Below are 57671 nucleotides of genomic sequence, written 5' to 3'. Positions count from 1 at the left end.
TGACAAGGGCAACTGGCGACTGGCGCCTGTCAAGCCTTGAAGCGTGGTATTGCCTGTGGCGAGTATCAGGTTTCCAGCGGCCAGGAACATCGCCGCCTTGGCCAGGGCATGGCCTACCAGATACAGCCAGAACCCTTGCCAGGCAAGCCCTTGAACCGATGCCGGGATGCCGGGACCCAGCAACAGGGGAAACACCACCATCAAGTACCCCATCTGAGCGACCGTGGAATACGCCACCAAGGATTTCAATTCCACCGCACGCCAGGCCAGCCCCCCTCCCCAGAAAATGGCTATCACCCCAAGCCAGGCGACCAGCTGAGCGGCAAACAGGCTGTCCGGAATCAATACGCTCCATAACTGCAACAAGATGAACAGTGACGCCTTGATCACCAGGGCGGCGTGCAAAGCGCTTACCGGCACCCAGGCATTGCCATGTACCGGGGCCAGCCAGGCATGCAACGGAAACAAGGCCGCCTTGAGGGCCAGCCCCGCCCCCAGCAACGCCGCAGCCGTCCAGGCCACAGGACCCGCTTCCACCACTTGCACCAGACCGGCCAGGTCCAGCCTGCCCCAGTGGCCCAGGATCAACGCCACTCCTAACAAATACGACAGCGAGCCGACCAACGCCAACAGCAGATAACGTATGCCGGCCACCAGCGACTCGACTTTGCCCGGCAGCAGCAACATGCCGACGGCACTCAATCCCATCAGTTCCAGGGCGACATACAGGGTGAGCAGATCCGCTGCCACCCAGATCAACGAAAGCGAACCGACCAGTATCCCCAGCAGCGGCCACAGCCAGCGCTCCAAGCGGCGTTGCGCGGGGTCGGCGTGGCGCAATTCACCCGGGGTGTAGAGTGCCGCTACCAGTCCCAACCCTTGAGTGAGCAACAACAGCAAGACACTCAGGCCATTAAGGCGCAGCTGCACGGTCAGCTTGCCCCATTCCAGTTGCCAACGCTGCAAGCCGTGCTGCTCTACTATCATCAACAGCACGATGCCACTGGCCGCCAGGGGCAGCCCAGCCAGCAAGATAGGCCAGGTACGTTGAGGGCGCAGCCAGGCGCCCAGAACCCCCAAGAGACAAGGCAGGCCTAGCGCCACCCAAAGCGCCGGTTGGGTAAAAGGCAATACCGCCACTGAGCTTTCGACCAGGCCGAAGCGTATGCTCATTATGGCCCCTGTCGCTTTTGCCGGATGCTTTCATTATCGCTGATAAGCGCCTTGGCCCCCTGCAAGTGATACAAGCGTCGTATCAGCATGGCACCCAGCAAGGTACCTAACCAGGCCACCCCCAATCCTGTAATGATAAGTGCTTGAGCATGAGCCATGGTACCCGTCAACCCGGCCAGCAACAGGAACACCCCGGAACCCAGCACGTTGAACGCCAGCAACCGGCGCAACAAGTGCCGGTGCAAGGCGAACGCTCCAAGCCCGAGAGCGCTCATCGCCACCCCGGCCAGCAATAAAGGTTGTTGCATGGGCGAATAAGCCATCACCGGTACGCTGTGTCTGAGAGCCGCACCAATCATGCCCATCCAGGCCAGTGCCAGTACCGCGCGAATGGCGGCTTGTCGAAAGGGCTCGCGAAACCAGTCGCGTCTTGAAGGCAAGGGAGAACCGGGCGGGAGAACCCCCAGGGCGTAAAACAGGCTGCAGCCGGTCAACCCAGCGCCCAGCGAAAATTCAGCAAGCGCCAGCCAAGGTGCTCCAAGCTGCCACCAGGCAAGCGCCATGCTCAACGCAAAGCCGACAAACACACTGCAAGCACGCACCAGGTGGCGATCAAACAGACAGCCTAACGCCAGGGCGACGAGCCCCAGCGCTAAAAGCAGGTCAAAAAGAGGCGGAGTGGCACTCATCATGGCTCATGCAAGGCGTTCACTCAGCCAAGTGCCGATATCTTGCACCTGTGGCGGGCACAAGGCATGTGCCATGGGGTAGCGGTGATAGTTCACCGTGTAATCCCAGGCCTTGAGCCGCTCATAGGCAGCCCGTCCCAAGGCTTCCTGCACCACCGGATCAAAGTTGCCGTGATGGATCTCTATGGGGATATGCCGGTTGGCATCGGCCAGTTGAATGCTGTCTGCGGTGGCAAAGTACGTCGACAAGGCCAGCAGCCCACCCAGCGACTGAGGAAAAGACAGCGCCACTTCGTAAGCCACCGCCCCTCCCTGGGAAAACCCCGCCATGATGATGCGACGGCTGTCGATGCCCTGATCGATCTGCTCTTGCACCAGACCCTTGATCCGCTCGGCGGAGGCTTGCAGCTGCTTTTCATCCACCCGCCGATCCAGGTCCATGGACAGCAGGTCGTACCAGGCAGGCATGACCATTCCGCCGTTGATGGTGACCGGCAAGCGTGGCGCATGCGGCATGATAAAACGTACATTCGCCCCTTCCGGCAATTTCAGCGCCGGTACCAGGGGTTCGAAATCGTTACCGTCCGCACCCAGGCCGTGCAGGATGAAAACACAGGCGTTGGCGGGCTGGCCGTTGCGCGGTTCAAGGATCAGTTCACCGGGGTTACTCATGGGGTAGCTTCCACTTCAATCAAAAGCGTTACCCTAGCGTAAAGCATCAATCACGGCGAGCGCCATGCTCAAAACGGCCATACGATAGGAATTAAAACCAGCGCTACCGCTGCGGTCAGCAAGTTGAGCCCACCCCCTAGCCGCAGGAAATCACCGAAATGATAACCGCCGGGACCATAGACCATCAGGTTGGTCTGGTAACCGATAGGCGTCAAAAAGCTGGCAGAGGCGGCAAACATCACCGCGACCACAAAGGGCATGGGGTTGACCTCGAGGCTTTCGGCACTGGCCATGACGATAGGAAAGACAATCACGGCCGCGGCATTATTGGTGACCAGCTCCGTCAACAGCGCCACCAGAAAATACACCCCTATCAGCAGCAGCAAGGGGCTCCCTCCCGCCAACACCAGGGCCGATTGCGCCACCTCGGCGGCGGCCCCACTGCTTTCCAGTGCCGCCCCCACGCCAAAGGAGGCGGCAATGGTCAGCAGTACCTGGGTGTCCAGGCCACGTTTGGCCGCACTCACCGAGCAACAGCCGGTCAACAGCACGGCGGCGGCGCCGAGCATGGTGGCATTGAGCATGCTCAACAGCCCGAAAGCCGCGAGCATGACCACCCCGCCCAGAATTCCCCAGGCCAGCCCGGCCTTTTCATGCACCGGCCGGGCCGCGCCGTTGAGCTGACTGATCAACAGAAAATCCCGTGACTGGCGATGGCGTTCGATGAAGGGCGGCCGTGCCTCCAGCAGCAACACATCGGAAGGCTGCAACCGCACCTGGCCCAGGTTGCCCGACACGCGCTCGCCACCCCGGCAGATAGCCAATACAGCGGCGCCATAGAGGGTGCGAAAATGCCCGTCTCGAATCCGCCTGCCAATGAACTGACACTGATCCGAGACCACCGCTTCCACCAGCCGACGTTCCTTAAAGTCTTTTTCCAGACTGAAATCCCCGTGGCGTGAGGGTACCAGGCCGCGAATCTGCTGCAATTCCACCGCGGCATCAGAGGTTCCGGCGAATACTAGCCGGTCATTGGCTTTAAGCCTTTCTCCCGGCCCTACCACCGTGACAATATTTCCTTCGCGCTCGATTTCCACCAGAAACAGCTCTTGCAGATGCCGCAGCCCCGCCTCCTCGACACTGCGATCTACTAGCGGCCCATCAGGCGCCACTTCCATTTCAATGGTGAATTCACGCGGATTCTCGAAGGCAGTGGAAGCACTGTGGCGGCGTGGCAGCAAACGAGGCCCCAGCACAATCAGATAAATCAAGCCGATGACCGCCACCGGCACTCCCACCCAGGCCAGGTCGAACAACCCCATGTCCAATGCCGGGTCGCGTTCAACCAGCAGCCCATGGACCACCAGATTGGTACTGGTGCCGAACAGGGTCATGGTGCCCCCCAGGATGGAGGCAAAACTCAATGGCATGAGAAAGCGCTGGGGAGACAGTGCCAGGCGGCGGCTCCAGCTCATCACGGCAGGAATATAGGTCGCCACCACCGGGGTATTATTGAGAAAGCCGCTCAAGGCCGCGACGGGAATCAGCAAGCGGCCCAGCGCTGTGCGTTCCGAATCGGGGCGTTTCAGCACATGGCGGATAAGCAGGTCGATGCCGCCCGTTTCCCGGATACCGGCGACCAGCACATACATGAACGCAACGGTGAACAAGCCGCTGTTGGAGAAACCACCCAGCGCTTCGCTGGGGTCGATCACTCCCAGCGTCAACAGCAGAATGACGGCGCCGAGCAAAATAATATCGGGCCCGAGGCGGGTAAAGGCCATCAGGGGAAAGATAGTAAGCACTACCATTACCGAAACCCAGGCATCCAACGACATGACAGTATCCATTAATAACGTGATGCTGCATTGTGACGCCCAGCTTATATTCTAAAAAGTTATTTTTAGAAATCTTTAAATTCCATAAAAGAATAACTAAGCACAAAAGTGGTAGGGCCAGCGAGATAGGGAAGCGCTGAGACAACGAAGAGACCTGGAGAACTGGCGTTGATTCCACCGAACCGTAGCGCTAAATCATGAGAACGTAAATCACAGGCACGCAAAAAGGCCCGCCGGAGCGGGCCTTTCCTGCTTGTCTGGCTAGAAAGCCTGACTAGCGAACATCATGTTGAGGGAATTAACCGACAACCTTGATGTTGGAAGCCTGAAGGCCTTTCTTGCCCTGGGTGACGTCGAAGGAAACCTTCTGGCCGTCTTGCAGAGTTTTGAAGCCATCGGCTTGAATTTCGGAGAAGTGAGCGAACAGGTCGTCACCATTGTCGTCCGGAGAAATGAAACCAAAACCTTTAGTATCGTTGAACCACTTAACTGTGCCAGTTGCCATTATCGAATTCCTCAAATAGCTAAAATATAGAGCCGGGAAATACCCGAATTGCAGTGGGTAGAACAAGAAACCTTCACCAGACTCGATGCTATAGAGCGTTTCGATACTGCTGACTTCGTGCGACTTGCTAACCAACTGCGTGCATTCTGCCCCTTTCTTCGGCTCCCGTCAAACCTTATTTGCATTTGTTCACCAAGGGCTTACTGTTCAACGAAACGTTCACCGAAACCCAGGGGCTCTTTCTGTTTACTCATTCCTGCCTATTGACTCATTCCTGTCCGCTGATTATTTACTGTCCCTTACCCTCTTCCAAAATCCATCCTGCGGCTTTTTCGGCAATCATCAGGGTCGGTGAATTGGTGTTGCCGCTGGTGATGGTAGGCATCACGCCGGCATCCACCACGCGTAGCGCCTTCACACCACGTACACGCAAGCGCGAGTCCACCACCGCCATGGGGTCATTCTCCCGGCCCATCCGGGTGGTGCCCACCGGATGGAAGATGGTGGTCCCGATATCCCCGGCGAGCCGGGCCAGGTCATCATCGCTCTGGTACTCCACCCCGGGTTTGACTTCTTCCGGCTCATACTTGGCGAAGGCGGGTTGCTCAGCGATACGCCGGGTAACCCGCAGGGAATCCGCCGCCACGCGCCGGTCTTCCTCCGTGCTCAGGTAATTGGGGGCAATAGCAGGCGCCTGGCGCGGATCGCGGCTCTTGATGCGCACCGTGCCGCGGCTGGTGGGGTTGAGATTGCACACGCTGGCGGTGATCGCCGGATAGGTATGCAGCGGCTGGCCGAAAGCCTCCAGGCTCAGCGGCTGGACGTGATACTCGATGTTGGGATGCCGGTACTCGTCGCTGCTGCGGGTAAAGGCGCAAAGCTGTGAGGGGGCCATGCTCATGGGGCCGGAACGTTTCAAGATGTATTCCAGGCCGATGCCCGTCTTGCCCCACCAGGTGCTGGCCATGGTGTTGAGCGTCTTGGAACCGGTCTTCACCTTATATACCGAGCGAATCTGCAAATGGTCCTGGAGGTTTTCTCCCACTCCCGGCAGATTTTTCACCAGAGGAATCGCATGTTCAGCAAGCAGGTCCACCGGGCCGATGCCGGAAAGCTGCAGCAACTGGGGCGAGCCGATAGCCCCGGCACACACAATCACCTCACGCCGGGCATGCGCGACGACCTCCTCGCCCTGCCGCTCGAGACGCACGCCGGTACAGCGCGGAGTAGCGTTCTCATCAGGCTGACATTCCAGCTTGAGCACTTGCGAGGAATGCCACAAGGTGAAGTTAGCGCGCTTGGAGCAGGCAGGACGTAGAAAGGCCTTGGCGGTATTCCAGCGCCAGCCCGACCGCTGGTTGACCTCGAAGTAGTCGACCCCTTCGTTATCGCCACGATTGAAGTCCCGGGTGCGCGGGATGCCGGCCTCCACGGCCGCGGTGGCGAAGTCGTCAAGCACCTCCCAACTGAGGCGCTGCTTCTCCACGCGCCATTCACCGCCGTGACCGTGGTGGTCGCGGTGAGCAGCGTCGGCATCGCCGCCCGAATCCAGGCGATGATGGTCCTCGTGCTTCACGAAGTCGGGCAAGCAGTTATCCCAGCGCCAGGCGTCATCGCCGGTGAGCTCGGCCCAGCTGTCGTAGTCGCGAGCCTGGCCGCGGATGTAGAGCATGCCGTTGATGCTGGAGCAGCCGCCCAATGTCTTGCCTCGGGGGTAGATCAGCGAGCGACCGTTCAGGCCTTTGTCGGGTTCGGTACGAAAACACCAGTCGGTGCGCGGGTTATCGATGCAATACAGATAACCCACCGGAATATGAATCCAGTGGTAGTTGTCGCGCCCGCCCGCCTCGACCAGCAGCACCTTGTTTTTCGGGTCGGCGCTCAGGCGATTGGCCAGCAGGCAGCCGGCGGTACCGGCGCCCACGATGATATAATCGTAGTCATGTGATTGTTGTTGGGTGTCAGCCATGGCCACTATCTCCGCGCTTGGTTATTTTGCGGTCGGCATCACGAACTCGGCGCCGGCATCGATGGAATCCGACCAACGCTGCATGATCGACTTCTGCTTGGTGTAGAAACGCACGCCCTCTTCACCATAGGCATGGGTATCACCGAACAGCGAACGCTTCCAGCCACCGAAGCCATGCCATGCCATAGGCACCGGAATCGGTACATTGATGCCCACCATGCCCACCTGGATGCGGCGGCCGAATTCACGCGCCACGCTGCCGCTTTCGGTGAAGCAGCTCACCCCGTTGCCGAACTCATGGTCGTTGATCAGCTGTATCGCTGTCGCCACGTCCGGCACCCGCACGCAGACCAATACCGGGCCGAAGATCTCTTCACGGTAGATGGTCATCTCCGGGGTCACGTTGTCGAACAGCGTGCCGCCCATCCAGAAGCCTTCGGCATTGCCGTCACCGGTTACGGAGGAATCGAAATTGCGCCCGTCCACCAGCAATTCGGCGCCTTCTTGAATGCCTTTTTCGATATAACCGGTGATGCGCTGGTGCGCCTGAGCGGTGACGATGGGGCCCATCTCGGCGTCCAGCTCCAAGCCGTTCTTCACTTTCAAGGCTTGGGTGCGTTCCGCCAGATGCGGCATGATCTTGTCGGCGACATCACCCACCAGCACCGCCACGCTGATCGCCATGCAACGCTCGCCGGCACTGCCGTAAGCCGCGCCGATAAGCGCATCCACGGCCTTGTCCAGGTTGGCATCGGGCATCACCACCATATGGTTCTTGGCCCCGCCCAAGGCTTGAACGCGCTTGCCGTTTCTGGCACCGCGCTCGTAAATCAAGTTGGCGATCGGTGTGGAGCCAACAAAGCTCAAGGCTTTCACGTCCGGGTGGTCGAGCAACGCTTCAACGGAATCCTTGTCCCCCTGTACCACGTTGAATACGCCGTCCGGCAAGCCGGCCTGCTTGAGCAAATCGGCCATCAACAAGGAGGCGCTGGGGTCGAGCGGGCTGGGTTTGAGAATGAACGTATTACCAGCGGCGATCGCCACGGGGAACATCCACATCGGCACCATGACCGGGAAGTTGAACGGGGTGACACCCGCCACCACGCCCAACGGCTGGCGCATGGTCCAGTTGTCGATGCCGGTGCTGACCTGCTCGGTATAATCGCCCTTGAGCAATTGCGGAATGCCGCAGGCAAATTCGACGATATCGATCCCCCGAGCGACTTCACCCTGGGCATCGGTGAACACCTTGCCGTGTTCAAGGGTGATCGCCCGGGCCAGGTCGTCCTTATGGGCATTGAGAAGTTCCAGAAAACGGAACATGACCCTTGCCCGGCGCAGTGGCGGTGTATCCGCCCAGGCCGGAAAAGCGGCTTGAGCGGCTGCCACGGCGCTTTCGACATCCGCCGGCGAAGCCAAGGCGACTTGCCCGGATACCTTGCCACTGGCGGGATTGAAAACATCCTGGCGCTGTGCGGGTTCAGTCTCTACTACTTGGCCGTTGATATAATGATTAATTATTGTGTCAGACATATTAGAAAGTCCTGTCAGCTTGGTCTAGAAGAATGGTCTAGAAGAATTCTTGCAGTTGACCTCAGCTTATCGCCTTCAGCCTAGGGATCAATTGAGAAATTCAAAATCTGGATATAAGATTTACTCATATCACTCCAGGCACTCATATCACTTCAGGCGGATAACCCATGCAAGACTTCCATGCATTGAGAGCCTTCGTCACCGTCGCTCGGGAAGGCAGCGTCTCGCGCGCGGCCGAACGCCTTCATCTGACCCAACCGGCCATCAGCCTCAAGCTGAAACACTTTCAAGAAACCCTGGGACTGTCCCTCTTCATCCGCCGCCCGCAAGGGCTGGCATTGACCGCGGACGGCCATGCGCTGCTACCCGCCGCCGAAAATGCTCTGGCGGCTGCCCAGACCTTCGAACAGGCTGCTGCCGCCTTGCACAGCACCCTGCGGGGACGCCTCAAGATCGGCACCATTATCGACCCCGAGTTCATTCGGCTGGGCGCTTTCTTGCGCCGCCTGGTCGAACGTGCGCCACAGCTGGAAACCGAGCTTCATCACGGCATGAGCGGCAGTGTTCTATCGCGGGTGCATAGTGGCGAACTCGATGTGGGGTTTTACCTCGCCCCCCCGGGTGAAGGCCCCGATGACGCCGTGCTGGCTCATCAGGAGCTGACCCACTTTCATTATCATGTGATCGCCCCCGCCGGCTGGGAAACGCGCCTGACGAAGAGCGACTGGAAAAACCTTGCCGCGCTGCCGTGGATCGTTACTCCTAGTGATTCCGTGCATCACCGCCTGCTCGACCAAGTGCTCACACCCCTTGGCGTCGTTCCCAATCAAGTGGCCCAGGTCGATCAGGAAGTCTGCATGCTGGACCTGGTACGCGCCGGGGTCGGCCTCAGCCTGGCGCGGGATGCCTTGGCGATGAGCGAACGTCAGGAACACGGCTTGCTTGTGGTCGACAACATACGCTTGGCCTGCGCCCTCAGCGTTATCTGGCGCCGTGACCGTCAGGAGGAATCCGCCCTTCGTGCCACCCTGGAGATATTGGCGGAGGTATGGAAAAACCGGCCGGAAGCAGCACTTGCAACAACCGGCCCCGGAAGTAAAAACATTTAACTATCAGTTAATTAAAACACTCAACCAAACCAACACTCAAGAAACTAACTAATACAAAAGAACCAAACCAATATTATCCTTAGATGACTTGCGTCAAGACAAAAAACTGCCTTCAAGTATTAGATAGACGTCCTAAAAACTCTAAATAACTTCAACTTTCTTTCGACTCCCGAATAGCCACACCCCTAAAAAACCCACTAAAAATAAACTATTGAGAGTTAACCCATGCGGCGTCAATCCACTACCCCAACTGATGAGCCCAGAAAATCCCTGAGCCTGCAAAGCAAGATCTTGCTGCTGGTGCTGACCCCCTTGCTGATCACCACGATCGGGCTGGTCGGCGCCGAAACCTTCGAGCGCACCCAGGACAACCGCACCCAGTTGCAACAGCAGCGCCAGATGCTGCTCGAGTCACGTGAGCAGGGTGTGCAGAACGTGGTCGAACTGGCCACATCGACGATTACGCCGCTGGTCGAGGAAAGCACGGCCAACGACTACCAGCAACGTACCGAAGATCACCTGCGTTCAGAGGCGCGCCAACGCCTGAGAGAACTGCGCTTCGAAGGCGACAACTACATCTTCATGTTCGATACCGAGGGCACCATGCTGGTGCAATCCGCGGTTCCCGAACAAGAAGGTCAACCGATGCTGAATGCCCAGGATGCCGAAGGTCGCCCTTTCATACGCGGCATGATCGAGCTGGCTCAGGATGGCGGCGGAATTTATCAATACCACTGGCCCAACCCCGCCACCGGCGAAACCGAAACCAAGTATTCCTACGTTTCTCTGGTGCCTGAATGGAATTGGGTCATCGGTGCCGGGGTCTATGTCACCGAAATCGATACGGCTATGGCGGCGATAGAAGCCGCCGCCGCGCGCGATCTTCGCCAGACCCTGACCAAGATCATCGGCGCCTCCTTCCTGCTGTTCCTGGCCATTGCCACTATCACGGTCTGGATCACACGGCGCATGGTCGGCAACATTCGCAATACCGCCCAGGCCATGGAAGCGATCGCCCAGGAAGTCGCCAGTGGTAAAGGGGACCTCACCCAACAGATCGCGGTTACCAGCGGCGATGAAATCGGCAATCTGGCGCGGCAGTTCAATGCCTTCATGAGCCGTATCCAGGAGACTCTGCTGGAAGTTCGCAACGGCGCGCAAAATGTCTATCACGCCTCCAATGAATTCGCCCAGAGCAGTGAAGAGCTCGCCTCGCGCACCGACCAGGCCGCCGCCAATCTTCAGCAAACCTCCTCCGCCATGGAACAGATCACCGCGGCGGTGAATCAGAGTGCCGAACATGCGCAGCAGGCCAACAATCTGGCAACCTCCACCGCAACGGTGGCGCATCGCGGCGATAAAGCCATGCAGGACGTCGCCCAGACGATGAATGATATCGACGCTTCCTCCATGCGCATCGGCGATATCATTTCCATGATCGATTCGATTGCCTTTCAAACCAACATCCTGGCGCTGAACGCCTCCGTGGAAGCCGCCCGGGCCGGAGAGCATGGCCGTGGGTTTGCCGTGGTCGCCCAGGAAGTACGCTTGCTAGCCAGCCGTTCCAGTGATGCGGCGAAGGAAATCCGCGGCTTGATCGACACTTCCGTGGGCCATTCCCAAAACGGCAAGCTGCTCGTCAAGCAGGCCGGCGACACCATGCAGGAAATCGTTTCGAGCGTCACCAAGGTGGCCGATGTGATCGCCGAAATCACCGCCGGAGCGCAAGAACAGAGTGCCGGCATTCACGAGGTCAACACTGCCGTAAGCGAAATGGACACCATGACCCAGCAAAATGCCTCCATGGTGGCCCAGTCGACGGGCACTGCCGCCGACATGCGCCATCAGGCACAGTCATTGAGTCAGCTGATCGGTAGCTTCGTACTCGATGATTCACCGTGCCAGAACTGGGAAGCCTTGGCGGTTCCCAATCATGCATCCCGTCCTTCCCAGGCGGCACCGCAGCTTGAATCACGTTCTTCACGCAAGGAACAATTCACCATGTCCTCCAACGCAACGGAGGATACCTGGGAGACCTTTTAACGGAACCCTTGCCGCAACCGACACTCAATGGGAGGCACACCCACATTGGATGGCCTCCCTATGAGCTACTCGAAGCACCCTGATCTGGCAACAGTTTTCCCGCTCAGCACGCTGGCCCTTGCGCTAGGGCTGATCACCTCCCCCAGCGTTCTTGCCGAGACCGGCGACAGCCACCTTGCCACCTTCGCCGGGGGCTGTTTCTGGTGCATGGAATCTCCCTTTGAACGCCAGCCGGGCATTGACGATGCCGTCTCCGGCTATATCGGGGGTAGCGTGGAAAATCCTAGTTATGAAGCCGTTACTCAGGGCGATACCGGCCATGCTGAAGCAATTCAGTTTCACTATGACCCGCAGCAGATAAGCTACTCGCAGCTTCTGGACGTGTTCTGGCGCAACATCGACCCCTTTGCCGAGGATCGCCAGTTCTGTGACGTCGGCTCTCAATACCGCTCGGCAATCTTCTATCACGATGAAGAGCAAAAACGCTTGGCGGAAGCCTCGAAAAACGAGCTGGAAGCGCACCTCGGCCGCGAAATCGCCACGCAGATCGTGCCCGCCGATACGTTCTGGGAAGCCGAAAAATATCATCAGGACTACGCGGAACGCAATCCGCTGCGCTACAAGTTTTACCGCTACAGCTGTGGGCGTGACGAACGCCTGGAGGAAGTCTGGGGTGAAGAAGCCGGCGGGCCGACATTTACCGGCGCCGATTGAACATACCGTCCTCGCTGGATAGTCGGGAATAATCGCTTCTTCTTTTCTATACTGCCGACAAGCCAATTCTCAGGTTAGCGATAGCTCAAGTGAAAAGGCTAAACATCAGTGTGTAGAAAAGGAGAAGCGGACGATGGATACGTCAGGACAGACTCAACCCCGCCAACCCGGCATGGAACATCTCATGTCACCGGAGCCCGACTACCAACCGCGTTATCCCGGTTCTGATCGGCTCAAGGGCAAGACGGCGCTGATTACCGGGGGCGATAGCGGGATTGGGCGTGCCACCGCCGTGCTGTTCGCCCGCGAAGGCGCCAATGTCGCCATTCATTACAAGGATGAGCACGAGGATGCCAAGGCCACCCTGGCCCTCATGCGCGACGAAGGCTGCGAAGGACTCGCACTGAACGGCGATATCGGCTCCAAGCAGGAAGCAAAGCGGGCCGTGGAGGAAACCGTCAAACGGTTCGGCGGTCTGGATATCGTGGTCAACAACGCCGGTGAACAGCACGCCCAATCCAACGTCACCGACATTCCCGAAGAGCAGATTCGGCGCACTTTCGATACCAACCTGTTCGGCCCGTTTTTTGTGGTGCAATCCGCCTTACCGCATTTGAAAGCTGGGGCTTCGATTATCAACGTCACCTCGGTCACCGCCTTTCGCGGCCAAGATCTGCTGGTGGATTATTCCGCCACCAAGGGCGCCATTCTATCGTTGACGCGCGCCCTGTCCAGCAAGCTGGCGGAAGACGGCATCCGGGTCAATGCAGTGGCCCCCGGCCCCATCTGGACACCGTTGATTCCCGCCTCCTTCCCCAAGGAAAAACTAACCACATTCGGCAAGGGTTCACCGCTAGGCAGGGCCGGCCAACCCAATGAAGTCGCCTCGTGCATACTATTTCTGGCCTGCGAGGATGGCTCCTACATGACCGGCCAGACGTTGCATCCCAACGGCGGGGATCTCGTCGGCGGTTAAGATTTTTCGAGACGTTTTCTTTGAAGGACTGCGCCGCTCTCTTACCCTGCGGCCAGCGCCTGGCGCTCCAACTCATCGACCATGCTCGGCTCCAGTTTCAATGCTGATGCAAGCTGCTCCAGCCAGGCATGCTCCATGGGATTTTTCTCATCGATCACGGCCACGCTCATCAGGTAGATCTCGCGCGCGGCTTGCGGGGAATCCGCCTCGCACGCCAACGCCTGGGCATCCAACGGCGCCTTGAGTTGACGCTCCATCCAGGCATGCAGCTCCTGGTCGGCGCCCAAGGCGTCGATTTGCTGAGTAATCAACTCCTGCTCACGCGCATCGATATGCCCATCGGCACGTGCCGCCATGATCATGGCTTGCAATAATTCCAGGCTTCGCTGCTCCTGAGAGGAGCCGCTCAATCGCTCCACCGGCTTACCCTCGGCCGCTTCATCAGCGGCGCTTGCCTGAGAATTCTGCCAAGCCTTCCAGGCTAACATTCCCACCCCGGCAATCGCGCCGTACTTCAATGCCTTGCCGCCCAATTTTCGGCCGCGACTGGAACCCACCAGTAGCCCCATGGCGCTTCCGCCCAGCAGGCTTTTCATATCGAAACCGCCCTCGCTTGACGCCTTTCCGGACTGCCCTTTTTGCCCCTCGTTACCGCCAAATTGCTTGGAAAGCCCTTCCAGAATGCCTTTCACATCCATTGAGCCACTGCTGCCTTTGGTGTTATTGCTGCTGCCACCGGCTTGTTGCATCAACTGCTGAAGAATCTTGCTTGCGTTCATGATCGGCCTCTTGGCTGTCGCTGATCCGGTTTGGCAACGGGATCTGGCTTCGTGAGATGACCTGGACAGTGTAGCGCCGATACAGCGCCATGCTAAATGCAGATAGCGCAATTACAATCTGGGCCAATCAGGATCGAGTAACCCCCGGAAGTCTTTTGCCGACAATGACTTACTGAACAAGAAACCCTGGGCACCATCACAACCTTGTAACTTGAGATGGTCGAATTGTGCTTGTGTCTCGACGCCCTTGGCGATAACGCGCAAGGACAAATCCTGGCCAAAATTGATAAGAGCCTTGATGAAACTGACATTTTCCCGGTCATCAAGCATGTCATGAACAAAACAGGGCGCGATATTGAGCATATTGATTGGAAAGCACTTCAAGTGCTTCAGGCTAACACTTCCGGCGCCGAAGTCGTCGATGGCAATGCGTACCCCCATACGACTCAACTCGACCAGTGTCGATATTGAGGTGTCGGTATAAAGTTGCATGAGGCAGCTCTCGGTCACCTCCAGTTCTAAAAAATGCGCTTCTAGCCCGGTCTTGGTCAAGATGTCGGCAATACGGGCGGGCAATGTCTTGTCGCACAGTTCAATGGCCGACATGTTCACGGCTATGGGCACGATCTCGACACCCTCCGCACGCCACTTCTGTAAACGCCGGCAGGCCTCGCTCAGTACCCAGTGACCAATGGGGACGATTAGACCGCAGGCTTCTGCCACGGGAAGGAACACCGAGGGTTGTATGAGACCCAGCGTCGGATTACGCCAACGAACCAGCGCTTCTGCACTGACTGGATACCCGGTGGCGATATCTATCCTGGGCTGGAAATCGAGAAAAAGGGCGTCTGCCTTTAAAGCCGGCTGCAACTGAGACTTCAAATGGCTATGTTGCATTTTCAAGGCATGCATCTCGGCCTCAAACAACTGGTAATGGTTGGGTCCGCTTTTCTTGGCGTGATACATGGCCGTATCAGCATTATTGAGCAAGGTATGATCATCGGTACCGTGATCGGGATAAAGGCTGATTCCGATACTGGTGGTAATGCGCAGCTCGTGATTGCAGATTCGGTACGGCTCGGCTAACGAGCCAAGGATTTTTTCCGCAATCCTTACGGCATCCTGGGGGTTTTCAATTTCACTCAGCAGTACCACGAACTCATCGCCCCCCTGGCGGCATATCGTGTCCGTGTCGCGGATACATTCGCTGAGGCGACCAGCCACCGACTGTAATAGAAAGTCACCGACAGCATGGCCAAGGGAATCGTTGACGGCCTTGAAAGCATCGAGATCCAGGTACAACAACGCGACCTGATGCTGATGCCGTTTTGCCAGACCGATGGCCCGGGAGAGGCGTTCCGAGAGTAGAACACGATTGGGCAGATCGGTGAGCGCATCATGCTGCGCCTGATAAGCCAGCTTGGACGAATGGGTGGGCGAGTGACAGGCATCATGAAACACGATCACTGCCCCCTTGATGCAGCCGTCACGGTCATGGATGGGCGCGGCCGAATCTTCTATTTCCAATTGGCTACCATCTTGTCGAATCAGCACGCAATCCATGGCGAGCCCGACAGTGCGGTTTTCTTCCATGGCACGCTGCGCCGGATTGGTGGCCGCCTGAAGCGTCTGACTATCGATGAGCGTAAAGACCTGAGCCAAGGGCTTGCCTAGGGCATCGATACTCGACCAACCGGTCAGCGTTTCGGCCACTCGGTTCAGGTAGGTGACCCGACACTCCAGGTCAGTGGTGACCACGGCATCACCGATTGAATTCAATGTCACTTGGGCCCATTCCGTTGCGGCCTGCAGGGCGGCTTCGACGTCACGCAACCGCGTGTCGGCATATTTCTGTTCAGTGGTATCCTCAAGCATCTGAACGTCACCTTTTTCGCAGTTAATGCAGAACATGATCTCGCTCTTTATCTGCGCTTTGGCCGGGGTACGAATTTTTTGTTTTATGGTATCGTTCGAGATCACAATGAGCCTTGATCCCGCTTGCAAGAGCGCTTCCAACCCCATGTATCTGTTCCTTGATTTTTTGAAACTACAGCATCCATTCATCAAAAACCTAAGAGGAATTTATTCCTTGGCTATGGAGAAGGTGCAGGTGGTTTCTCGATCATAAGTAAGTCACACGACTCGCTTCTGTGCGCAATCGAACACATGGCGAATTCTCAAGGCGGCCGCAGCAACACCCGGCCCGAGCTTGAAGGTAAGGTGCAGAATCAATATGAGATCACGACCACAAAGATGCTTGTGGCAGTGAATATTCGAGAGGGAGGCGCTACATTCCTTGCAGCGCAAGGCGTAACATCCTGTCAAGGCATGTCCGTTGCCGCACTCAAATTGATACTAAATGATAAGCCAGCAGCTGACTGTACGCTGACGAACATGGTCTGGTTAAATCCCCGTAATCCCCCTTTCCTCTGATACGACTCGCGGTTTCTGAGCCTGATCAGAAAGCCCTGTGTGCGCTAGCGTACAGTAATGGCCTCAGGACAATCTATACTTAAAATAGGTGTGCCTATCAACTTGATATGGCGGCATAAAAACGCCTATAACCGATGCCTTGCATAGGTAATTGTAGTAAAAGTTGCGCGATAGCTAGGGATAATTGGGGGTATTCAATGCTAGAACCTTGTGATTTCCAGCAAAATGCTTTGCTTGGCATGCTGCCAGAAGAGGAACTTGCTAGGCTGCTGCCTAATTTAGAGAAAGTGACGCTGACACTGGGTCAATCGCTGAGTGAATCAGGTCGACAAATGAGCCACGTCTACTTTCCACTGGATTCCATCGTCTCGCTGCTGTGCGTGATGGAGAATGGTGCCTCGACGGAAATTGCCGTGGTGGGCCACGAAGGAGTTGTGGGCGTCTCGCTGTTCATGGGTGGTAAGACCACGCCCAGCCGAGCGATCGTTCAGAGTGCCGGGCAGGCCTACCGTCTCAAGGGTCAACTGCTCAAAAACGAATTCTACCGCGCCGGCCCCATGCAGCGATTGCTGCTGCGCTATACCCAAGCCTTGCTGACACAGATGGCGCAAACGGCGGTATGCAATCGTCATCACAACGTCGATCAGCAGCTATGCCGCTGGCTGCTACTCAGCATTGACCGGCTGCCGGGCGATAAACTGGTCATGACCCAGGAATTGATCGCCAATATGCTGGGCGTGCGTCGCGAGGGGGTGACCGAGGCGGCGGGGAAACTCCAGAGGGCCGGCCTGATCTCCTACCATCGTGGGCATATCACCGTGATTGACCGGCCGGGGCTGGAGGCGCGTGTCTGCGAGTGCTATGCGGTGGTCAAGCTCGAGTACGACCGCCTGCTAAACCATCATGAGGTTATGTGAGTGACCGAACTGCTGCAAAAAACCTAATCGGAACAGGCATTATCGAGTTATGTACGCTAGCGTGCCGACGCTTGACTTACCTAATGTTAATATGCAGATATACCGTCAAAAAATCTGATGACGGCGTCTCAATCTGCAGTCGACATCGCAATGATATTAATCGTCATTGTGCCGTTTGCCAGGTTCTTATAACCGGAGAGGCACATGACGTCTATTTTGCACGTTCCCATTGCCAATCAACTCCTTGCCGAGCTGCCGGACGTCGAGCGGGATGCTTTCATGGCTGAGTGCGAAACCGTGGAGCTTGCTTTCGGCGAAGTACTATTCCAGCCCACCGAGACAGTCACCCACGCCTACTTCCCCATCGATAGCTTCATTTCACTTATTGTCGTCACCGATGCCGACAACCGGCTGGAAGTCGGGATGGCGGGACGAGAGGGAATGCTGGGCACCTCCCTGGTGCTGGGCATCGAAGAGACACCGCTGCTCGCATTAGTGCAAGGTGCGGGGGCGGCCCTGCGCATAAACACTGCCCGCTTCCAGTGGCTACTCCAGGAATGCCCTGTACTGCATCAACGGCTGAAAGGGTATCTCTATGTGGTGATGAGCCAACTGGCGAAGACAGCGGCCTGTAACCATTTTCATCAAATTGAGGGCCGCCTCGCCCGATGGCTGCTGATGACCCAAGATCGCGCCAGGTCTGATCAGTTGCAGCTGACCCATGAATTTCTGGCCATGATGCTCGGTGTCAGGCGTGCAGGGATTACTCTGGCGGCGATAGCGCTGCAGACGCGTGGCTTGATTCGTTACCACCGTGGCACCATCGAGGTGCTCGATCGACCAGGGCTGATCGTAGCTTCCTGTGAGTGCTATACCAAAGATTGTGCGCTATACGCCAAGGTGCTGGCGGTCTTATAAGGGAGCAATTTCAGCACTGATCTTACTCCCAACCCCTCCCACTGCTCTCCAGCGTCAAGTAGCTATGTACGCCACCAAACAGACAGCCTTCTCGCCATGTCTTTATGCTGCGTGTAGCCCGTGCATCCGACTATTTCATGACCTTCTTGCCGGTCTCGATGCCCAGGCTATCCACCACCCGATAGGACTGAACATGGCACAGAAACCCAAACTCATTAACCTCGCCCTTCAGGGTGGAGGTGCGCATGGCGCTTTCACCTGGGGGGTTCTGGATCGGATTCTCGAGGACGGGCGGCTGCAGATCGCCGGGATCTCGGGTACTTCGGCGGGGGCGATGAACGCGGTGGCACTGGCCGATGGTTTCACCCGCGATGGCCCCGAAGGCGGGCGGGAGGCACTCGAACATTTTTGGCGATCCATGGGCAACGGCGCAAAGAACAGCCTGATGAAACGCACGCCCTACGATATTCTTACGGGCAACTGGGGGCTGGGGAACAATCCCATGTATCACGCTATGGATGCACTTTCCCGCGTGGCTTCGCCCTATCAGCTTAATCCGATGAATATCAATCCGTTGCGTGACCTGGTAGAGAAGAACATCGATTTTGACAGGGTGCGTAGTTGCACTGCATTCAAACTTTACATTTCGGCCACCAATGTGGAGAGCGGCAATGTCAAGGTCTTCCCTCGCGAGGAGATAACGGTGGATATGTTGATGGCCTCGGCCTGTCTACCTCATCTTTATCAGGCTGTCGAGATCGATGGCGTGCCCTACTGGGATGGCGGCTACATGGGTAATCCGTCGCTATTTCCCTTTCACGGTGAGACCGGTACCAATGACATCCTGGTGATTCAGATCAATCCGATCGAGCGCAAGGGCGCGCCGAGGAACTCCCAGGACATACAAAACCGGATGAACGAGATCAGCTTCAACAGCAGCCTGCTCAAGGAACTGCGCGGGATCGACTTTGTCGACCGGCTGATCCGCCAGGGCAAGCTCTCGGCCGATGAATACCATCAGGTAAGAGTGCATGTCGTGGAAAACCAGGCGGAACTGATACCGCTGGGCGCTTCATCGAAGATGAATGCCGAATGGAAGTTTCTCACCAAGCTGCGCGATCTCGGTCGTGACACCGTCACACACTGGCTGGATGAGAATTTTGCCGCCATCGGTGAGCGTTCGAGTGTCGATCTTCGTCAGATTTTCCAAGGTATCGGCGCCCAGCACCAAGGCTAGGGGACGTCAGGAACCTTGAGCATGAGGCTAACTGGCCTTGAGAAGCGAGTGAATGGCGGCCGATGTGATGGCTGCTTTTTTTTGTTTTAATATCAGACAAGTAGCACTTAAGCACCTCTTCAAGCATCTTATTCAGGGGAAACGTGGAGTATAGTGAAGATCGGCATTAGGACATCAAGGCAACCGTGGCGGAGCTCGGGCTTCCCCAGCAGCACAGAGCCGCTTTATGCTGTAAGGCAGATAAACTCAGGTAGCGACATAAAACGCCGCACGGGGGCAGCGCTGGGTGATATGGAAAGTGAGACATCTCGTTAAATCCTAACCTTGGTGCCTTCAAAACCCATCGTGGCGAGTTTTTTTCGGGTATCCGAAATAGTGGGTTTATAAGAGGTCTTGCCCTGCTCCTCAAGCTTTAATAAGTTGAAAAATTCAGATATTGACCTTCGAGACCGCTATGACGACCAAAGCTCACTGGGAAGCGGTGTACCGCGAGAAAGCACCCGATGAAGTCAGTTGGTATCGCCCGCACCTTGAAAAGTCGGTGCAGCTCATTCAACAGGCCGCACCGGACCGCAGTGCCCCTATCATCGACGTGGGGGGCGGCGAGTCTACGCTGGTCGATGACCTTCTCGCGCTCGGCTACCGAAAGATCAGTGTCCTGGATATTTCAGGCGAAGCGATCCAGACGACACGGCAGCGCTTGGGAACCGCTGCGCGTACCGTGAAATGGCTGGTGGACGACATCACCCAGGCCAACCTGCCCGAACATCACTATGTCGTCTGGCATGATCGCGCCGTCTTTCATTTTCTGATCGAGCCAGAGCAGCAGGCTGCCTATGTCCAACAGGTGCTACACAGCCTGACTACCGATGGGCATTTGGTGATGGCCGTCTTCGGGCCAGAAGGCCCCAAGCAGTGCAGTGGGCTGGAAGTGGTCCGTCACGATATCGAACGGTTGTGCGAGCACTTAGGGCCTCATTTCGAGCTCATCAGTCACCGTATCGACGAGCACCGCACACCAGGAGGCAACGCTCAGCAGTTCCTGTACGCCCATTTCAGGCTCAAAGGAAGTGAGTCTAGGCAGGCACATAGCAGTCCACCACCATGACCATGCGTTATGCACACGTCGCCCCCAGGGCTATCGCAGTTAGAAATAATCGCTTTCTAAGGTCTTGGCTTCATGCCTGACAAATAGCTTGAACAATAGATTCGAGCACCCATCTGCCAACTTGCGATAGCCCTGACGTCGCCCCCCGATCATTTGACGGAAGCCGTTACCTACGGCCCGAAAAATCTCGGTTGACACTTTGTGGACACTTGCTAAAAAAGGTACAGCGAAGGAGGGGGAAAAGGAACGTAAGTCCTTGAAAAGATGGTGGGCCCAGTAGGACTTGAACCTACGACCAAGGGATTATGAGTCCCCTGCTCTGACCAACTGAGCTATAGGCCCGAAAAGCGTGCACATCATAGCGAATGTGGCGGGTCGAGGCTAGCCCCCTTGCGCTACCTTGATGTCACTGCGGCACTTTATGGGGTTTGAAGGGTCTTTTGGGTAATTCCTCATGCGGAGACGCACTGTGAAAGCTTTGATTGCTCTTATCCCGCTGCTACTGGCGATTCCGGTGCACGCTGACTGGCAGCTTGACCCCGCCCAATCGCAGGTACAGGCCTCCATTACCCAGTTGAACGGCGAGGCACCGCAAACCCACCACCACCGAGTGCGCGATCTACAAGGCGATATCTCCAGCGATGGCACCCTGCGCCTGCCGCTAAAGCTCAGCCAAACCGATATGCTGGAGCGCTTTGGCGAACTGCCGTCCTGGATAGGCCTGTTGGCCAATACCACCTTGGTCACGCTGGTCGCGAAAATGCCGCCAGAGCGATTGGACGCCTTGGACATTGGAGAATCACTGGTTGAGACGCTTGAGTTTCAAGTCCAGTCCGATTTGGTTAACCAACAAGAGTCGGTACCGCTGCGCTTTACCCGCGAAGGCTTGAACGAAATACGCGTGACCCATGCCGAGCCGATGGCGATGGATGGCCGGGCGCTAATGGCCAACACCACAATGCGTACCGTACTGTCGCTGCTGGGCTACCAGCAAATTGATGAGCATGTACCCGTTACGTTGAACGCCCTGCTGATCAACCGCTAAGACTTTTATCCTTAACCGCTAAGAGCCTCCACATCCTCCGCTTGCGCCCTTCCCGTCTGTACGCGCCATTGCGCAGCGTAATGGCCGTTCTCGGCCAGTAGTTCCGTATGGGTGCCCCGCTCGGCCACACGGCCCTGGTCGATCACCACGATTTCATCGGCCTCCACGATGGTGGAAAGCCGGTGGGCGATCATGATCACCGTCCGGTCATGGGCAATGCGCTTGAGCGAGCGCTGAATGGCCGCTTCGGTTTCGTTGTCGACCGCGCTGGTGGCTTCATCCAGCACCAGAATCGGTGGGTCCTTGAGCAGGGCGCGCGCCAGGGAAAGCCGTTGGCGCTGGCCGCCGGAAAGCCGCACGCCGCGCTCGCCCACCGCGGTATCCAGCCCTTGGGGCAAGACCTGAATGAACTCCCAGGCTTCGGCGGTCCTTGCCGCGTCCAGAATGGCGGCATCGTCGGCATCGGGTTTGCCGTAGGCGATGTTGTCGCGTATCGAGCCTTCGAACAGATAAACATCCTGGCTGACCAAGCCGATTGACTGGCGCAAGGAATTCAGGCCGACGCTGTCGATGGGCTGGCCATCGATCCGGACCTGGCCATGGCTGGGGTCGTAAAAGCGCAGCAATAGCTTCATCAGGGTCGATTTGCCCGAGCCGGTAGCGCCCACCAGCGCCAGGGTGTGGCCGGCGGGCACCGTCAGGCTGACGTCTTCCACACCGGCGCCGCTGCTTGCATAGCGAAAGCTGACCGAATCGAAACTCACTTCACCGCGTACCGGCATGGCCAGCGGCGTGTCAGTGTTATCCTTGATCGTGATCGGCACTTCCAGAAGATCCAGTATCCGCTTGGTACTGGCCATGGCGCGTTCGAAGAGGTCGATCACCTGGGCCAGACCCGTCAACGGCCATAGCAGGCGTTGGGTCAGAAACACCAATACCCCATAGGCGCCCACGTTCAAGTCACCGCGTAGGGCCATCATCCCGCCCACGGTGAACGTCGCCAGAAACCCCGCCAGTATCGCCATGCGAATCACCGGAATAAACGCCGAACTCACGCGTATCGCCCGACGATTGGCTTCCACATAGGCTTCGCTGGACTCGCGCAGACGTTCGGCTTCCCGCGCTTCACTGGTAAAGCTCTTGATGGTGGCGATACCGCTCAAGTTATTCGACAGCCGCCCGGCCAGGTCGCCGACCTTTTCCCGTACATCGCTGTACAGCGGCCCCGCCTTGCGCTGAAAGTAAAAGGCACCCCAGATGATCAGCGGAATCGGAGTGAAAGCCAACAAGGCAATCAACGGGGAAAGCACGAAGAACACCGCCCCCACCGCCACCACGGTCACCACGACCTGAATCAGCGAATTGGCGCCGCCATCCAGAAAGCGTTCCAGCTGATTGACGTCATCGTTCATCGTCGCGACCAGCTGCCCGGAACTGCGCGATTCGAAAAACGCCATGTCCAGGCGCTGGGCATGCTCGTAGGCATCCTGACGCATGTCCGCTTGAAGACGCTGGGCGAGGTTGCGCCATAATACCTGATAGAGGTACTCGAACAGCGACTCCCCCGCCCAGATGAAGAAGGTGAGCACGGCAAGCATCATGATCTGTTCTTGCGGTGTATCGAAGCCTAGACGCGCCACGAAACTGCGCTCTTGATTGACCACCACATCGATAGCGACGCCGATCAAGATTTCAGGGGCGATATCGAACAGTTTGTTGATGATCGAACAGAGCGTCGCAGCGGTAATACGGCGACGGTAGCCCTTGGCATAGCGCAAAAGCCGCACTAATGCCTGAAAACTGTGCGCAGATGAAGACACGACGGATTCCTTGATTATCGTTGAATACACTGAGTGTAACGAAAGTCGCCGCGCTAGCCCTAGCGCGGCGACAAATCAGTACTTTTCCAGATTGCGAATCACTTCCAGCCGGCGCCTTGCATGATTTTCCGGGCTATCGCGTACCGTTCGCTCAATTCCCTCATGGCGATGTCATCGAAGGTTACATTGCCCAGGGTCTGTTCGGCGACACTCGCGGAGAGGCCGTCCACCACGGGATAGAAGATGCCTTGCGCCACGTCTTGCTGAACGCTGTCGCTTGCCAGATGTTCGAGAAAGTGAACAGCATCAGCTTCATTCGGCGTGTTCTTGACCAGCGCGCCGGCCGTCACATTGCGATAGGCACCCCGCCCTTGAAGCCCTTCGCCTTGCTGGTTCGGCCATACCAGATTGAGTGTTTCGGCGGTGGCCTGCAAAAGCGCGCCATCGCGCTCACCCGGCGCTTGTGCCAGGTTATTCATCAAGCCCTCGACCCAGGCTTGGGCGGCGTCTTCACCATGGTGAGCCACCATGGAACTCACCAGCGAAACATTGTAGGTGGAACCGCCCCCGCCCAGGCACAGCTTGCCCTTCAAATGCTCATCGGCCAGATCCTCGTAGCTTTCAGGGGTCCAATCGAGTTTCTCCGGATTGGTGAAAATCACCCTGGAGCGGGTGGCGTACCCCGCCCAACCAGCGTCCAGATCACGTAGCCCGGCGGGGACACGCTCGCCCAGCCGTTCGGATTCGACGGGCTGAAACATGCCCGCCGCAACGGCTTGCTGAAGGTTGCCGCTATCGGTAACCAGCATCACATCCACCGGCGGCTTGCCACCTTGCTGGAAAGCGGCGTCCAGTTCCTCGGCGCTCATCTGCACCAGTTCGATCTCGACCCCGGCGGCCTGGGTAAAGGTGGTGAACATCGGTGCCTGGGGGTCGTCCAGGCGCGGGCCGTAAATACGCAGAGGGGAATCGGCCAACGCCAGAGGAGCGGCTATCAGGCACAGGGCGGCACTTGCCAGTGCCATGATTGCGTTCAAACGTTTCATACCGGTTCCTTGAATGTTGAATGCTACGTGACAGTGAAAAATCTTTATTTTTCAGAAATCTGGGAGATTAAGGCGATCAGCGTTGGCGGCATGGGGTGCGACTCCCGAGGGCACCCGAAAAAAATACTAATGATTCTCAACAACATATGCATGTCGATAACGCCGAACGTTGCGTTCATTAACTTGCAACCTTGGCTGGTCGCTGTTTTGGCCTGCCGCCTTGCCCCAGGGTTGCAGAGGGCGGTTGCAGAAAACGCAACGCGACGTTTCCAGGCTAATGACTCCCACCAAGGAACTTTTCCCATTAGACTTGCGACCTCATTTGATAATAAGTCTCATTAAATAATCGATAGCGTAACTCAAGGGGAACCCATGCAACGTTTTTCTCGCACGGCGCTTGTCAGCGCCATGGCACTCGCAACCGCCGGCACCAGCCTCTCCGCCTTGGCCCAGCAGCAACTGGACAACATCGTGGTTTCCGCCAGTGGTTTCGAGCAGGCAATGGTCGAGGCACCCGCCAGTATTTCGGTCATTACTCGGGAAGAGTTGCAACGCAAGCGGATCACCAGCATTGCCGATGCCCTTCGCGACGTGGAAGGCGTGGACGTGGGCGGGTCCGTGGGGAAAACCGGAGGGCGCAACATCAGCATGCGCGGCATGCCTAGCGACTATACCCTGGTGTTGATCGATGGCCGTCGCCAGAACACCCCCGGCAGCGTTACCCCCAACGGCTTCGGTGAAACGTCCACCAGCTTCTTCCCACCGGTTTTAAGCATCGAGCGCATCGAGGTGATCCGCGGCCCGATGTCCACGTTATACGGTTCCGATGCCATGGGCGGGGTGATCAATATCATCACCCGCAAGGTGGATCACGACTGGACGGGCTCCATCAATGTGGAAAACACCTTCAATCAGCATGATGAGTACGGCGATAGTCGGGCCGTCAGTCTCTATACCAGTGGTCCCCTGGTGGAAGATCGCCTGGGTCTTCAGTTGCGTGGCCGGTTTTACGAGCGAGACGCTTCAGAGCTCGAGTACACAACCGCTGACGGTGAGCCCCTCGAAGTCAGCAAGCGCGGCCCCAGCCCCGTGGAAGGCGACACTTACAATCTAGGTGGACGCCTGACCCTTACCCCCAATGCCGACCACGAATTATGGCTGGATGGGGAGGTCAATCGCCAACGTTACAACAACGACGAATGCCAGCTGGGCACCCTCGAGGGCAAGACACGCAGTTGCCAGGATGATCCCGGTGCGGCGAACGGCTACGCCGATGAACTGCGCTTCGAGCGCCAACAGGTGGCCATCGGCCATACCGGTTATTTTTCCGCCGGGACGCTTGAATCCAGCTTGATGCGCAACACCACCGAAACCAAGGGACGTACCCTTCCCGGCACCATGGGCGAAGCTTACGAAGGTTTTCCCAATTTGATCGGCGGCGCACCGCGTGAACTGGAAACCACCAATGACGTTCTGGATAGCAAATTCGTGATGCCGCTGGGCGATCATGTGACCACCGTGGGCGGTCAATGGGCCGATGCCGATCTGGATGACGGCCTGGCAACGGAAACGTTCAGCCAGACCACCTGGGCGTTGTTCGCCGAAGACGAATGGATGCTGCGCGACGACCTGGCGCTGACCCTGGGCGCTCGCTATGACCACCATGACGCCTTCGGCAGCCAGGTAAGCCCCCGCGCCTACCTGGTATGGAACACCACGGAACAATGGACACTTAAAGGCGGCGTGAGCCGTGGCTACAAGACGCCTTCCTTGAATGGCCTGCATGACGGCATCAATGGCGTGACCGGCCAGGGCACGATTCTCACTATCGGCAACCCCGACCTGCAACCGGAGACCAGCACCAGCAGCGAATTCGGGATGCATTACGACAACCAGGCCGGTTTCATGGCCAGTGCCACCCTGTTCCATAACCGTTTCGACGACAAGATCGCCGGCGGCAACGACATTGTGGTCGAGAATGACCCTCTGATGCCCGATGGCACCTACTCCCAAGAGGTCAACATCGATGAAGCGGTCACGCGCGGCGTGGAACTCTCGACAGGTTACCAGCTGGCTGCGGACTGGCGTCTGAATGCCAACTACACCTATACCGACAGCGAACAAAGGAGCGGCGAAAACGAAGGAGAACCACTCACCGACACGCCAGAACATGCGGTCAATGCCACCCTGCGCTGGCAGACAACGCCCAAACTCGACACCTGGCTGTCGGCGGAATATCGCAGCGAGCGTTATCGCAACCGGGAGAGTGTGCGCGGCGCGCCTTCCTACGACGACCTGGGTGACTTCAAGGCCTACGAACTCTTTCACCTGGGCGGTAATTACCAGGTTTCCGACGCCCTGAGCGTAAGCGCCCGTATCTCCAACCTGCTGGACAAGGACTTCGTCGATTACCGCGCCTATGGAAACGGCTCAAGCTATGGCAACGTCTATACCAATAGCGAGGAAGGCCGACGCCTCTGGCTCTCGGCGCGCTACGAATTCTAGAGGCGTTATTTTTCCAGGAAATGGATATTTCTAGAAGCTACCTGACACCAAGCGCTCTCTAAAGCGGATATAGTTTGAATCAGCATAGTTTGAATCAGTTTACTGTTGTTTGCCCCGACACGAGTCGGGGCCTTTTATATTTAACGCGAATTATTTTCATTAAGATTAAGCTATGCGACACTTGCACATCCTCCCAGATGCTTTCATGAGGTCTTTCTTGAGTACCTATTACGACTGCCATGCATGATCTTGACGAACTGGTCGCCTTTGCTGCGGTAATGGAATCTGGCAGCCTGACCCACAGCGCCCGGGCACTGGGGTTGGCCAAGTCCACGCTCAGCCGGCGCATCAGCCAGCTGGAAGCTCGCCTGGGCCAACCGCTGCTGCGGCGTCAGGCCAACCGCCTGCTGCCTACCGAAGCCGGGCATCTGTTCCATAGCTATTGCCATCAGATACTCGAACTTGCCGAACAGAGCCAGACGGCGCTGGAAACCCTGCGCCAGGATGTCAGCGGTGACCTGAAAATCAGCGTACATAGTGCCTTGGCACCTGCATGGCTCATTCCCCAGGCCTACAAATTCATGGACCGCTACCCCGGTGTCAATCTGTTGCTGCATCCCTGCGAGACGCCCCCGCAAAGTCCTGCCATCCACAGCATCACATTGTGGCTGGGCGAACTGCCCGACACCGGTCTGCATCATGAAACGCTGGGCTGGTTGACGCGTGGTTTGTATGCTCACCCCGACTACCTAAGCCGCCATGGCCGCCCCAGGCATCCCCGCGACCTGACACACCATGCCTGGATCGACCTGCTGGGCGACACCGCAAGCGGCGTGGTGTTGCAGCATGCCGAACACGGCCATTTCCACTTTTTACCTCCAGCGTCACGACTCAAGGTGAACCAGGATACGTTGCATAACGATGCCATCGCCCGCGGACGGGGGCTGGGCATTATTCCCGACTGGCTAGCCGGTCAACGCGAGACCGCATACCCCGGCTGCCTGCAACGTTGTTTGCCCGGCTGGTCGGCTCGCGCCTTGCCCGTATCGTTGCTCTACGCCTACGGCCATCAACCGCGCAAGATTTCCGCTTTTCTTTCCCTATTGCGTGACGCCATTCCGCTAGCCTGGCAAAACACAGGGCCAATCAGTGAGAAAAGCAAGGCGACGCAGGTAGCGGCCTCTTCCACAGCGCAACCGACCTCATTGGTTCAGACGTCTATTGCATCCGGCATTGCTCACTGCTCACAATAGCGGTCTTTTTTTCAAGGACGCAGCATGCTTGCCGAACTGTTTGCCGTGATGGCGCCCGTGCTCGCCGGTGCCGGGCTGGGGTTTTCCTGGATTCGCCTGGGCCACCCCTACCCGGTGGAATTCGTCACGCGATTGGTATTCAACATCGGCACCCCGGCGCTGGTACTGGCGTCGCTTTCCGGTGCGGAAATCGATGCCGAGAGCTTCGGTCGAACCATGCTGGCAACCGCCCTGGTGATCATCTCCATGGCCGCCGCCACCTTTCTGGTCGCCCGCCTGCTACGCCGCGAATGGCGAGTGCTGCTGGCGCCCATGATGTACCCCAACACAGGCAACATGGGGTTGCCGGTGGTGCTTTACGCCTTCGGGAGTGCCGGCTTTGCCTATGGCATTACCATCATGGTGACCGTCGCGCTGTTCCAGTTCACTCTGGGCACGGTGCTTACCAGCCGCGGCAACCCGTTCAAGGCACTGGCCAAAACGCCCACCGTTTATGCGATTGCCATTGCCATGGGTCTGCTTCTGACCGATACCACCTTGCCCCTGTGGCTGGCCAATAGCGTGGACTTGATGTCGGGATTCACCGTGCCCTTGATGCTGATTACCCTGGGGGTGTCGTTGGCCAGCATTCAGGTCAGAAGTTTGCGTTCCGGGGTCGGTTTCAGCATGGTACGCATTCCTCTGGCGGCAACCATCGCCTGGTTGATCGGTGGCTGGGTGGGTCTGCCGCCCTTGGCTCAAGGCATATTGGTGCTGCAAATGAGCATGCCGGTAGCCGTGTTCAACTATTTATTTGCCCAGCGCGCCGGGCGTGAGCCGGCCTACGTTGCAAGCCTGGTGTTCTGTTCCACTTTATTGGCCCTGATCTACCTGCCTATTCTATTGGCGCTTTTGATGTAGGTAACTCAACCTTTGGTTTTGAATCTCTCTGCTAGACTCAAGTGAATTTCTAGAGACCTTCAAAACCGGGAGCCAGCCATGCCTGCGGTGCCTCTCTCGTTACGCTTCGCTTATCCGTGGCCTAAAACCGTGTCGGTATCAGTGGCAGTTAGCGCGCTGTTGTCCAGCGGTTTGCTATCAGCTGCCGAAGTGATCGAACCCCAGCTAACCACTAAGCTTCTGGAGCTTCGCCTGGAGCGCGTCGCCGATGACCTGGAGCACCCCTGGGCGCTGGCCTTTCTTCCCGACGGCCATTTTCTGATCAGCGAGCGCCCGGGTCGCCTGACCCTGGTAACAGAAGACGGTGAAAAGACCGCTATCCAAGGCCTGCCCACGGTCAATAGCCTAGGCCAGGGCGGCCTGCTGGATATCGCTCTGCATCCACGCTTCGGCGAAGGCGAGCAAAACGACTGGCTCTACTTTACCTGGAGCAAAGCCGTCAACAGCGGCACCCTTACTGCGCTTTCCCGCGCCCGGCTGGGCGATGATCAGCTGGACGATGAACGATTGAGTGAGCCTGAGTTGCTGTTCGAACAGCAACGGGCGGCCGGCACACGCCACCATTATGGTTCACGCCTAGCCTGGTTGCCCGATAACACCCTACTGATGAGTATCGGGGATCGCGGCAATGACCAGCGAGCCCAAGACGCTTCCGATTCCGCGGGTAGCGTTCTGCGGCTGACCGACACCGGCGAGATCCCCGACGACAATCCGTTTACTCAAGACCCTCGGACACTGGATGCCATCTATACGCTGGGGCACCGCAATATTCAGGGCATGGTGGTCACCGATGAGGGGCAGGCCTGGGTGAGTGAACACGGCCCCCTGGGCGGAGACGAGATCAACCTGCTCAAAGCCGGAGAAAACTATGGCTGGCCGGAGGTTAGCCTGGGGTTGGATTACTCCACTCGTGAACCTATCGGTGCCGACTCCCGTCCCGATATGCGCAACCCGGCGTATGTGTTCGAGGGTCGGTTTGCTCCCTCGGGCCTCACCAAGGTGACAAGTGAAGCCTTTGCCCCCTGGCAAGACAACTTGCTGGCGGGCGGTCTACGTAGTGAACAACTCAAAAGACTGGTGGTCGAATACGCCGAAATCTCCGAAAGCGAAGTGATTCTTGATGGTGAAATCGGACGTATTCGGGATGTGCGCCAAGGTCCCGATGGCGCCATTTATCTGCTCACCGATCACTTCTCAGGGGGACTCTATCGCTTACGTCCTGCTGAGTAGAATCGATATTTGCCAAGCGCCCCAGTTCGAAACACTATCGTGAGGAAGACGCGTGTGAATCACAAGGAATGGGCTGCCACTCCCGATGCCACTTACTTTCATGGTCTCGCGGGGACAAGCAATGCGATGCAAATGCTGTTTCATGATGCCGCCCGACTGGCCAAGAGCGACGCCCCCGTCTTGATCCTGGGGGAAAGCGGGACCGGCAAGGAATTGCTCGCACGTGCCATTCATACGGAAAGCTTCCGTCATAACCGCGACTTCATCGCCGTCAACTGCGCCAGCATCCCTGCTGAATTGATGGAAAGCGAATTCTTTGGTCACCTGAAGGGCGCTTTCACCGGTGCCCATGAGTCTCGTAAAGGGCTTTTTCAGATGGCACAGGGCGGAAGTCTGTTTCTGGATGAAATCGGCGAAATGCCCTCCAATCTACAGGCCAAGTTGCTGCGGGCCCTTCAGGAAAAGACCATACGGCCGGTGGGCAGCGAACGCGAAGAACCAATTGATGTACGTATCATTGCTGCGACACACCGCGACCTGGAAAAGGAAATTCTCGAAAACAATTTTCGCAGTGACCTTTTCTATCGCCTGGAAACGTTTTCCTTGCGCATTCCCCCCTTGCGTGAGCGTGCCAACGATATCGAGCATCTCGTGTTCGCGCTGATCGAAAAGCACACCGAACTCCAGGACAAGGCGCTGGCACAGGTGGAACCGGAAGCACTCAATGCATTGCTGGATTACTCCTACCCCGGCAACGTCCGTGAATTGGAAAACGCCATCATGCGTGCCGTCACTCTGAGTGAGGAGGGCATTCTACGTCACCGGCACTTGCCGGAACGCTTGCGCGCTCATCCAGGCCCCCTTACCCCAGGCCTCGATCCAGTCGATGGGGACGTGCTGCCGGACACGCAGCTTCCGCCTTCTTCTTGCACGGGCTGGCCAAGCCTCCAGGAAATCGAAAAGCGCTATATTTACAAGGTGCTTGAGGCCACCGGCGGTAACAAGCGACGTACGGCTGAAATGCTGGGAATCGCTCGACGCACCCTCTACCGGCGTCTGGAAGAAGACTGACGGGACCCGCTTTAAAAAGCCCCCGCTAGCGCGGGGGAATGAATGATGTGCTGCATGATTCAACCGCAGGGAACAGACAGCTGAAATCAACACACCATCATTGGGCCATTCATTCTCGCCTTCCTTATTCCTTCGTCACTCCTGCATGGCTTATTTCTGAGCCATGGTTCTGACTCTAAGCCTCAATTTTCCGGGGACGACTACATCTGTTCATCATCCTCGGGGTTATTCATCTCGTCATTCATCGGCTCCTGAGAGCTTTCAGCCTCTTCTTGCGGAGAAATCATGTCGTCTTCCTGGGGAGGTGCTACCTCTTCTTGCACGGGTGCGGGTGCCGTCTGGGGTGGAGCTGGGTCTTCAACCGGGGGAATGTCTTCATCATCATTGCCGCAACCCGCCACTAACAGCACGGTAGCGAACGCTGCCATCATCAAAAATGGCAAACGAATTGTTTTCTTATGGCCCTTGGGGGTTGCTGTTTGGCGCTCAGCATCCATTGGCAATTTCTCCTTATCCTGACAGGTTTTCTTCCTTTCAAGCTGCTTTTCTTTCATCGCTAATCTCCTATCATGGCGCATGCCAAAACCCAACCCACCTGCAAAAAGTTATAAAAAATCAATAACTTAAATATAGGAAAATAAAAGTACAGCCAAGTTTTTCCGCACGCGAAATGGCTAGAAATGACACATGCGCCCCTGTGCCTGGCTGAAACGTGTCATTTTGGCCGGAAAGAAGACAGGTCTCTTACCAGCCATGTATAATAATTTTTTGTTATTAAATAAGCTTAATTTGATACTTTGATTATATATAACTGAACCGAAAGGCACTGCTGATGGATGAGACACGTAACGTCAAGATTCAGGTGCGCGGCTTGAGCAAGGTATTCGGCAAACAACCGAAGAAAGCCTTGGAGCTTCGCCACCAAGGAGCCAAACGCTCTGAAATACTGGAAAAGACCGGACAGACACTGGGCCTTTACGACATCAACTTTGATGTCTATGAAGGTGAGCTCCTTGTTATCATGGGATTATCCGGTTCTGGAAAATCCACCTTGATCCGTTGTCTCAATCGCTTGATAGACGCCTCCGAAGGGGAAATCATCATCGATGGCGAAAACATTCCCACCCTAGGCGAAAAAGCCTTGCTCGAATGTCGCCGTCGGCACTTTTCCATGGTGTTTCAGAATTTCGCGCTATTTCCGCACCGTACGGTGCAACAAAACGCCGAATTCGGGCTCGAGATTCGCGGTGTGGGTAAAACCGAGCGCTACGACATCGCCCGCAGCTCGCTCAAGCAAGTCGGCCTGGATGGCTGGGAAGATGCTTATCCCAACCAGCTTTCCGGCGGTATGCAGCAGCGTGTAGGCCTGGCTCGCGCCCTGGCCAACGATGCCAGTGTGCTGCTGATGGATGAAGCCTTCTCCGCGCTTGACCCGCTGATCCGAAAGGAAATGCAGGAAGAACTGATCCAGCTGCAGAATAAAATGCGCAAGACCACGGTCTTCATAACTCACGACCTCGATGAAGCCCTGAACATCGGTGATCGCATCGTTCTTCTCAAGGACGGTGAAGTCGTGCAGATCGGCACCCCCGAAGAAATCCTGACTCGGCCTGCCGATGACTACGTGCGTCGCTTCATTGAAGGGGTCGATCGTTCACGCATTCTCACTGCGGAAAGTGCCATGCGCCCCGTGCATGCAACCGCACGCAGCGGCGATGGCCCACGTACCGCTCTGCGCAAGATGCGTGAACATGGTCTGGACTCCATTTACGTCACCGATCGTGACCGCAAGCTGCTGGGGCTACTGGAAGCCGATACCGCCAGCAAGGCCGCCGAAAACAATGCTGACAGTATCAGCGACTACCTGATTCAGGATTTTCGCAGCGTCCGTTCGGAAGAACCCATGCACAATCTTTTCGCCATGTTTTCCGACAGGAGCTTTCCTATCGCCGTGGTCGATGAGGAAAATCATTTGCTGGGAGTGGTCGTCAAAGGCGCCGTTCTGGATGAATTGGCACGCGCAGGAGAACAATAATGGAAATTCCACGTATTCCGTTGGGTAGTTGGATCGAAGGTGGTCTCACTTGGTTGACCACTGAATATTCCTCGGTGACCCGGGCAATTTCACGTGTCACCCAGACCGGTATCGAAGTCCTCAATGACGCCTTGATGTGGCTACCCGAATGGGCGCTGATGGCACTCATCGCCGTGCTCTGCTGGAGAGTGGCCAGTGTTCGCCTGGGTATCGGTGCCGTATTGGGACTGGCGGTCATCTGGAACCTGGGGCTGTGGGACCCGATGATCGAGACACTCACCCTGGTGGTCATCGCTACACTGGTGGCGATCGTCATGGCATTACCGGTAGGCATTGCCGCTGCCCTTTCCAGTCGCCTGTACCGCGTCATCATGCCAGTGCTTGATTTCATGCAGACCATGCCGGCCTTCGTCTACTTGATTCCCGCAATTCCCTTTTTCGGGATCGGCTCGGTATCGGCAATTTTCGCCACCGTGATCTTTTCCATGCCGCCGGCGATCCGTTTCACCACGCTGGGGATTCGCCAGGTTCCGGTGGAACTCATCGAGGCTGCTGACGCTTATGGCGCCACGCGTAGCCAGAAACTCTTCAAGGTTCAGCTACCGCTTTCCCTGCCCACCATGATGGCGGGCATCAACCAGACCATCATGCTCGCCCTTTCCATGGTGGTTATCGCTGCCATGATCGGTGCTGATGGTTTGGGTAGCGAAGTATGGCGGGCCATTCAGCGCCTGCGCCCCGGCGATGGGTTCGAAGCGGGGATTGCCGTGGTGATTCTTGCCATGCTGCTGGACCGCTTGACTCAATCGCTGCGTCGCACACGCAAGTAAGCCGTTTTAGCAGAACATTACAGCGTAACGTTGAGGGGGAAACTTGCACAGACCCCCTCACCTTCCTCATGCTGTACAAGTAAGCATCAAGTAATTTTCATCGAAAAAGGAACGAGAATGCAAAAACATACCCTGAGTCGTCGCGTCCGTTTAGCCTCACTGGCCATGCTCGCAGGTAGCGGACTTGCTGCCGGCGGTCTGGCTCAAGCCGATGACCACGGCCCGATAAACCTCGCCTATGTTGAATGGTCCTCTGAAGTCGCCTCCACCAATGTGGTCCGTGTGGTGCTTGAACAAGCCGGCTACGAAGTGGATATGACCTCCTTATCCGCCGCCGCCATGTGGCAGGCTCTATCCACCAGCGATGCCGACGCCATCGTGGCTGCCTGGCTGCCCACCACTCACGCCGATTACATGGAGCGTGTTGGTGATGAAGTCGAAGACCTAGGTGCGAACCTCGACGGTACCAAGCTCGGTCTGGTGGTTCCCGCTTACAGCGAAGCCAACTCCATTGCCGACCTGAACGACCATGCCGACAGCTTCAACAACGAGATCATCGGTATCGACCCCGGTGCCGGACTGATGAGCCTGTCCGAAGACGTCGTGGATACCTATGACCTTGAGCTGCGCCTGCGTAGTGGCAGCGGTGCCACCATGACCGCGGCATTGTCTTCAGCCATTGCTAACGAAGAAGACGTGGCGGTCACCGGCTGGACACCCCACTGGAAATTCGCGCGTTTTGATCTGAAATATCTCGAAGACCCGGAAAATGTCTACGGGGGCGCCGAGCAGATTCACACCGTCGTGCGCCAAGGCCTGCAAGACGACATGCCGAAAGCCTATGCCATTCTGGATGCATTTGAATGGACACCGGAGCAGATGGGCGAAGTCATGCTGATGAACCAGCAAGACGATAGCGACCCCTATGAAAACGCCAAGCAATGGGTCGAAGACAATCCAGAGCTAGTGAACGAGTGGCTGGAAAGCTAAACCCAGCGTCGAGTTCTCCAGCAGGGGGGCATTATGCCCCCCTGCTGTGTTTTTGCACGTTGACACTGGCCGACAAACGTTAAAGGCTTTCCAGGCACGGATTGCGTTTTTACCATAGTGTTTATAGAACCGAGTTTATAGAGCTGTTTCTATAACCCCGGTTCTATAGACTCATGCATATAAAAACGCGCTTGGCGAAATCCTTCAGAGTTGTTTCGAGATAATGGCAAGGAGACCCTTCATGTTCAATACCATCATGGTACCGGTGGACCTGGCACACATTGAAACGCTGGAACCGGCATTGGCGGTAACCGCCGACATGGCCAAGCATCACAATGCCAGGATTTGCTATGTGGGCATTACCGCCATCACGCCAGGTTCAGTTGCTAGAACGCCCGAAGAATACGAGCAGAAACTGAACGCCTTTGCCGAGAAACGTAAAGAAGTTCACGGCCAGCCCGTCAGCGTCAAGGTGTACGCATCGGCAGACCCCACGGCGGATCTGGATGATCTGCTAATAAAGGCGACCAAGGAAGTCCAGGCTGATCTGGTGGTGATGGCGACCCATCCACCCCGCCACCTGGATGCTCTCATACCCTCTCACGGGGGCAAAGTAGCGACGCATACCCAAGCATCGGTGTTCCTGGTACGCCCCACCGACGCCCAGGATTGATATCGGCGCGCGTTGACTCGCTTAGGCGCTACGCCTGACCCTCACCCCACACCCAAGGAGGCCTCTTCGTGGCTACTATTCCTGATGACAAGAGTCCTGATGACAAGACTCCCTCGGAGGCAGCTCCCTCCGAAGGCATTCCGGCCCCGGAGGGGGCCGCGAACCTGATTGATACCGACTATGTGATCGGACAGGACAACATCACCGCATCCCCCCTGGGGATCAACGTGGATCTGCACGGCAAGGTCTTCCTCTTCTCCTCGATCGTGATCCTGCTGTTCGTGATCCTGACGCTTGCGCTGCAGGATCAGATGGAGCCGATCTTCAACAGCATGTTTAGCTTCCTGACCACCAACCTGGGCTGGTTTTTCCTGCTCGGCGCCAACGTCTTCGCGCTCCTGGCGCTGGTGCTGATCTTCACGCCCCTGGGCAAGGTGCGCATCGGCGGTGCTGATGCCACGCCGGACTTCGGCTACCTGGGCTGGTTCTCGATGCTGTTCGCCGCCGGCATGGGCATCGGGCTGATGTTCTACGGTGTGGCGGAGCCCTTGGGCCACTATGGCACCGCCATGGGCGGTATCAGCGTGGGCGAAGATGGCGTGCGCACTGACTGGGCCCCGCTGGGTGCTGCCGCAGGGGATCAGGCCGGCGCCATCGACCTGAGCATGGCTGCCACTATCTTCCACTGGGGCTTTCACCCTTGGGGTGCCTACGCCATTGTGGGCCTGTCGCTGGCGATCTTCTCCTTCAACAAGGGCCTGCCGCTGACCATGCGCTCGATCTTCTACCCCATCCTGGGCGAGCGCATCTGGGGATGGCCGGGACACGTGATCGACATCCTGGCGGTATTTGCCACCCTGTTTGGCCTGACTACCTCGCTGGGCATCGGCGCCACACAGGCGGCCGGGGGTCTCGAGTATCTGTTCGGCATCCCCGCCAACGACACCACCCTGGTGCTGCTGATCCTGGGGATTACCCTCGTGGCCCTGGGCTCGATCATGCTCGGTGTCGACAAGGGCGTGCAACGTCTATCGCAAATCAACATGGTGCTCGCTGCCCTACTGCTGGGCTTCGTTATCATCGTAGGCCCGACACTGATGATCGCTACGGGCGTGGTCGATAATCTGGTCGGCTACGTGACCCACCTGCCAGCGCTCTCCATGCCGTTCGGACGTGAAGATGCCAACTTCAGCCAGGGCTGGACGGCCTTCTACTGGGCCTGGTGGATTGCCTGGTCGCCCTTCGTCGGCATGTTCATTGCTCGCGTCAGCCGGGGCCGCACCGTGCGTGAGTTCCTGATCTCGGTGCTGCTGATCCCGACCCTGGCCTCGGTGGTGTGGATGACCGCTTTCGGTACTACGGCCATCGACCAGGTGGTCAATTCCGGGATCACCGAGGTTCAGGATGCTGCCCTCGAGCTGCAGCTCTTCACCATGCTGGAGTACCTGCCGCTGAGCGCCATTACCTCATTCATCGGCATCGTGCTGGTGATCGTGTTCTTCATTACCTCGTCGGATTCCGGCTCGCTGGTGATCGACTCCATCACCGCCGGCGGCAAGGTAGACGCCCCCAAGCCCCAGCGTATTTTCTGGGCGCTGATCGAGGGTGCCCTCGCCATCGCCTTGCTGCTCGGTGGCGGTCTCGCCGCCCTGCAGACAGCCGCCCTCACCACCGGGTTGCCCTTCACCTTGGTGCTGCTGGTCGGCTGCTACGCCATCGTCAAGGGACTGATGAGCGAGCCACGCAGCGGAAAACCAGAACCGCGCAAGGCTAAAACGGTGTGAATGAATAGATAGATAAGCACAAAGCCGAAAAACGAAACGGGCAGCCAAGTGGCTGCCCGTTTCGTTTCTGCCGCCCCAAGGTCAGCACCACAGTGCACGCAACGGCGTATCGCGATGATAATGCGTGGCAATCTGGGCTTGTAGCAACTCCGCCGTCGCCAGTGCATCGACCAGGGCATGATGGCCCTGGTACGCCGGCAAGCCATAGCGTTCACGGCTGGGCTGCAAGCGAATCGGCACTGGAGGGCGCCCTAACCAACGCTTGAAACGCGCCCACATGGACTGCCGATGACGCCGTGCTTCCAGCGACATGGTATCGATCATGGGAAACATGAGGCTCTCGCCACGGCGTGCCTTGACGGCCTCATTGAGAAAAGGACGTTCGATATGTCGAAAATGCACCACGACGATACGCCCCGCCAAACGCTCCAGCAGTTCATCGAGAATTGCGTCCAGATCCGGGGCCTGAGCGATTTCCGAGTGGGTAATATGGTGATAGGCAATCGAGCTTTCGACCAGGACACGAGGCGGTTTCACCACCCAGTATCGCCGCTGTGAAACGCGAATCCGATCCAGGGTGAAGGGCACCACTCCCAGGCTGACAATCGCATGGTGACGTTCATCCAGGCCGGTGGTTTCCATATCCAGCGCCACCATCGGCACGTCCTTGATGGGCGTATCGGGAGCTGGTAACGGCGTGGCAAAGAAGCTTGCCAAGGCGCCATCTCGAGCCTGGTCGGCACGCTGCGACATATAGCCTGGCCAATCCGCCAAGCGTTGTGTTGAACGAATTCTGAGCATTATTGAGCTCGCCGGTTGGCCGGCATCGGATAGCGAAACTTGAGAAACTTTTGCGCATTGCTCAATACCTGAAAGGCATCCTTGAGCGTATGACGTTCGGCGTCTGCGACATTTTCGGGTTCAATGTTGTTATCCGGCATTCGTTCTTCCTGCAAATCGATTGCTTGATGACGGATACGCGACATGCACATGAATTCCAGCGCATAGCGTAGTTTGTCCGCAGCACCCGGCGCCAGAAGTTGCGTCTCGGCGATATCATCCAGGCGCTGAAAGGAGTTCTGAGCTCGCGAGCCCGCCGCCATGGCATGCACCCGAATCACATCCACCATGGGCGCCGTACCTCGGCGCTTGAGATTGATCGAATTGTTATGCTTGCCGTCCTTTTCCATCACAAAGGTGCGAAAAAACCCTAAGGGCGGCGTTCGATTGAGCGCATTACGCGCCATGGCAGCGAGAAACAAGGGGCGCTGAGGGGCCTTTTCAGCAACCAGATCCTGGAGTTGCTCGACATAGAGCTCTTCGCCATCCACGGAGTCAAGATCAAAGAATATCGAGCTATGCAGCAAGCGCTCGGGCGTCGGGTTGTCCATCCAGTCATTGAAATATGCCTTCCAGATACGCAGCGGTTGACGCCATTGACGATTGGTCGCCATCACATCGCCCTTGCAGTAGGTGTAGCCACAGGCCGCCAGCCCATCGCTGACGTACTTGGCCAAGGCCAGAAAATAGCTGTCATGCTGCTCGGGAACAAACTCATCCGATAACACCAGAGCGTTGTCCTGATCGGTGACAATGCTCTGTTCGTTGCGCGCCATGGAGCCATTGACCATGAAGCAATAAGGCACCGGTGGCGGGCCTAGCTCATCTTCGGCCAACTCCAGCAAACGCCGCGTGAAGCCTCGGCCGATGGTGGATAAGGCACTTCCCACCATGTGCGAATTGGCCCCTTCTTCCACCATCCGTACAAAGGCTGCGCGTACATCCGATGCCAGACGCTCCAGACCTTCTACACTTGACTGGCTAAAGATATTGCCCACCAGATAGAGCCCGCTCTGGGTTTCGTAACGGATGATATCCGACAGGTGGACGATACCCACCGGACGCCGGCGATAGAGCACCGGCAGATGATGCACGTTATTGCGCAACATGGTGAGCATCGCTTCATAGACTGATTCGTCAGATTGAATGGTAATCAGCCGTGAAGAAACCACCTCACCCACCGGGGTGGAAGGCGCCAGTCCTTGTGCCACCACCCGCGCACGGAAGTCGCTATTGGTCATGATGCCGCGGATTTGCCAGGTACGCTCTTCGCCGTCGGTGAAGCGTAGCCGCGGGTCATCACCACCCTCTTCCAAGACCAGAACGGCAGACGCCTGGGCCTCGCCCATCTGGCAAGCGGCCTGCTGTACGCTGGTGGTGGTTTCGACCATGACTGGATAGCGCGAAAGCAACTTGCGTATCCGGGTGATCATCATGTCGTTGTCTTTTCTTTGTTGTTCTGCGGCTGTTTCCAGACGCGGCCTTTCCAGTTCGACGAAATCAGCGAAGTTATCATCCTCCGCACAGAGTGTCTGAAATACCTCATCCGGGATGAAATAGATCAAGGTATCTTCGATGGCCTTGGCTGGAAAACTCACTCTGTGACTACGCAACAAGCTGAAATGGCCGAAAATATCGCCCTCACCCAGACGATTGTAGAGTTCGCCCTTGCGCCGATACACTTCGACGGCGCCACTACGGATGTAACATAGATCCGTCACCGGCTGGTCGAAAAGCAGGATGTCACTGCCGGCTTTAAAGTAGCTGATCTCGACATGCGTCGCGATCAGGTCCAGAAGGTCATCCGACAGGGCATCGAAAGGGGGAAATTTGCCCATATGTTGACGTATATCGAGAAGTTCCACGTCCATGCTACCTCCTGGTCCTGCATTCAATAAGACTCTTCATGCTTGCTAACGGCAAGTGAGCCAGTGTGGAATGCCATGCTTGGGGCGTAAAGTCATCAGCGCAGGAAATTGCTTATAAAAAAAGCCACCCATGGGTGGCTTTTTATGCTTGCGCCACCAGCAATGTTCGATGGCGCATATTTCGCTAATCAAGCGAAATCTGGCAATATAGATCAGGTCTCAGCTGCCATTTACTCAGCTGCCATTTCCTGAACACGTTGCATCATTTCCGGGTCCTGCTGGATCGCTTGGCCGATGGCATTGAAAGTATCAACATCCAGACCGCTATTTTCCACGACTCCGATCATTTTGTCGTTGGCTTCAGCACGAACTTCCTGTTGATCGGCTTCGTCTTCTGCACCATGTAGACGCTCAGTGTATTCTTGGGAAATCACTGCGATTTCCTGAGATGCATCGGCAAATTGTTGCAACTGCTGATCAGAAAAATCCTGCGCTATCGGGGCGGACTGCTGGGTTGTCGCAGGGTCCTGAGCGGGATCCTGCTGAGCGTGGGCTGTAGCCGTCATAAAACCGGCGGCCAGAAGAGCGGCTGAAAACAGTGCAGTTATCCGTTTCATGAAAAAACCTCTACATAGTGAGTGTTGAATTGCCCCCCTGTGACGCGTGTTGGGCAGGCAGGTTCCTTTTTTTGTGTAAAAAAACGCAAGATGTTGAAACCATACTGAAACATAACTCCGATTAATTACCGCAGTTTGATAGAAGCGAGAAATACAACATCATGTCAAAAAGCGTAGCGACACACACTGCCACCTCCCTGGGACTGGCCGCCATGCCGGTGGTCTTTGTATTGTTATGGAGCACGGGATTCATTGGCGCCAAGTTCGGCTTGCCATACGCTGAGCCCTTTACTTTTCTGTTCGTGCGTTTTGTATTGACGCTCGCCTTGTTGCTACCAATAGTGTTGTTGATGCGTATTTCCTGGCCTCAAGGAGCCAAGCTATGGGCGCATATCGGCGTCTCGGGGCTTTTGGTGCATGGCACCTACTTAGGCGGCGTTTTTTATGGCATTTACCTAGGCATGCCGGCGGGGCTGGCTTCTCTTTTAGTGGGCTTACAGCCGCTTCTGACGGCCGCCTGTGCCGGACCCTTGCTCAACGAACGGCTGACTTCACGCCAATGGCTGGGGCTGGGGTTGGGGCTTTTAGGCATTACACTGGTGCTGGGCAGCAAGCTTGAACTGGGCGAATCGTTGTTCCAGGGATTCGGGATGGGCGCTCTGTTCAGTGTGCTGGCGGCCTTGGCCGGAATTTCGCTGGGCACGCTTTATCAGAAACGTTTTTGCACCACCATGCCGCTACTTTCCGGCGCCGTGATTCAGTACGTTGCCGCTGGCCTGTTACTTGGCTTGGGGGCCCTGCTTTTTGAAACCCGGCAAATCGATTGGACGCCGACCTTCATTCTCACACTTGGCTGGTTGGTGTTGATTCTCTCGATAGCCGCCATCCTGCTGTTGATGGCACTGATCAAGCGAGGAGAGGCTTCACGCGTCGCCAGCCTGTTTTATCTGGTACCCCCAGTGACCGCTCTTCAAGCCTGGTGGTTATTTGACGAGCGTCTACCGCTACTCGGCTTAGGTGGTATGGCAGTGGCTATCATCGGTGTAGTATTAGTGGTGCATAAAGGTAAGAATACTTCATCGCGCCGTTAACTCAATTTACGTCAGGATAAGTGTCACAAATGCGAGACCATTCCAATTGCGCGCGTGTTGCAGGCCACTGCAATCGCTGTGATAAGCCGGTGCCGTTTGCCTTTACCATGGCATTTCAGCCCATCGTTGATGTGCATCAGAAACGTATTGTTTATTACGAGGCGCTAGTTCGTGGCCTGAATGGCGAATCCGCCGGCAGCATTCTTGACCAGGTAACCGACGATTTGATGTATCGGTTCGATCAAGATTGCCGCATCAAAGCCATCGAACTTGCCAGCCAACTCGACATGCAGGAAATACTCTCGATCAATTTCATGCCTAATGCGGTCTACGAGCCCGAGGCCTGTATTCGGGCCACCTTGGAAACGTCTCAGCGGGTAGGCTGGCCCACCCAACGGCTCAATTTCGAAATTACCGAGACCGAACGCGTCAGAGATCGTGCGCACCTGCGCAACATCATCGAAAGCTACCATGCCATGGGCTTCACCACCTCGCTGGATGATTTCGGCAATGGGTTTGCCAACCTGGATTTATTGACCGACTTGCGCCCGGACACGCTCAAGATCGACCGCGAACTGATCATGGGCTGTGACACTAACAAGCGACGCCAAGCTATCCTGCGTAGCATCGTCGTTCTGGCCGAAAATCTCGGCACCAAATTGGTGGGGGAAGGGATTGAAACCCGTGAGGAGTCGCGCTGCCTGGTGGACTTGGGAATAAATGTGCAGCAGGGTTTTTATTTTTCCCGGCCCAAGCTGGAAGCGTTGGCCACGATTGATCCGAAGAAATATCACTGAGCATGGCTGTTCCCTGAACCTGCCCCCTATTGATCCCCCGGCGTCGAGCTAACGCCCTGCTCGGCGGCATCCTCGCCTCCTTCCTCGACCATCTCGCTGGCCTGCTCTTCCTCCTCCGCAGAGGCCTTCGGCTTCGCTTGATCCTTCTTCGCGACGGCCAGTGTCGTGGTGACGGCGAAGTGGTCGGAGCCGAGCACCCTCACCCGGTCGAGGTCGATCAGATGAAATCCATCAGAGACAAACAGGTGGTCGATCGGGTATCGCCATAGCGGCAGCTCCGCATGGTAGGTGCTCAGCAGCCGTCGGCCTCGGCGCGGGTCCTTGAGGTCGCTCAGGTCAGCGAACAGCTGGGTGGTGTCGGACCACCCGACGTCATTGAAATCCCCCGTGACGATCCAGCGGTTGTCCGAGTCCTTCTGAACGTGGCGTGCGACCAGCATCAGCTCCGCGTCGCGGACCCGGCTGTCCTGACGCTCGCTCGTCTCGTCGTTACGGGTGGTCCGCCCCCGCAATCCCGGCGGGACGGGGTGGATACCGATGTACCGTACCGGCCCGATCCCCGGCACGTCCAGGGTCGCGAAGATTGATGGCCGGCGCTCGGAGACCAGGTACTTGACTTCCTGCTCCAGCAACGGAAAACGCGACCAGAGCACAATCCCCAACCCCTCGCCGCGAACCTCGCCGACCCGATATGAGTAGTGCTGATCCAACGGTGTCAGCTCCTCGGCCCAAGCGCGATCGACCTCGATCAGCAACAGAATGTCCGGATCCTCCCGCTGGACCATTGCCAGTAACTCGTCGTAGCGGTCGTTGGTATAGGTGACATTCGCGCTCAGCAGTTTAAGGGTCACCCGGGCCTCACTGGACTGAAACTCGGCGGTTGGGACCTCGGTCGGCCAGAGCGGCGTGAACGGCAGGATGTGCGACAGCTGCCATCCCACCGTCGCAAAGATCACCGCCACCCACACGGCGTGCTCTGTCCTTGGTCGATTCCACCAAGCGTGCACTGCCAGCAATACCAGTGCCGCGACCAGCGCACACGTCAACTGAAGCCGCGGAAACTCCCACAGCCTGATCCACCACTTACCGCTGGGGATCATCGGCAATACGCTCACCACCACCATCAACAGTGTCAGTACTCGGGCGGTCCAAAGAAGAAGCTTTGCAGTCATGGCACCTCATCAATCACACGGTAGCTGCTGCTATCGGGGCAGCCCCGGACGTACTTACTTCTACTGTAGACCAGCGGTACTCGGATAAGTCACAGTATTCATCAAGGATTATTCATCAAGGATTGGAGAGTCGCTCCAGGTAAGCAGCACCTCCCAAGTTACGCATCTGCTGCCGAATCCACTGGCTTCGCCGTTCAACCTGATCATTCGGACGGGCGGCATTGCGGGTCCGTGGGCTGGGTAGAATCGCAGCTAGCAGGCTGGCCTGCCGTTCGTTCAATGCATCGGCGGAGACCCCGAAATAATGCTGGGCGGCAGCTTCCAGGCCAAACACGGCGTTATCCCATTCCGCCACGTTGAGATACACCTCCAGAATCCGCTGTTTACTCCAGAAAGTTTCGATCAGCAGGGTGAACCAGGCTTCCAGCCCTTTGCGTAACCAGCTTCGCCCACTCCATAGAAAGACATTCTTGGCGGTTTGCTGGCTAAGCGTACTCGCACCTCGCAACCGAGCCCCATCACGGCTCGCCTCCCAGGCACGTTTCAACTCCACCAGATCAAAGCCGTGGTGCTGAGGAAAGCGCTGGTCTTCAGCGGCAATCACCGCCAACTTGGCATTCTCCGACATCGCTTCCCAATAGCGCCACTCTCGCTTGATATCGATAGGTTCACTATGAACCCAGCTTTGAATCTTGCGCTCCACCATCACCATGGAGCCCGGTGGCGGCACCACACGAAATAACACCACCAAGACCACAGATACCAGCACAAACGCCACCACGCCACGCCATATCAGCCCCCAAGCCAGGCGAGCGAGACGACGCAGCGTGCGGATTAGCATAAAAGATTCGCCATGTCAGCGCTTGAACAAATGTTCGGCGTGATAACGAAGGTGATCCTCAATGAATGAGGCGATGAAGAAGTAGCTATGATCGTAGCCGGGCTGCCGACGCAAGGTCAGTGGGTGATCATGCTTCTCACAGACCGCTTCCAGACGCTCGGGCTTGAGTTGATCTTCAAGAAAGTCATCCGCCTCTCCCTGGTCGATGAACAGCCGTTGGCGTGAAGCGCCGTGGGCGACCAGCTCACAGGCATCGTATTGGCGCCAGCGCGAGATATCATCGCCCAAATACTCGGTAAAGGCTTTTTCTCCCCATGGGGAGGCGATGGGATTGACCACCGGTGAGAAAGCCGAGACCGAACGAAACCGGCCGGGGTGGCGCAAGGCCAGGATCAAGGCGCCATGACCGCCCATCGAATGACCACTGATGGATTCCCGACCATTGACTGGAAAGTGCTGGCGTACGACCGAGGGCAGTTCCTCGATCACGTAATCGTACATCCGGTAGTGTTTTTTCCAAGGCTCTTCGCTGGCATTGACGTAGAACCCCGCGCCGGAGCCCAGGTCGTAACTCTCATGCTCGCCGGGCAGGTCCGTACCCCTTGGGCTGGTATCCGGGCAGACGATCGCGATACCCAGCTCCGCCGCCATTCGCTGCGCGCCGGCTTTCTGCATGAAATTTTCATCCGTGCAGGTAAGCCCGGAAAGCCACCACAACAAGGGCACCCGTTCATTTTCCGCCTGAGGCGGTAGATAGACCGCAAACACCATCTCGCAATCCAAGGCACGGGAATAATGGCGGTAACGCTTGTGCCACCCTCCAAAGCTGCGATTGGCCGACACCAATTCCAATGTTTCACTCATGCTCATGAGGGGCTCCTTGTGATAGCGATTCGATCATGCTGGGTGTTTATTCATCATCATACCGGACTTCAATAATGCAGCACGGTTCGAATGCTCTTGCCTGCGTGGAGTAGCTCAAATGCCTCATTGATCATTTCGAAAGGCATATCCTGAGTAATGAACTCGTCGATCTTGAGTTCACCGTTCATGTAACGGTCGACATAACCCGGCAGTTCACTTCTGCCCTTCACGCCGCCAAAGGCCGAGCCTTTCCAGACACGCCCGGTGACCAATTGAAAAGGCCGCGTGGAAATTTCCTCACCGGCACCGGCCACCCCGATGATGATGGATTCTCCCCAACCCTTGTGACAACACTCCAGCGCCGAGCGCATGACGTTCACATTGCCGATACACTCGAAGGAGTAGTCAACGCCGCCATCGGTCAAGTCCACGATCACTTCTTGAATCGGTGCGGCATGGTCCTTGGGATTGACGAAATCCGTGGCCCCGAACTGCCTGGCCAGCTCGAACTTGTCGGGGTTGATGTCGATGGCGATGATACGGGATGCCTTGGCCATCTGGGCGCCCTGGATCACTGCCAGACCGATGGCACCCAGACCAAAAACAGCCACTGTAGCGCCCGGTTCGACCTTGGCGGTATTGAGCACCGCGCCAATGCCCGTGGTGACGCCACACCCCAACAGACAGATCTTGTCCATCGGGGCCTCTTTTGACACCACCGCCAGTGACACTTCCGGCAACACGGTGTATTCGCTGAACGTGGAGGTACCCATGTAATGGTGCAACGGCTTGCCTTCCAGCGAAAAGCGGCTGGTGCCATCGGGCATCACGCCTTTGCCCTGGGTCGCTCGCACAGCGCTGCACAGGTTGGTCTTGCCGGAGAGGCAGAATTTACACTTACCACATTCAGCGGTATACAGCGGAATCACATGGTCACCCGGCTTGACGCTGACCACCCCTTCCCCGACTTCTTCGACTACCCCGGCGCCTTCATGGCCGAGTACCGCAGGAAAGTTACCCTCCGGGTCCGCTCCGGACAGCGTAAAGGCATCGGTGTGACACACACTGGTCGCCACCATTCGCACCAATACCTCACCGGCTTTTGGCCCTTCTACATCGATCTCGGCAAGCTCGAGCGGTTTACCGGCGCTTAACGCCACGGCAGCACGTGATTTCATGAAGCTCTCCTACAATTGGCTCTGGCTCCAACAGGACGGCAGCCCCGTCTGGTGGAGCAGTGATTTTCATTGAATCAGATATTTAGCAGTGTACGCCAGCGACGAGGCGGGTTGAAGCATCTACATTCAGTATGGATATTGGCAATTCGTGAATGCCCAGTGCGCGGGCTGAAAAGTCGCGCTATACTTAACATTCGACAATGGATGTATTGTGTCGCCAAGCGCCATTTGATAACAAGGTAGCTCATGTCTCATTCCCCCCCCCATGCGCCTATTTCCTTTCGAGCCGCAGCGTTGCGCACTGCGCTCTATGTACTGCTCGTGGGAGCTATCGCGCAAGGCGCCTATCTGGAAGCTCTCTATTTCCCCGGAATTCGCTTTTCCGAGTGGGGATTCACCGAGTTCACCCAAACGTTGTTTCTGGCTAGCAGTTGTGTCCTGCTTCTCTATATACGCCAGGGGCTCAAGGTATGGCCCAACGTCACGCTACTGATACTGGCGTTTCTCGCCGCCTCGCTGGTCAGGGAGCAGGATGCTTTTCTCGACACCTACGTGGCGGATAATACCTGGAAGGTACTGGTGGCCCTCATCATCCTGCCTTCCCTTTACTGGGTAGGGCGCAACTGGCATCGCTTCCTCGACGAGTTCAGCTATTTTGGCAACTCGCTTTCCTTCGGCTTGTTCATGGCAGGCCTGCTGGTCACCTATGTCTTTTCCCGCCTTTACGGGCGCCAGGATTTCTGGCGCGCGGTACTGGAGGATGACTATGTGCGCGACTTCAAGAATGTCGCGGAAGAAGTGGTGGAGCTAATGGGCTATGCCTTGATACTGATTGCCGTGATTGAACTGCTCATCATGGCGCGACGCCAGCGTCTAGCCAACACTTGATAGCAGGCGGCATGTACTGGAATACAAAAAAACGTCCGCAGCTTGGCTGCGGACGTTTTGTCGGGCGTACAGGACGCCTGCTTACTGTCTTGCTAAACTTGACACGACCGACTTACTCGTCGAGAAACGAGCGTAACGGCTCCGAGCGGCTCGGATGACGCAGCTTGCGCAATGCCTTGGCTTCAATCTGGCGAATACGCTCACGGGTAACATCGAACTGCTTACCGACTTCTTCAAGCGTGTGGTCGGTATTCATGTCGATCCCGAAACGCATACGCAGCACCTTGGCTTCACGGGCCGTCAGCCCACCCAGGACGTTACGTGTCGCTTCGATCAAGCCTTCGCCGGTAGCCATGTCAATCGGCAACAGCATGGTGCCGTCTTCAATGAAGTCACCCAGGTGTGAGTCGTCGTCATCACCAATCGGGGTCTCCATGGAGATCGGTTCCTTGGCGATCTTGAGCACCTTGCGTACTTTTTCTTCCGGCATTTCCAGGCGTTCGCCCAGCTCTTCCGGTGTTGGCTCGCGCCCCATTTCCTGGAGCATCTGGCGCGATACCCGGTTGAGCTTATTGATCGTCTCGATCATGTGAACCGGAATACGGATGGTACGTGCCTGGTCGGCGATCGAACGGGTAATCGCCTGACGAATCCACCAGGTGGCATAAGTCGAGAACTTGTAACCTCGGCGATATTCGAACTTGTCGACCGCTTTCATCAAGCCGATATTGCCTTCCTGGATAAGATCCAAGAATTGCAGACCACGGTTGGTGTACTTCTTGGCAATCGAGATCACCAGGCGCAGGTTGGCCTCGACCATTTCCTTCTTGGCGCGACGTGCTTTCGCCTCACCAATCGAGAGACGGCGATTGACTTCCTTCAAGGAGGCCACCGGCAACTGCACCATGTCTTCTTCAAAGGCGATCTTGCGCTGAGCACGCGCAATATCAGTACGCAACGGCTCCAGACGATCGGCATAGCGGGGGAATTCCGCTTGAAAATCATCCAACCAGTCCTTGCGCGACTCGTTACCCGGAAACGCCTTGATGAAGGTCTTGCGCGGCACTTTGGCTTTTTTCACGCACAGCTGCATCACGGACTTTTCCTGAGCACGCACCTGCTCGACACTGATGCGTACCTGACCTACCAGGCGTTCGAAATGCTTGGGGACTAACTTGATTGGAGAAAACAACTCCGCCAGACGAGCCTGCTCCGCCTTGACCTTCGGATCATCCCGGCCATATTTCTCCAAGGCTTCGATAAAGGCCGCATTCTGCTCGCGAATCTGTTCAAAGCGTGCCTTCGCTTCTTCCGGATCAGGCCCGCCTTCGCTTGCAGTGGAATCCTCTTCCTCGTCATCCTCGGCATCGCTATCGAGCTCACTTTCCGGGACTTCCTCGGGCTCGGGCACTTCAGCCTCCGCCACGCCGGGAATGCCTTCGTCGGGATCGATAAAGCCGGAAAACAGATCGGAAAGACGCCCGGGCGCCTCTTCATCCTGAGTGGCATCATAGGCATCAAGGATCGAACCGACGGCACCCGGCAGGTATGCCAGCGCCGACATGACTTCGCGTGTGCCCTCTTCAATCCGCTTGGCGATCTTGATCTCGCCTTCACGGGTAAGAAGCTCCACCGTTCCCATTTCACGCATGTACATGCGTACCGGGTCGGTAGTGCGTCCCACGTCGCTTTCCACGGCCGCAAGAGCCGCCACGGCCTCTTCCGCCGCGGACTCGTCCGTGGAGTGATCCGACATCATCAAAGTGTCTTCATCCGGGGCAACTTCAACGACACTGATACCCATGTCGTTGATCATGCCAATGATGTCTTCCACTTGATCCGGGTCGGCGATATCCTCGGGTAGATGGTCGTTGACCTCGGCATAGGTCAGGTAGCCCTGTTCCTTGCCGCGCGCGATCAACTCCTTCAGACGTGACTGCTGCTGCGCATTTCCAGCCATAGAAACCCTATCTCGACGAAGAAGAATGAAGCACCTGAAGCGCTGAGAAGGAAAAACTCAACAAGCCGGACAGTATAACGTTAGCGATGGGATATTTTCCAGCTTAGCGTATTTGCGCGGCAATTCAGGTGTGTTAGGTTGTTTGGTTGGCCAGCATTTAATAGCTGACCGGCAATGTGGTGAATGTGGTGATGGTCAGGCAAGAATTCAACCCCTAACCGGAAAACATCACTACAAGAACGCCTTTTATCGACGCCCTTGGTTCACCGACACGCTTACGTCAGGAACGCTGCGAAAGCTCCATGACCAAGGTCGCCAAACGCCGACGCTGGTCGTGATCGAGGCGCTTCCCCGCCCTTTCCTGGGCCAACAAGGCGTCGTATTCCTCTTGCGGCGACTGCCGTCGCCGGCGCTTTTCGAAGTGTTCCAGCAATCCCGTAAGTTCCGCTTTCCGTGTAGCTTTGGGAATCAACAGTTCACGCCGCGCCAGGCTGGTCAAACGCCGCCCCTCCAGACTGCCTTGAAAATGCGCCAGTAACACCTGGGTACTGCGGTAGCGCCCCGCCCTGAGCAGTTTCGCCACGACAGAGTATAACAAGGCATCCGGATCATCTTCGGGCAGCCAATCCTCTTCATCGGGCAGGATCTCCATCAACCCCGGCTCATGCAAAAGCAATTGCACGATACGTGCCAAGGGGCTCAAGGCTCCTGCAGATGCTTTTGCCGGCACCATTGGCGCCCGGCGACTCACTGCCTGAGCCTCTTTTTGCTCCGCAGGGCCAGCCTCGCGCAAGCGCCCCGCTGCCTGGGCCTGCTGTTCACGCTGCGCCAGCAGTTCGCCCAGGCGCTGACGGGACAGCCCGCTACGTCGGGCCAACTCTTCCAACAACAGCGACTTGAGTACGCCCTCCGGCACCTTTGCCAGCGCTATCAATACCTTGGTGGCAAAGCGTTCACGCCCTTCCACTCCCGACAATGCCTGTCCTTGCCCCGCCTGCTCGAAGAGAAACTCTGAAAGCGGCATGGCACAGGTCACACGGTCCGCGAACGCCTCACTACCTTCACGGCGTACCAGGGTGTCGGGGTCTTCGCCATCCGGCAAGAATAGAAAACGCGCTTCTCTGCCATCGAGCATCAACGGCAGAATGGTTTCCAAGGCTCGGCTTGCCGCTTGAAGACCCGCCCGATCGCCATCGAAGCAAAATACCACCCGACTGACCAAGCGGAATAATCGAGTTAGATGATCTTCGGTGGTTGCAGTTCCCAATGTCGCCACTGCATTCTGGATACCGTACTGGGCCAACGCCACGACATCCATATAGCCTTCGACGATAACCACCTGCTCCAGGCGCGAGTTCGCCTGGCGCGCCTCGTACAAGCCGTACAGTTCCCGGCCTTTGTGAAATACCGGCGTTTCCGGAGAGTTCAGGTATTTTGGCTGAGCGGCTCCCATGACCCGACCACCAAAAGCGATGGTACGGCCGCGAACATCACGGATAGGGAAAATGATTCGGTCACGAAATCGGTCGTAGGTACGTCCACTGTCTTCATGTTGGATCAGTAGCCCGTACTCCACCTGAACCGGCTCAGCGATACCGCGCTCACTCAAATGTCGCTTGAGCCCTTCCCACCCGGAAGGAGCGTAGCCAATCCCATAGGTTTTGACCACTTCCTGCGACAATTTGCGACGATTGAGGTAATCGCGCGCCGCCGCGCCTTCTTGCATGGCCAGCCGCTCGCGATAAAAGCTTGCGGCAAGCTCAAGTAGATTGACGCCCTCCCGGCGCTTTTTTTCACGCCCTTTGGCATGGGGGTCGTCGGCGCCTTCCCGCGGCACCTCAAGCCCCAGGCGTCCCGCCAAGTGCTCCACTGCGTCGGGAAACAGCAACTTGTCGTATTCCATCAAGAAACGCAGGGCGTTACCGTGAGCACCGCAGCCAAAGCAATGATAGAACTGCTTGTCGGCACTGACGGTGAACGAGGGTGTCTTTTCTTGATGAAACGGACACAGACCCGAGTAATTACGACCCGCCTTTTTCAGCGACACACGTTCACCGACAACTTCAACCACATCGACGCGGCCGAGCAAGTCATCAATGAAACGTTGAGGAATCTGACCCGCCATAGGTTGCCAGTGGCCTCGCCTGAGGCGTTGTTTCATTCCCACCGCACCTGAGCGGCACGGCAAGAAGATCTAACAAAACGAAAAACAAACGGCCACCGTATGGCAGCCGCTTGGCATCCCTCTTGAGACAACCGATCAAAACGACTCAGCTATCCCCGTACGGATCAATAGAGCCGTTCGAAGCGCTTGCGCTCACGCTGAAGCTTCTTGGCATGACGCTTGACGGCAGCTGCCGCCTTACGCTTACGTTCCGCTGTCGGCTTTTCGTAGTTTTCACGACGACGCACTTCAGACAGAACACCAGCTTTTTCGCAAGAACGCTTGAAGCGACGCAGCGCGACGTCAAACGGCTCGTTATCACGTACTTTAACAGAAGGCATTAAGCACTCACCTACCTTAAGGAGTCTTGAGTTCGGATAGCACGCACATTGCATCTATATAAGCTTAGAGCACACAATGCACGACCCAGGTTTACAGCGCACAATAGTCTAGTCCTGCATGCCCTGCATTGCAAACAATGTGCCGACTTCTGGTTTCATGGAATAACGCTGCGCCTGTCCCTGCAGCCTGTCGATAATGCTAGACTTCGGCCTCTTTACCTCTGCAGTCGAGAATCAAGGCATGCGCGTACTGGGCATTGAAACGTCCTGCGACGAAACCGGCGTCGCGCTCTACGATACCAGCGTCAACGATAACCAGGGCGGCCTGCTGGGCGATGCGCTCTACAGCCAGGTCGCCATGCACGCCGAATATGGCGGCGTAGTGCCTGAGCTGGCCTCCCGCGACCATACCCGCAAACTCTTGCCGTTGATTACCCAGGTCCTCGATGAGGCCGGGCTCAGCCGCCAGGAGCTTGACGGAATTGCCTATACCGCAGGACCCGGCCTTGTCGGCGCTCTGATGGTAGGTGCCAGCACCGCGCACGGCATGGCTCGCGCCCTGGGCATTCCCGTTCTCGGGGTCCATCACATGGAAGGCCACCTGCTCGCGCCCATGCTGGAAGACGAGCCACCGGCTTTCCCATTCGTAGCGCTACTTGTCTCCGGCGGACATACCCAGTTGGTGGAAGTCCAAGGGCTGGGGCGCTATCAATTGCTCGGTGAATCGGTCGACGACGCCGCAGGCGAAGCCTTCGACAAGGCTGCCAAGATGCTGGGGCTGGCTTACCCCGGGGGGCCTCAGGTGGCACGCCTGGCCGAACAGGGTGACCCCAAGCGCTTTCGTTTTCCGCGCCCCATGACCGACCGGCCGGGGCTGGATTTCAGCTTTTCGGGTCTCAAGACGCATACACTGACGGCGATTCGCCGCCTGGAAGCCGATGGCGAACTGGACCAGCAGGCCCGGGCCGATATCGCCCGCGCCTTTGAAGAAGCCGTGGCGGATACCCTAGTGATCAAATGTCGTCGTGCCCTGGATCAGACCGGCCTGAAACGGCTGGTGGTGGCAGGAGGCGTGAGTGCCAACCAGCGCTTGCGCGAACGGCTCGCGCAGGAAACTGCCAAGCGTAACGCCCGGGCGTTCTATCCTCGCGGGCGTTTCTGTACCGATAACGGCGCTATGATTGCCTATGTAGGCGCCCAGCGCCTGCTGGCCGGCGAACGAGATGCCGGCACCATGCTGGCCATACCCCGCTGGCCGCTGGAAACATTGACCGTCCCGTCTAAGGCCCTTTGAGGCGAGCAGCGACATCCCGGCGTAAACGACGCAGATTATGCCAATGGCGCGCCAGCACCAGAACACTGAACACGGCTACTACCCCGGTATACTCAGGCGTAAGCCATAGGCTCAATAATGGCGTGAGCAGCGCACTGACAATCGATGCCCGGCCGGGGTTTTTCAGCCACCAGGCCAACAGCGCCCAGCTCAGCACTCCCAATAGCGCCACTTCGGGAACCAATACCAGCAGCACACCCAGGGCGCTTGCCACTGCCTTGCCGCCGCGAAAACCATGCCATAGTGGATAACTGTGTCCCAGCAATACGGCAAGCCCCACCGCACCTTGCAACCATATCGGCATGCCGAGCCATTTGACCAGCCCCGCTACCGGCATGCCTTTTAGGGCATCCAATATTACGGTCATCAGCGCCAAGCGCGACCCGTGCATACGCAGGACGTTGGAGGCGCCAGGGTTGAAAGATCCGCATTGTCGCGGGTCTGCAACGCCGCCCCAACGACAAACGCTCAGCGCCGCCAACCAACTTCCGCATAAATAGCCCACCAGTATCCATATCATGACTATCCGCTCGCTTTCTGCCTGGTTCGTCTGTCGCTCGACGACGTCCTCACGTACAATCGCCGGCTGATTGAAAGGGGAAGACTCATGGATCGCATCTTGATCGAAGCGTTGGATGTCGACACTATCATCGGCGTCTATGGCTGGGAACGTACGATCACTCAGGCGCTGCAACTCGACCTTGAACTGGCTACCGACATTCGCTCGGCGGCCGCCACCGATGATCTGCGTCTTACCCTAGATTATGCCGCCATCTGTCAGCGAATCCAGGCGTTTGCCGACGCGCATCAATTCGCGCTGGTGGAAACCTTCGCCGAACGTCTGGCTGAATGCTTGCGCAATGAATTTTCCATTGCCTGGTTACGCCTGACGGTACGCAAACCCGGCGCGGTGGCCAGAGCGAAAAGTGTCGGCATCATGATTACCCGTGGCGTACGTCCTTCTCGCGAGCAGGAGCCAAGCTGATGAGGCAAGTGACGGTCAGTCTAGGCAGCAATATCGAGCCTGAGCGGCATATCCGCCTGTGTCTCGACGCCCTTCAGGCACATTTCGGCGACCTTGCCATATCTCGGGTGTTTGAAAGCGAACCGGTGGGATTTGTCGATAGCCGCAACTTCTACAATCTGGTGGTAGCGTTTTACAGCAACGCCACCCCCGGCGAACTTCAGGCCTGGGCCAAGCATCTGGAAGCTCAGCATGGGCGCCGTCCGGACACGCCCAAATACAGCCCGCGCGCTCTGGACATCGACCTGCTTACCGTAGGCGAACTATGCGGCCTCATCGACGACGTGACACTGCCGCGTGGCGAAATCACCCAGAACGCCTTTGTGCTGCAGCCGCTCGCCGAGTTGATGCCTGATGCCTGCCATCCACAAAGCGGAATTGCTTACGCAACGCTATGGCAAGCTTTCACAATGGGCAGTCAGCGCCTATGGCCAGTGGACTTTCGTTGGCAAGGCAAGTGGATTTCGCGCCACACTGATGCCCGACTTAGCCCCGTTCACCTAAGCGCCGCCCGGCTAAGCAACGCTCGATAGCGCCTGCGCTACCGCATCACGTCGCTTTCGTTTCAAGGCCTCGCCCAACTCTCCCCCCTTGTAACCGGCAGCGACCAAGTCGCGTGGTTCTACGCCACGGGCAGCCTGCCAAGCCTGTCGCAAACGCTTTGCCAGGTGCGGTTTCTGACACTCGATAAATGCCAACTGATCCTCGAGCTGCTGGGGCTTGCGCCAACCATCCAGGGTATTCAGCCACACCATCACCGTTTCCACCATCACCTCCCCCTGACGCCCATGCTCCAGTAGCCGGCGGCTTGCGGCACTATGCCGAGCTAGCTGGGCGACCACCTTGGGCAAGCGCAAGCGCTCGGCAAGGGATTGGCGAGCCTCGGGTGTCAAATGTTCTACTAGCCTTGCATAACGCCAATGCGCCACGCTCGGCGAACCGGACAGGGGGATTTCATGCAGCCGCGCCAGCGCCGTCTCAAGCGAAGCCTGCCCAGCCGTGACAAGCTCCGGCATCAGCACGGAAAGGGCGTCACAGGCCGAAAGCGCATGAAAGTAAGCCTCGGGCTGGGGTTCGCCCAAGGCTTTTTCGGTTTCGACCCAGACCCGCTCGGCGGCCAGATGTTCAAGCTCACCGCTACGCGAAAGCTCCATCATCAATGCCTGCGTCTCCTCAGCAATGACGAACCCCAGCCCTGCGTAACGGGCCAGAAACCGCGCCGTGCGCAATACCCGCAAGGGGTCCTCCACGAAAGCCTGCGACACATGGCGCAGCACCCGTGCCTTTAGGTCCGCCAGCCCCCCGTAAGGGTCGACCAGCTCGCCCTCGGGGGTCTCCGCCATGGCATTGATGGTCAAGTCGCGCCGCGCCAGGTCGTCTTCCAGGCTCACATCAGGGCTTGCATGGACGCTGAAGCCCACATAGCCATGGCCGGACTTACGCTCGGTACGTGCCAGTGCGTACTCTTCATGGGTCTCCGGGTGCAGGAATACCGGAAAATCCCGCCCTACCGGTTTGAAACCGCGTTTGCGTAACATTTCCGGCGTGGCACCCACCACCACCCAGTCATTGTCGTAGACCGGCCATCCCAGGCGATCATCACGTACCGCACCGCCGACACGATAGACCTCTAGGCCCGCAAGCCGCCGATCGCGTTGCGCAGACGACGTCATGATTTTTCCCTTGTCTGCTGGCTGGGCACGCTGATCCGCTTGCCGGTTTCCAGATCAAGCGCGGTCAAGCTGCCTCCCCATACGCAGCCGGTATCCAGAGCCTCGGCGCGCACCTTGGCCTTGGGCAGCCGTCCTTGCAGCGCCGCCCAATGCCCGAAAATCAGATAAGGATCATCCTGCCGGGCAAATTGAAACCAGGGGGCGAACCCTTTCGGGGCGCTGTCTAGCCCTTCCTTGGCCTCGAAATCCAAGCGTCCTTCGGCGTCGATGAAACGCATGCGGGTCAAGGCATTGGTGATCATGCGCAGGCGCTCGATGCCTTCAAGCTCAGGGCGCCAGCGACGCGGCTGATTACCGTACATCTGCTCCAGGAAGGCGCCGGCACGCTCACCGGTCAGGGCAGCGTTTACTTCGGCCCCCAGCGCTTCAGCCTGATCAAGCGTCCACTGGGGCAACAAGCCTGCATGAGTCATCAGGGTATCGCCATGCCTTACGCTCAAGGGCAATGCCTGCAACCAGTCGAGAAGCGCTTCTCGATCCGGCGCCTCGAGAATAGGCAGCAGGGTATCGTTTTTTTTCAGCTTGCCACCGCCCCGCGCAACCGCCAGAAGGTGAAGGTCATGATTGCCCAGCACCGAGCAAGCGGCAGCGCCCAATGCCTTGACCTCGCGCAAGCATTCGAGCGAACCGGGGCCACGGTTGACTAGGTCTCCCGCCAGCCATAACCGGTCATGAGCCGGATTGAAATCAATCGCCTCGAGAAGCGCCACCAGTTCCGCATGGCAGCCTTGTAAATCACCTATCGCATACGTGGTCATGCTCAGCCTTTTGGGTCACGTTAACCAGGGCCTTCCTGGTGCCTGGTCGCGTTCAATGAATTTGATTCAACCCTGCCAGCCGAAAGGGTGCGATGGGTACATCGAAGGATTGCTGGGTGGAGACATCGAAACACGTATAAGCCCCCTCCATCACGCCCACGGGGCTTTGCAAAATCGCGCGGCTGGTATAGCGAAAGCGCTGACCGGGGCCGATCAAGGGTTGCTGGCCGACCACCCCCTTGCCGCGGACTTCCTGATTCTCGCCATTGCCCTGGGTGATTTTCCAGTAACGCGCCATGAGCTGTACGCTATGAGCGCTGGTATTGTGAATGGTCACGGTGTAACCGAAGACATAGCGTGACTCGGAT

Annotated in this window: 50 protein-coding genes, 1 tRNA gene and 1 pseudogene (2 of these 52 cut by a window edge); 25 read left to right on the top strand and 27 right to left on the bottom strand. The window is 57.2% G+C overall.

Going from position 1 to position 57671, the window contains the following annotated elements; translation table 11 throughout:
- From DU506_RS03905 to DU506_RS03875, 7 genes are all read right to left on the bottom strand, one after another.
- Window positions 1–1173, bottom strand: the 5' portion of a protein-coding gene (locus DU506_RS03905) for a complex I subunit 5 family protein (protein ID WP_114485643.1). The gene continues 321 nt to the left of window position 1, outside the view; the window shows 1173 of its 1494 coding nt (coding positions 1–1173); the start codon lies at window positions 1171–1173; the stop codon falls past the left edge of the window.
- Window positions 1173–1862: a DUF4040 domain-containing protein gene (locus DU506_RS03900; protein WP_114485642.1), complete on the bottom strand. Its 690-nt coding sequence runs from the start codon at window positions 1860–1862 to the stop codon at window positions 1173–1175. The genes DU506_RS03905 and DU506_RS03900 overlap by 1 nt, the downstream gene beginning before the upstream one ends.
- Before the next feature lie 6 nt (window positions 1863–1868).
- Complete coding sequence (locus DU506_RS03895; protein ID WP_114485641.1) at window positions 1869–2534, bottom strand: alpha/beta hydrolase; 666 nt, start codon at window positions 2532–2534, stop codon at window positions 1869–1871.
- 68 nt (window positions 2535–2602) lie between these two features.
- Window positions 2603–4372: an SLC13 family permease gene (locus DU506_RS03890; RefSeq protein ID WP_114485640.1), complete on the bottom strand. Its 1770-nt coding sequence runs from the start codon at window positions 4370–4372 to the stop codon at window positions 2603–2605.
- 298 nt (window positions 4373–4670) lie between these two features.
- Window positions 4671–4877: a cold-shock protein gene (locus DU506_RS03885; RefSeq protein ID WP_114485639.1), complete on the bottom strand. Its 207-nt coding sequence runs from the start codon at window positions 4875–4877 to the stop codon at window positions 4671–4673.
- A 289-nt stretch (window positions 4878–5166) separates the two neighbouring features.
- The gene (locus DU506_RS03880; protein ID WP_114485638.1) at window positions 5167–6846 is read right to left on the bottom strand and encodes a GMC family oxidoreductase; all 1680 of its coding nucleotides are present in this window, start codon (window positions 6844–6846) and stop codon (window positions 5167–5169) included.
- 21 nt (window positions 6847–6867) lie between these two features.
- Window positions 6868–8379, bottom strand: a complete 1512-nt coding sequence (locus DU506_RS03875; RefSeq protein WP_114485637.1) for a CoA-acylating methylmalonate-semialdehyde dehydrogenase — start codon at window positions 8377–8379, stop codon at window positions 6868–6870.
- Between the two features lie 167 nt (window positions 8380–8546).
- On the opposite strand from DU506_RS03875, the gene DU506_RS03870 reads away from it, so the two are divergent.
- The 4 genes from DU506_RS03870 to DU506_RS03855 all read left to right on the top strand — a co-directional run bounded on the left by DU506_RS03870 (window position 8547) and on the right by DU506_RS03855 (window position 13221).
- Entirely contained in the window at window positions 8547–9488 is a 942-nt protein-coding gene (locus DU506_RS03870) for a LysR family transcriptional regulator (RefSeq protein ID WP_114485636.1), read from the top strand.
- Between the two features lie 225 nt (window positions 9489–9713).
- Window positions 9714–11531, top strand: coding sequence for a methyl-accepting chemotaxis protein (locus tag DU506_RS03865; protein WP_114485635.1), 1818 nt, complete (start codon window positions 9714–9716; stop codon window positions 11529–11531).
- Window positions 11532–11591: 60 nt separating this feature from the next.
- Window positions 11592–12245 (top strand): peptide-methionine (S)-S-oxide reductase MsrA, encoded by a 654-nt coding sequence (msrA, locus tag DU506_RS03860; protein ID WP_114485634.1) that lies wholly within the window; start codon window positions 11592–11594, stop codon window positions 12243–12245.
- Between the two features lie 133 nt (window positions 12246–12378).
- Window positions 12379–13221, top strand: a complete 843-nt coding sequence (locus tag DU506_RS03855) for a glucose 1-dehydrogenase (protein ID WP_220254286.1) — start codon at window positions 12379–12381, stop codon at window positions 13219–13221.
- A gap of 41 nt (window positions 13222–13262) precedes the next feature.
- On the opposite strand, the gene DU506_RS03850 is transcribed toward DU506_RS03855, so the two are convergent.
- Window positions 13263–14000 carry a tellurite resistance TerB family protein gene (locus DU506_RS03850; RefSeq protein WP_114485633.1) on the bottom strand — a complete coding sequence of 246 codons (738 nt, stop codon included), beginning with the start codon at window positions 13998–14000 and terminating at the stop codon, window positions 13263–13265.
- A gap of 111 nt (window positions 14001–14111) precedes the next feature.
- Entirely contained in the window at window positions 14112–15911 is a 1800-nt protein-coding gene (locus DU506_RS03845) for a putative bifunctional diguanylate cyclase/phosphodiesterase (protein ID WP_181870684.1), read from the bottom strand.
- A gap of 854 nt (window positions 15912–16765) precedes the next feature.
- On the opposite strand from DU506_RS03845, the gene DU506_RS03840 reads away from it, so the two are divergent.
- From DU506_RS03840 to DU506_RS03825, 4 genes are all read left to right on the top strand, one after another.
- Window positions 16766–17350, top strand: coding sequence for a Crp/Fnr family transcriptional regulator (locus tag DU506_RS03840; protein WP_268877300.1), 585 nt, complete (start codon window positions 16766–16768; stop codon window positions 17348–17350).
- 204 nt (window positions 17351–17554) lie between these two features.
- On the top strand, window positions 17555–18268 hold the full coding sequence (locus DU506_RS03835; RefSeq protein WP_114485630.1) for a Crp/Fnr family transcriptional regulator: 714 nt from the start codon (window positions 17555–17557) through the stop codon (window positions 18266–18268).
- Between the two features lie 193 nt (window positions 18269–18461).
- The gene (locus DU506_RS03830; RefSeq protein ID WP_114485629.1) at window positions 18462–19505 is read left to right on the top strand and encodes a patatin-like phospholipase family protein; all 1044 of its coding nucleotides are present in this window, start codon (window positions 18462–18464) and stop codon (window positions 19503–19505) included.
- A 454-nt stretch (window positions 19506–19959) separates the two neighbouring features.
- The gene (locus DU506_RS03825) at window positions 19960–20613 is read left to right on the top strand and encodes a class I SAM-dependent methyltransferase (protein ID WP_114485628.1); all 654 of its coding nucleotides are present in this window, start codon (window positions 19960–19962) and stop codon (window positions 20611–20613) included.
- 265 nt (window positions 20614–20878) lie between these two features.
- Here the strand turns inward: DU506_RS03825 and DU506_RS03820 are convergent.
- A tRNA-Ile gene (locus DU506_RS03820) sits at window positions 20879–20955 on the bottom strand.
- Window positions 20956–21082: 127 nt separating this feature from the next.
- On the opposite strand from DU506_RS03820, the gene DU506_RS03815 reads away from it, so the two are divergent.
- Window positions 21083–21658, top strand: a complete 576-nt coding sequence (locus tag DU506_RS03815; protein WP_235825427.1) for a hypothetical protein — start codon at window positions 21083–21085, stop codon at window positions 21656–21658.
- An 11-nt stretch (window positions 21659–21669) separates the two neighbouring features.
- Here the strand turns inward: DU506_RS03815 and DU506_RS03810 are convergent, their stop codons facing one another.
- A complete protein-coding gene (locus tag DU506_RS03810) occupies window positions 21670–23478 on the bottom strand; it encodes an ABC transporter ATP-binding protein (RefSeq protein ID WP_181870683.1) in 1809 nt (602 codons plus the stop codon).
- 98 nt (window positions 23479–23576) lie between these two features.
- Window positions 23577–24524, bottom strand: coding sequence for an extracellular solute-binding protein (locus tag DU506_RS03805; RefSeq protein ID WP_114485625.1), 948 nt, complete (start codon window positions 24522–24524; stop codon window positions 23577–23579).
- 372 nt (window positions 24525–24896) lie between these two features.
- Between DU506_RS03805 and DU506_RS03795 the strand changes: the two genes are divergently transcribed.
- The 5 genes and pseudogenes from DU506_RS03795 to DU506_RS03775 all read left to right on the top strand — a co-directional run.
- On the top strand, window positions 24897–27029 hold the full coding sequence (locus DU506_RS03795; protein WP_114485623.1) for a TonB-dependent receptor domain-containing protein: 2133 nt from the start codon (window positions 24897–24899) through the stop codon (window positions 27027–27029).
- A 239-nt stretch (window positions 27030–27268) separates the two neighbouring features.
- Entirely contained in the window at window positions 27269–28282 is a 1014-nt protein-coding gene (locus DU506_RS03790) for a LysR family transcriptional regulator (RefSeq protein WP_114485622.1), read from the top strand.
- A gap of 24 nt (window positions 28283–28306) precedes the next feature.
- Window positions 28307–29182 (top strand): AEC family transporter, encoded by an 876-nt coding sequence (locus DU506_RS03785; RefSeq protein ID WP_114485621.1) that lies wholly within the window; start codon window positions 28307–28309, stop codon window positions 29180–29182.
- 78 nt (window positions 29183–29260) lie between these two features.
- Window positions 29261–30451, top strand: coding sequence for a PQQ-dependent sugar dehydrogenase (locus DU506_RS03780; protein WP_114485620.1), 1191 nt, complete (start codon window positions 29261–29263; stop codon window positions 30449–30451).
- A gap of 84 nt (window positions 30452–30535) precedes the next feature.
- Window positions 30536–31522: pseudogene (locus DU506_RS03775) on the top strand (sigma-54 interaction domain-containing protein); the annotation flags it as partial.
- Window positions 31523–31722: 200 nt separating this feature from the next.
- Here DU506_RS03775 and DU506_RS03770 read toward each other — a convergent pair.
- Window positions 31723–32076: a hypothetical protein gene (locus tag DU506_RS03770; RefSeq protein ID WP_114485619.1), complete on the bottom strand. Its 354-nt coding sequence runs from the start codon at window positions 32074–32076 to the stop codon at window positions 31723–31725.
- Between the two features lie 278 nt (window positions 32077–32354).
- On the opposite strand from DU506_RS03770, the gene DU506_RS03765 reads away from it, so the two are divergent.
- From DU506_RS03765 to DU506_RS03745, 5 genes are all read left to right on the top strand, one after another.
- The gene (locus DU506_RS03765; protein ID WP_114485618.1) at window positions 32355–33557 is read left to right on the top strand and encodes a quaternary amine ABC transporter ATP-binding protein; all 1203 of its coding nucleotides are present in this window, start codon (window positions 32355–32357) and stop codon (window positions 33555–33557) included.
- Entirely contained in the window at window positions 33557–34387 is an 831-nt protein-coding gene (locus DU506_RS03760) for an ABC transporter permease (RefSeq protein WP_114485617.1), read from the top strand. Before DU506_RS03765 ends, DU506_RS03760 begins: the two co-directional genes overlap by 1 nt.
- A gap of 117 nt (window positions 34388–34504) precedes the next feature.
- A complete protein-coding gene (locus tag DU506_RS03755) occupies window positions 34505–35377 on the top strand; it encodes a glycine betaine ABC transporter substrate-binding protein (RefSeq protein ID WP_114485616.1) in 873 nt (290 codons plus the stop codon).
- A 241-nt stretch (window positions 35378–35618) separates the two neighbouring features.
- Entirely contained in the window at window positions 35619–36050 is a 432-nt protein-coding gene (locus tag DU506_RS03750) for a universal stress protein (RefSeq protein WP_114485615.1), read from the top strand.
- Between the two features lie 68 nt (window positions 36051–36118).
- A complete protein-coding gene (locus DU506_RS03745) occupies window positions 36119–37834 on the top strand; it encodes a BCCT family transporter (protein ID WP_235825425.1) in 1716 nt (571 codons plus the stop codon).
- An 81-nt stretch (window positions 37835–37915) separates the two neighbouring features.
- Here DU506_RS03745 and DU506_RS03740 read toward each other — a convergent pair whose 3' ends face one another.
- The 3 genes from DU506_RS03740 to DU506_RS03730 form a co-directional block, all read right to left on the bottom strand.
- Window positions 37916–38635, bottom strand: a complete 720-nt coding sequence (locus DU506_RS03740; RefSeq protein WP_114485614.1) for a 3'-5' exonuclease — start codon at window positions 38633–38635, stop codon at window positions 37916–37918.
- On the bottom strand, window positions 38635–40545 hold the full coding sequence (locus DU506_RS03735) for a DUF294 nucleotidyltransferase-like domain-containing protein (protein ID WP_114485613.1): 1911 nt from the start codon (window positions 40543–40545) through the stop codon (window positions 38635–38637). The genes DU506_RS03740 and DU506_RS03735 overlap by 1 nt, the downstream gene beginning before the upstream one ends.
- 227 nt (window positions 40546–40772) lie before the next feature.
- Window positions 40773–41159 carry a DUF4168 domain-containing protein gene (locus DU506_RS03730; protein ID WP_114485612.1) on the bottom strand — a complete coding sequence of 129 codons (387 nt, stop codon included), beginning with the start codon at window positions 41157–41159 and terminating at the stop codon, window positions 40773–40775.
- Between the two features lie 161 nt (window positions 41160–41320).
- Between DU506_RS03730 and DU506_RS03725 the strand changes: the two genes are divergently transcribed.
- Window positions 41321–42250: a DMT family transporter gene (locus DU506_RS03725; protein WP_114485611.1), complete on the top strand. Its 930-nt coding sequence runs from the start codon at window positions 41321–41323 to the stop codon at window positions 42248–42250.
- A gap of 29 nt (window positions 42251–42279) precedes the next feature.
- Window positions 42280–43047 (top strand): EAL domain-containing protein, encoded by a 768-nt coding sequence (locus DU506_RS03720; RefSeq protein ID WP_235825424.1) that lies wholly within the window; start codon window positions 42280–42282, stop codon window positions 43045–43047.
- Window positions 43048–43073: 26 nt separating this feature from the next.
- Here the strand turns inward: DU506_RS03720 and DU506_RS03715 are convergent, their stop codons facing one another.
- The 4 genes from DU506_RS03715 to DU506_RS03700 all read right to left on the bottom strand — a co-directional run bounded on the left by DU506_RS03715 (window position 43074) and on the right by DU506_RS03700 (window position 47102).
- Complete coding sequence (locus tag DU506_RS03715; protein WP_114485610.1) at window positions 43074–44219, bottom strand: endonuclease/exonuclease/phosphatase family protein; 1146 nt, start codon at window positions 44217–44219, stop codon at window positions 43074–43076.
- Between the two features lie 115 nt (window positions 44220–44334).
- A complete protein-coding gene (gene mtgA, locus DU506_RS03710; protein WP_114485609.1) occupies window positions 44335–45060 on the bottom strand; it encodes a monofunctional biosynthetic peptidoglycan transglycosylase in 726 nt (241 codons plus the stop codon).
- Window positions 45061–45075: 15 nt separating this feature from the next.
- The gene (fghA, locus tag DU506_RS03705) at window positions 45076–45930 is read right to left on the bottom strand and encodes an S-formylglutathione hydrolase (protein ID WP_114485608.1); all 855 of its coding nucleotides are present in this window, start codon (window positions 45928–45930) and stop codon (window positions 45076–45078) included.
- 62 nt (window positions 45931–45992) lie between these two features.
- On the bottom strand, window positions 45993–47102 hold the full coding sequence (locus DU506_RS03700; protein ID WP_114485607.1) for an S-(hydroxymethyl)glutathione dehydrogenase/class III alcohol dehydrogenase: 1110 nt from the start codon (window positions 47100–47102) through the stop codon (window positions 45993–45995).
- A 246-nt stretch (window positions 47103–47348) separates the two neighbouring features.
- Here DU506_RS03700 and DU506_RS03695 point away from each other — a divergent pair, with 246 nt between their 5' ends.
- Window positions 47349–47990 carry a hypothetical protein gene (locus DU506_RS03695; RefSeq protein WP_114485606.1) on the top strand — a complete coding sequence of 214 codons (642 nt, stop codon included), beginning with the start codon at window positions 47349–47351 and terminating at the stop codon, window positions 47988–47990.
- Between the two features lie 112 nt (window positions 47991–48102).
- Here DU506_RS03695 and rpoD read toward each other — a convergent pair whose 3' ends face one another.
- The 3 genes from rpoD to rpsU form a co-directional block, all read right to left on the bottom strand.
- Window positions 48103–49950 (bottom strand): RNA polymerase sigma factor RpoD, encoded by a 1848-nt coding sequence (rpoD, locus tag DU506_RS03690; protein ID WP_114485605.1) that lies wholly within the window; start codon window positions 49948–49950, stop codon window positions 48103–48105.
- A 280-nt stretch (window positions 49951–50230) separates the two neighbouring features.
- Window positions 50231–52075: a DNA primase gene (gene dnaG / locus DU506_RS03685; protein WP_114485604.1), complete on the bottom strand. Its 1845-nt coding sequence runs from the start codon at window positions 52073–52075 to the stop codon at window positions 50231–50233.
- Between the two features lie 164 nt (window positions 52076–52239).
- On the bottom strand, window positions 52240–52455 hold the full coding sequence (gene rpsU / locus DU506_RS03680; RefSeq protein WP_086622362.1) for a 30S ribosomal protein S21: 216 nt from the start codon (window positions 52453–52455) through the stop codon (window positions 52240–52242).
- Window positions 52456–52696: 241 nt separating this feature from the next.
- On the opposite strand from rpsU, the gene tsaD reads away from it, so the two are divergent.
- Window positions 52697–53749, top strand: coding sequence for a tRNA (adenosine(37)-N6)-threonylcarbamoyltransferase complex transferase subunit TsaD (tsaD, locus tag DU506_RS03675; RefSeq protein ID WP_114485650.1), 1053 nt, complete (start codon window positions 52697–52699; stop codon window positions 53747–53749).
- Here the strand turns inward: tsaD and plsY are convergent.
- Window positions 53736–54308 carry a glycerol-3-phosphate 1-O-acyltransferase PlsY gene (gene plsY, locus DU506_RS03670; RefSeq protein ID WP_114485603.1) on the bottom strand — a complete coding sequence of 191 codons (573 nt, stop codon included), beginning with the start codon at window positions 54306–54308 and terminating at the stop codon, window positions 53736–53738. The two genes, tsaD and plsY, sit on opposite strands and share 14 nt — an antisense overlap.
- 87 nt (window positions 54309–54395) lie before the next feature.
- On the opposite strand from plsY, the gene folB reads away from it, so the two are divergent.
- Window positions 54396–54773, top strand: coding sequence for a dihydroneopterin aldolase (folB, locus tag DU506_RS03665; RefSeq protein WP_114485602.1), 378 nt, complete (start codon window positions 54396–54398; stop codon window positions 54771–54773).
- A complete protein-coding gene (folK, locus tag DU506_RS03660) occupies window positions 54773–55345 on the top strand; it encodes a 2-amino-4-hydroxy-6-hydroxymethyldihydropteridine diphosphokinase (protein ID WP_114485601.1) in 573 nt (190 codons plus the stop codon). The genes folB and folK overlap by 1 nt, the downstream gene beginning before the upstream one ends.
- Here folK and DU506_RS03655 read toward each other — a convergent pair.
- The 3 genes in view from DU506_RS03655 to apaG are tightly spaced (at most 52 nt apart) and all read right to left on the bottom strand, a layout consistent with a single transcriptional unit that may run on beyond the window.
- Window positions 55328–56485, bottom strand: a complete 1158-nt coding sequence (locus DU506_RS03655) for a tRNA nucleotidyltransferase/poly(A) polymerase-related protein (protein ID WP_114485600.1) — start codon at window positions 56483–56485, stop codon at window positions 55328–55330. The two genes, folK and DU506_RS03655, sit on opposite strands and share 18 nt — an antisense overlap.
- Window positions 56482–57303, bottom strand: a complete 822-nt coding sequence (locus DU506_RS03650) for a symmetrical bis(5'-nucleosyl)-tetraphosphatase (RefSeq protein ID WP_114485599.1) — start codon at window positions 57301–57303, stop codon at window positions 56482–56484. The genes DU506_RS03655 and DU506_RS03650 overlap by 4 nt, the downstream gene beginning before the upstream one ends.
- Window positions 57304–57355: 52 nt before the next feature.
- Window positions 57356–57671: the 3' portion of a Co2+/Mg2+ efflux protein ApaG gene (gene apaG, locus DU506_RS03645; protein ID WP_371829368.1), read on the bottom strand. 56 nt of this gene lie beyond the right edge of the window; the window shows 316 of its 372 coding nt (coding positions 57–372); the start codon falls outside the window, past its right edge; its stop codon occupies window positions 57356–57358.

The organism is Vreelandella rituensis (assembly GCF_003336665.1).
In the GTDB taxonomy this organism is placed as follows: Bacteria; Pseudomonadota; Gammaproteobacteria; order Pseudomonadales; family Halomonadaceae; genus Vreelandella; species Vreelandella rituensis.
Note: the sequence above shows the minus strand (reverse complement) of the source record. Positions and strands in the feature narration are given on the sequence as shown.

Excerpts from the sequence above, each read along its gene's own strand:
- DU506_RS03900 (WP_114485642.1), bottom strand. The coding sequence starts at position 1,862 with ATGAGTGCCACTCCGCCTCTTTTTGACCTGCTTTTAGCGCTGGGGCTC.
- DU506_RS03895 (WP_114485641.1), bottom strand. The coding sequence starts at position 2,534 with ATGAGTAACCCCGGTGAACTGATCCTTGAACCGCGCAACGGCCAGCCC.
- DU506_RS03890 (WP_114485640.1), bottom strand. The coding sequence starts at position 4,372 with ATGTCGTTGGATGCCTGGGTTTCGGTAATGGTAGTGCTTACTATCTTT.
- DU506_RS03885 (WP_114485639.1), bottom strand. The coding sequence starts at position 4,877 with ATGGCAACTGGCACAGTTAAGTGGTTCAACGATACTAAAGGTTTTGGT.
- DU506_RS03880 (WP_114485638.1), bottom strand. The coding sequence starts at position 6,846 with ATGGCTGACACCCAACAACAATCACATGACTACGATTATATCATCGTG.
- DU506_RS03875 (WP_114485637.1), bottom strand. The coding sequence starts at position 8,379 with ATGTCTGACACAATAATTAATCATTATATCAACGGCCAAGTAGTAGAG.
- DU506_RS03870 (WP_114485636.1), top strand. The coding sequence starts at position 8,547 with ATGCAAGACTTCCATGCATTGAGAGCCTTCGTCACCGTCGCTCGGGAA.
- DU506_RS03865 (WP_114485635.1), top strand. The coding sequence starts at position 9,714 with ATGCGGCGTCAATCCACTACCCCAACTGATGAGCCCAGAAAATCCCTG.
- msrA (WP_114485634.1), top strand. The coding sequence starts at position 11,592 with ATGAGCTACTCGAAGCACCCTGATCTGGCAACAGTTTTCCCGCTCAGC.
- DU506_RS03855 (WP_220254286.1), top strand. The coding sequence starts at position 12,379 with ATGGATACGTCAGGACAGACTCAACCCCGCCAACCCGGCATGGAACAT.
- DU506_RS03850 (WP_114485633.1), bottom strand. The coding sequence starts at position 14,000 with ATGAACGCAAGCAAGATTCTTCAGCAGTTGATGCAACAAGCCGGTGGC.
- DU506_RS03845 (WP_181870684.1), bottom strand. The coding sequence starts at position 15,911 with ATGTTCTGCATTAACTGCGAAAAAGGTGACGTTCAGATGCTTGAGGAT.
- DU506_RS03840 (WP_268877300.1), top strand. The coding sequence starts at position 16,766 with ATGAGCCACGTCTACTTTCCACTGGATTCCATCGTCTCGCTGCTGTGC.
- DU506_RS03835 (WP_114485630.1), top strand. The coding sequence starts at position 17,555 with ATGACGTCTATTTTGCACGTTCCCATTGCCAATCAACTCCTTGCCGAG.
- DU506_RS03830 (WP_114485629.1), top strand. The coding sequence starts at position 18,462 with ATGGCACAGAAACCCAAACTCATTAACCTCGCCCTTCAGGGTGGAGGT.
- DU506_RS03825 (WP_114485628.1), top strand. The coding sequence starts at position 19,960 with ATGACGACCAAAGCTCACTGGGAAGCGGTGTACCGCGAGAAAGCACCC.
- DU506_RS03805 (WP_114485625.1), bottom strand. The coding sequence starts at position 24,524 with ATGAAACGTTTGAACGCAATCATGGCACTGGCAAGTGCCGCCCTGTGC.
- DU506_RS03795 (WP_114485623.1), top strand. The coding sequence starts at position 24,897 with ATGCAACGTTTTTCTCGCACGGCGCTTGTCAGCGCCATGGCACTCGCA.
- DU506_RS03790 (WP_114485622.1), top strand. The coding sequence starts at position 27,269 with ATGCATGATCTTGACGAACTGGTCGCCTTTGCTGCGGTAATGGAATCT.
- DU506_RS03785 (WP_114485621.1), top strand. The coding sequence starts at position 28,307 with ATGCTTGCCGAACTGTTTGCCGTGATGGCGCCCGTGCTCGCCGGTGCC.
- DU506_RS03780 (WP_114485620.1), top strand. The coding sequence starts at position 29,261 with ATGCCTGCGGTGCCTCTCTCGTTACGCTTCGCTTATCCGTGGCCTAAA.
- DU506_RS03770 (WP_114485619.1), bottom strand. The coding sequence starts at position 32,076 with ATGAAAGAAAAGCAGCTTGAAAGGAAGAAAACCTGTCAGGATAAGGAG.
- DU506_RS03765 (WP_114485618.1), top strand. The coding sequence starts at position 32,355 with ATGGATGAGACACGTAACGTCAAGATTCAGGTGCGCGGCTTGAGCAAG.
- DU506_RS03760 (WP_114485617.1), top strand. The coding sequence starts at position 33,557 with ATGGAAATTCCACGTATTCCGTTGGGTAGTTGGATCGAAGGTGGTCTC.
- DU506_RS03755 (WP_114485616.1), top strand. The coding sequence starts at position 34,505 with ATGCAAAAACATACCCTGAGTCGTCGCGTCCGTTTAGCCTCACTGGCC.
- DU506_RS03750 (WP_114485615.1), top strand. The coding sequence starts at position 35,619 with ATGTTCAATACCATCATGGTACCGGTGGACCTGGCACACATTGAAACG.
- DU506_RS03740 (WP_114485614.1), bottom strand. The coding sequence starts at position 38,635 with ATGCTCAGAATTCGTTCAACACAACGCTTGGCGGATTGGCCAGGCTAT.
- DU506_RS03735 (WP_114485613.1), bottom strand. The coding sequence starts at position 40,545 with ATGGACGTGGAACTTCTCGATATACGTCAACATATGGGCAAATTTCCC.
- DU506_RS03730 (WP_114485612.1), bottom strand. The coding sequence starts at position 41,159 with ATGAAACGGATAACTGCACTGTTTTCAGCCGCTCTTCTGGCCGCCGGT.
- DU506_RS03725 (WP_114485611.1), top strand. The coding sequence starts at position 41,321 with ATGTCAAAAAGCGTAGCGACACACACTGCCACCTCCCTGGGACTGGCC.
- DU506_RS03720 (WP_235825424.1), top strand. The coding sequence starts at position 42,280 with ATGCGAGACCATTCCAATTGCGCGCGTGTTGCAGGCCACTGCAATCGC.
- DU506_RS03715 (WP_114485610.1), bottom strand. The coding sequence starts at position 44,219 with ATGACTGCAAAGCTTCTTCTTTGGACCGCCCGAGTACTGACACTGTTG.
- mtgA (WP_114485609.1), bottom strand. The coding sequence starts at position 45,060 with ATGCTAATCCGCACGCTGCGTCGTCTCGCTCGCCTGGCTTGGGGGCTG.
- fghA (WP_114485608.1), bottom strand. The coding sequence starts at position 45,930 with ATGAGCATGAGTGAAACATTGGAATTGGTGTCGGCCAATCGCAGCTTT.
- DU506_RS03700 (WP_114485607.1), bottom strand. The coding sequence starts at position 47,102 with ATGAAATCACGTGCTGCCGTGGCGTTAAGCGCCGGTAAACCGCTCGAG.
- DU506_RS03695 (WP_114485606.1), top strand. The coding sequence starts at position 47,349 with ATGTCTCATTCCCCCCCCCATGCGCCTATTTCCTTTCGAGCCGCAGCG.
- rpoD (WP_114485605.1), bottom strand. The coding sequence starts at position 49,950 with ATGGCTGGAAATGCGCAGCAGCAGTCACGTCTGAAGGAGTTGATCGCG.
- dnaG (WP_114485604.1), bottom strand. The coding sequence starts at position 52,075 with ATGGCGGGTCAGATTCCTCAACGTTTCATTGATGACTTGCTCGGCCGC.
- rpsU (WP_086622362.1), bottom strand. The coding sequence starts at position 52,455 with ATGCCTTCTGTTAAAGTACGTGATAACGAGCCGTTTGACGTCGCGCTG.
- tsaD (WP_114485650.1), top strand. The coding sequence starts at position 52,697 with ATGCGCGTACTGGGCATTGAAACGTCCTGCGACGAAACCGGCGTCGCG.
- plsY (WP_114485603.1), bottom strand. The coding sequence starts at position 54,308 with ATGATATGGATACTGGTGGGCTATTTATGCGGAAGTTGGTTGGCGGCG.
- folB (WP_114485602.1), top strand. The coding sequence starts at position 54,396 with ATGGATCGCATCTTGATCGAAGCGTTGGATGTCGACACTATCATCGGC.
- folK (WP_114485601.1), top strand. The coding sequence starts at position 54,773 with ATGAGGCAAGTGACGGTCAGTCTAGGCAGCAATATCGAGCCTGAGCGG.
- DU506_RS03655 (WP_114485600.1), bottom strand. The coding sequence starts at position 56,485 with ATGACGTCGTCTGCGCAACGCGATCGGCGGCTTGCGGGCCTAGAGGTC.
- DU506_RS03650 (WP_114485599.1), bottom strand. The coding sequence starts at position 57,303 with ATGACCACGTATGCGATAGGTGATTTACAAGGCTGCCATGCGGAACTG.